This is a genomic window from Roseobacter sp. EG26 (assembly GCF_049830555.1).
Lineage (GTDB): Bacteria > Pseudomonadota > Alphaproteobacteria > Rhodobacterales > Rhodobacteraceae > Roseobacter.
In genome coordinates, this window is the sequence record NZ_JBNBLH010000002.1 from 228,805 (window position 1) to 286,475 (window position 57,671).

A 57,671-nucleotide genomic window follows, 5' to 3' on the forward strand; every position below is an offset into this window, starting at 1 on the left:
ACAACTGTCGCAATCCCTCGTTGACAGCAAAGTTGACTGCAGTCTGGTGGTAAAGTCGGATTTGCCGACGACGCTTGCATTTGTTCAGTTGCAGGACGGTCACGCCACCTACACCTTTTATGATGAAAATACTGCCGGTCGCAGTTTGACGCCTGATCAATTGCCGGATCTGCCAGACACGGTTTCGGCCCTTTACTTCGGGGGCATCAGCCTGATCAGCGAACCTTGCGCAGATTTTTATGCGGCTCTTGCGCGGCGTGAAGCGGGGCGCCGTCTGATCATGATTGATCCAAACATCAGAGCCGCGTTTATCAACGACGAAGCGCGGTATCGGGCAAGATTGGATCAGATGATTGCTGTCGCCGATATCGTCAAGGTATCCGATGAGGACCTCGATTGGATTGTCCCGGGAAGCCAGAGCATGACGGAAAAAGCCGCCGGGATTTGCAGCAAAGGTGTGCGCGCGGTCATTATCACCAAGGGCGGGGATGGTGCCACCGCGCTGTTCGCGGATGGTCGGCAGATTGATGTGGCGGCGCAACCTGTCGAAATTGTCGATACCGTGGGGGCAGGGGATACCTTTAATGCCGGTGTGCTGGCAAATCTGGCCGATAACGGGCTACTGAAAAAGTCCGAATTATCCCGGATTGGCGCACCTGAAATGCATAGTGCCTTGAGTTTTGGCGCAAAAGTCGCGGCGGTAACGGTCGCGCGTGCAGGGGCCAACCCTCCATGGTCGCATGAACTTTGAGGATGCGGTGTATCTTTGGCTCAAAAACGGTTAGTGCCGCTGTAATGCATCCTTCAAAATGGGCTTTGCCGGTCCGCAACAAGTAAAGAGAACGATTGTCTGCTATGAGTAACCTTTCTGTTTCCTCGCAAGAATTTCGCGCTGAAATTCTACGCCACCTCAAACATTCTTTGGGCAAGGACGAAAGCCACGCGTCCTTGTATGACTGGCGCATGTCCTTGTCGCTGGCGCTGCGCGATCTTGTGGTTGATCCGTGGTTTGAAAGCACGCGCAAAACTTATGAGGCACGCGGCAAACGGGTTTATTACCTGTCGATGGAATTCCTGATCGGGCGTCTGATCGAGGATGTCGCGGTCAATCTGGGCATGGAAAAGGTCGCCGAAGAGGCTCTGGCAGCCTTGGGTCAGGACTATGGCACCGTTGTCGCCAATGAACCGGACGCGGCATTGGGAAATGGCGGCCTTGGGCGTCTGGCGGCTTGTTTCATGGATTCACTGTCAACGCTGGGCATCCCCGCCTATGGCTACGGCATCCGCTATGAACACGGGCTTTTCGAGCAGCATTTTGAGGATGGCGCTCAGATGGAAACCGCGGAAACCTGGCTGGCCCAACGCCACGCTTGGGAATTCGAGCGTCCGGAAGTCAGTTATCCGATTGATTTCGGGGGGCATGTGGCCGACGAGGACGGCAAATCCGTCTGGCACCCGGCAGAGACTGTCATGGCCTCTGCCTATGATACGCCCGTCGTTGGCTGGCTGGCACAATGGGCCAATACCCTGCGACTTTGGGCGGCAAAGCCTACCACCGCCTTCGATCTGGAGAGTTTCAATCGCGGAGATTACATGGCCGCCAGCGCGCCAGAGGCTTTGGCACGCACGATCAGCCGGGTGCTTTACCCGGATGACACGACCAACATTGGCAAGGAACTGCGCCTCAAACAGGAGTATTTCTTTACCTCGGCTTCCATTCAGGATCTGCTACGCCGTTTTCTGAGCGAAGACGGTGACCTGCGTCAGCTTCCCGAACATGTAGCCATCCAATTGAACGACACCCATCCGGCCATTGCGGGACCGGAACTGGTGCGTTTGCTCATGGATGAGCACGGGTTTGAAGTGGGGCAGGCGATCACCACGGCGCGAGGCTGTCTGGCCTATACCAATCACACGCTTTTGCCCGAAGCGCTGGAACGCTGGCCGGAAGATCTCTTTATCCGGGTTTTGCCCCGTCACCACCGCATCATCCAACTGATTGAAGCGGCCCACCTTGCGGCCACCGGCAGCGATGTGCGGATCATCGAGCATGGTGAGGTCAAAATGGGCGAGCTGGCCTTCATCATGGCTCATCACGTCAATGGGGTCTCGGCGCTGCATTCCGAATTGGTCAAGCAGACGGTTTTTGCCGATCTTCATGGCGACTACCCCGGCCGGATCATCAATCAGACCAATGGGATTACACCGCGGCGCTGGCTTTATACTTGCAACCCGCCACTGCGCAATCTGATCAACGAGACCATTGGCACCGGTTGGCCGGACGACCTGCAACAACTTGAAGGCTTGAACGCACATGCCAATGACGCGGGCTTTCTGGATCGGTTCCAGAGTGCCAAGGATGCCAATAAAGCCCGCCTTTCCAACTGGTTGAAGGCACGCGACGGCGTAGATCTGGACCCAGCGGCGATGTTTGATGTGCAGATCAAGCGCATTCACGAATACAAACGCCAGTTGATGAACTTGCTGGAAACCGTGGCGCTGTGGAACGACATGCGCGACAATCCGAATGCCGACTGGACGCCGCGCGTCAAGATTTTTGGCGGCAAGGCGGCACCGGGCTATGTGGTTGCCAAGGAAATCATTCATCTGATCAACGATGCGGCAAAGGTCATCAACGCGGACCCTGTCACCAAAGACTACCTGCAGATCGTCTATCCGGAGAATTACAACGTCTCGATGGCGGAAATCCTAATCCCGGCGACGGATCTGTCGGAACAGATTTCAACCGCTGGCAAGGAGGCCTCCGGCACCGGCAACATGAAATTTGCACTGAACGGCGCGCCCACCATCGGCACGCTGGATGGCGCGAATGTCGAAATTCGTGAATGTGTGGGCGCGGAAAACTTCTTTCTCTTTGGCTTGACAGCGGCAGAGGTCGCCGCCCGACGGGCAGTGCCTGAATACGCCCGCCGCGCTGTTGAGGCGAGCCCGCGACTGGCGCGTGTACTGACCCAGATCGAAACCGGTGTGTTTTCACCCTCCGACAAAGGGCGATACGCAGGATTGGTGCAAGGGCTTGTAAATCATGATTATTTCCTCGTGACCTGCGATTTTGACAGCTATTTCGAAGCGCAGCGTACCGTGGACATGGCATTTGCCGACAAAACGGCATGGACGCGGATGGCCGCTCTGAACACCGCGCGTGTGGGCTGGTTTTCCTCGGACCGGACCATCAGCGGCTATGCCCGCGACATCTGGAAAGCCCCCAGTCTGATCGCGCCGCGCGGGTCGCGCCAGGACGTGGCCTAGAAAGGAAACTGACGTGTCACTCGCCCCACAAGATGCCAAGGATATCGTTGAAGGCTGCCACGGTGATCCGTTCTCCGTTCTCGGGCTGCATGAGGTTGCGGGCAAGCTGACGGTACGGGCTTTTGTACCCGGCGCGCAGAGCATTGATGCGGTTGATCCCAAAACCGGCCGCAAAATTGCGGCGCTGAAACCGGTTGCTGGCGCGGATGGTCTGTTTGAAGGGGTGGCTGCGCGGCGCAAGAAACGCTTTGCCTATCACCTGCGTGTTTCGCGCGACGGGCATGAGTGGGTGGCGGATGATCCTTATCGTTTCGGCCCGGTCATGGGCGCCTGGGACGAGTATCTGATTGGCGAAGGCACCCATCAGCAGCTTTGGCATGTTCTGGGCGCACATGTCATGAAACACGAAGGCGTGCAGGGGACACATTTCGCGGTCTGGGCACCCAACGCGGCGCGTGTCTCAATCGTGGGTGATTTCAACACCTGGGACGGTCGGCGGCATCTTTTGCGCAGACGCGGTCAGACCGGTGTCTGGGAGACCTTCGTGCCTGCGATTGGTGAAGGGGACGTTTACAAGTTCGAGGTGCTGGACGGCAATCGCCACCTTTTGCCGCAAAAAGCTGACCCGGTTGGGTTTGGTGCGGAACATCCGCCACGCACAGGGTCGGTTGTGCGCGACATCTCAGACCCCAAATGGCAGGACAAAGGGTGGATGTCGAAACGCGGTGCCGCGCAGCGTTTTGACAAACCGATATCCATCTATGAGGTGCATCTGGGGTCGTGGCGTCGGGTGCCTGAAGAGGGCAACCGCCCGCTGAGCTATGCCGAACATGCCGAACAGCTTGTGTCTTACGCCAAGGACATGGGGTTCACGCATATCGAACTGATGCCGATTTCCGAGTTTCCTTTTGACGGCTCCTGGGGGTATCAGCCGGTCGGGCTTTTTGCACCCACGATCCGGCATGGCACCCCCGAAGAATTCCGCGCTTTCGTTGAAGCGGCCCATAAGGCGGATATCGGTATCCTGCTGGACTGGGTGCCGGGGCACTTCCCGGAAGACGCGCATGGTCTGGCCAAATTCGACGGCACAGCGCTGTACGAACATGCCGACCCGAAGGAGGGATTTCACCCTGACTGGAACACGATGGTGTTCAACTACAGGCGGGCAGAGGTCTCCAACTATCTGATCGCAAACGCTCTTTACTGGTTGCAGGAACATCACATTGACGGGCTGCGCGTCGATGCGGTGGCCTCGATGCTTTATCGCGACTACAGCCGCAAGGACGGGGAGTGGATCCCCAACAAGGACGGCGGGCGTGAGAACCTGGAAGCCATTGCCTTTTTGCAGAACATGAACACAACGGCCTATGGCGCGGTTGAGGGCATCATGACGGTGGCGGAGGAATCCACCGCATTCCCCGGTGTCAGCGCGCCCACCGATGCGGGCGGGCTTGGGTTCGGTTTCAAGTGGAACATGGGCTGGATGAACGACACGCTCAGCTACATGGCCGAGGATCCGGTGCACCGCAAATATCATCACTCCAAGATGACCTTCGGTTTACACTACGCGTTTTCGGAAAATTTTATCCTGCCACTCAGCCACGACGAAGTGGTGCATGGCAAAGGCTCGATGCTGGACAAGATGCCCGGGCAGAGCGCGGATAAATTCGCCAATCTGCGGGCCTATTACGGTTTCATGTGGGGCCATCCGGGCAAGAAGTTGCTCTTTATGGGCTGTGAATTCGCGCAAGGTCTGGAATGGAACCATGACAGCAGCCTTGACTGGCACCTGCTCGACATTGACCTGCACAGTGGCATGCAGGCGCTGGTGCGTGATCTCAACAAGCTTTATCGAGACCAGCCGGCGCTCTATCAACGGGACACAAAACCGGAGGGTTTTGAGTGGGTTGAAGAGAACAATGGCGATGAAAGTATCCTCGTTTGGGTGCGGCGTGGTGTCGAGGGAACCAACCCGGTGCTGGTGGTGTCGAACTTCACCCCCGTCGAGCGGTCAAAGCGTCGCATCGGTGTCCCGGAACAAGGACGCTGGGTTGAGCGTTTGAACACAAATTCTGAATTCTACGGTGGGGATGGCCGGGGAAACATGGGGGGTGTTCACAGCGAACACATCGCTGCGTCTGGGAGGGCGCATTCGATTGAGATCACGCTGCCCCCTTTGACAACACTGTTTTTCGAGTTGGAGCGTGACTGACGGACCGATTTGAGAACAAGAAGATTTAGGGAGGAAGACCGATGGACAGAGAAACGCAGAGGCTGGCACAGCAAACCATGGCGTTCGTATTGGCCGGGGGCCGCGGCAGCAGGCTTTATGACCTGACCGATAGACGCGCGAAACCGGCGATGTATTTTGGTGGCAAAAGCAGGATCATCGACTTTCCCCTCTCCAACGCGGTCAATTCGGGCATCCGGCGCATTGGTGTTGCGACGCAATACAAAGCACACTCCCTAATCCGGCATTTGCAACGCGGGTGGAGCTTTTTTCGCGCGGAACGTAACGAGTCGCTCGATATTCTTCCGGCCTCACAGCAATTAGACAATGAGAACTGGTACAAGGGAACGGCGGATGCGGTTGCCCAAAACAGGGATATCATTGAAGGATACGGGCCCAAATATATCGTGATCCTGGCCGGTGATCACATATACAAACAGGATTATTCGCTGATGATCCGCCACCATGTGGAAAGCGGCGCGGATGTAACGGTGGGCTGTATCGAGGTGCCACGCATGGAGGCCACCGGCTTTGGCGTGATGAAAGTCGACACCGAAGACCGCATTCTGGATTTCGTTGAAAAGCCCGCCGATCCGCCCGCTATGCCCGGCCATCCGGATCAAGCGCTGGCCAGCATGGGTATCTATGTGTTTGCCACGGATTACTTGTTCAAGCTGTTGGATGAATGCGCGCAAAACGAAGGATACAATCACGATTTTGGCGGGGATGTCATCCCGCAGATCGTTCGGGACGGCAAGGCCATCGCGCATCCGTTCAGCCGGTCCTGTGTGCGCTCCGGGATTGAAGAGAAAGCCTATTGGCGTGATGTGGGGACGGTCGATGCTTTCTGGCAGGCCAACATCGACCTGACCGACTTCAAACCCGAGCTCGATCTTTACGACAACGAGTGGCCGATCTGGACATACTCGGAACTCACGGCGCCTGCGAAGTTCATCCATAACGAAGAGGGGCGCCGGGGTCACGCGGTCTCCTCTATGGTGTCGGGGGGGTGCATCATTTCTGGCTCCAGCCTTGAGCGTTGCCTGCTTTTCACAGGTGTTCGCACACATTCCTTCTCGCAACTGACGGGTGTTGTCGCCCTGCCGTATGTGGAAATCAATAGGAACGCGCGGTTGACCAATGTGGTGATTGATCGCGGCGTTACGATCCCGCAAGGGTTGGTCGTGGGCGAGGATCCAGAGGAAGATGCCCGCCGTTTCCGGCGCTCCGAAAATGGCGTCTGCCTCATCACCAAACCCATGATCGACAAACTGGACCTCTGACGTGAAAATACTCTTTGTGGCTTCTGAATGCGCCCCCTTCGTCAAGACGGGTGGGTTGGCGGATGTGATCGGTGCCGTGCCGAAATCACTGTCAGAACTGGGTGCGGATGCTCGGGTCATGCTGCCTGCCTATCCAGCGCTGAGCGCATTGGCGCGGGGCGGCAAAGAGGTTTGGAACAGCGGTGATCTGCACGGAGGGCCCGCGCGTCTGGTGGCCGTCTCGTCAGAAGGTATCGACCTGTTGCTGCTGGATGCGCCGCACTTATTTGAGCGGTCGGGCAATATTTATCTGGGCGCAGATGGTCAGGACTGGCCGGACAATGCGCTGCGTTTCGGCGCGCTTTCTTACGTGGCCGCAGAGGTTGCGGCCCTGGGCGTGGATGGCTGGCGTCCGGACATCGTGCATGCGCATGACTGGCAGGCCGGGCTGGTGCCAGCCTATCTGCGGCAACGGCCCGAAAAGACACCGCCCTGCGTGCTGACCATTCACAATATCGCCTTTCAGGGGCTCTTTGATCCGTCTTTGATGACGACACTGGGGCTTTCCTCTGACCTCTACACCTCTGAAGGCATGGAATATTTCGGCCGGTTGGGATTTCTAAAAGCCGGGATCGCCTTTTGCGACAAGATCACCACCGTCAGTCCTACCTATGCACGTGAACTGATGTTGCCGGAATTCGGCATGGGGCTTGAAGGATTGTTGCGCGCACGTGGTGCCGATCTGTCGGGTATCCTCAACGGTATCGATCTGGACATGTGGAACCCCGAAGACGACCCGCATCTTGTGTCTGCCTATTCTGTGCGTCGTCTGAAAGGCAAATCCGCCAACCGGGCGGAAGTTGTCCGACGGTTTGGCCTTGACGAAGACGCAGGTGGCCCGCTTTTCTGTGTGATCAGCCGTCTGACCACGCAAAAGGGGCTGGACCTGCTTCTCGAAGCGCTGCCAACGCTTGTGGCGCGCGGGGGAAAACTTGCCGTTCTGGGTAGTGGCGACAAAGATTTGGAAGCCGGTTTCGTCGCCGCCGCCCATACCCATGGCGGGTCTGTCGGCGTCATCATCGGGTATGATGAACCGCTGTCCCATCTCATGCAGGCGGGCAGTGACGCCATTCTGATCCCATCGAGGTTTGAGCCTTGTGGACTCACGCAGCTTTACGGGTTGCGCTACGGCACTCTGCCCGTGGTTGCCCGTACGGGCGGGCTGGCGGATACGGTGATCGATGCGAACGAAGCCGCTCTGACGGCCAATTGCGCCACAGGTGTACAGTTCGCGCCCGTGACCAAAACAGCGCTGGACCAGGCAATCCTGCGCACCTGCGATCTCTATGATGACCCAAAAATCTGGGCCGGGATGATGCGCCGTGCCATGCGCCATCCGGTGGGCTGGGATGTCTCCGCGCAAACCTACCATGACGTCTACAGTGATCTTCTGGACGCGCACGCATTGCAGGGATGAAAGGGATGGCGCCGCAGATCACTTCCGGCAGCCCGGTCAGGTTGGGTGCGCAGCTCACTGAAGGTGGCGTCAATTTCGCCGTTTTTTCTGCCAATGCGACCAAGATGGAGCTCTGTCTCTTTTCGTCAGACGGGAAAACGGAGACGGCGCGCCTGACCCTGCCCGAACGCACAGGTGACATCTGGCATGGGCATGTGCAGGGGCTTTCGGCTGGCACGCTTTATGGCTACCGCGCACATGGCACCTATGCGCCGGAGCAGGGGCACCGTTTCAATCCGCACAAGCTGCTTTTGGACCCCTACACGCGCGAGATGCAGGGCAACTGGATCAGCCATGCGGCAACACTCGGCTATGATGTGACATCCAGCGCTTCCGATCTGTCATTCGACAGACGGGACTCGGCCAGATATGTCCCGAAATCTGTCGTTTCTGACCCGCAGGATTTCAAAAAGATCACCGAACAACTTGCGCTCAAGTGGGAAGATACGCTGATCTATGAGGCCCACGTCAAAGGGCTGACGCAGCAGCATCCGGACGTAACGGCGGCGCTGCGCGGTACCTACGATGGGTTGGCCTCCGATGCGGTGATCGATCATTTGCACAGGTTGGGCATAACCGCCATCGAATTGCTGCCCGTTCATGCGTTTCTCAATGATGGGTTTTTACTTAAAAAGGGCCTTGTAAACTACTGGGGCTACAATACAATCGGGTTTTTCGCGCCTGAGCCGCGATACTTCGGCCCCGAGGGTCTGCTGGGCTTCCGCAAGATGGTTCAACGCTTCCACGACGCCGGGATCGAGGTCATTCTGGATGTGGTGTATAACCATACCGCCGAAGGCGACCATCGCGGGCCAACGCTGAGTTTTCGCGGCCTGGATAATGCCTCTTATTACCGGCTGCTGAGTGGGCAGGCTCGTTACTACGTCAACGATACCGGCACCGGCAATACTGTGAAACTCTCCAACCCCCACGTGCTGCGTCTGGTCATGGATTCGCTGCGTTTCTGGGTGGACTGCATGGGGATTGACGGGTTTCGCTTCGATCTGGCCACGACTTTGGGACGTGAAGATCACGGATTTGACCCGCATGGCGGCTTTTTCGACGCGTTGCGGCAGGATCCTGTCCTGGCGGGCGTGAAACTGATTGCAGAGCCGTGGGATATCGGTCCTGGCGGTTACCGGCTGGGGCAGTTCACCCCGGAATTTGGCGAATGGAATGACGCCTATCGCGACACGGTGCGGCGCTTCTGGAAGGGCGATGCCCATAGCGCGCAGGAATTAGGTGCTCGATTGCTGGGGTCTGCTGGTGAATTTGACTGCGGCGGGCGACGGGCTTGGTCGTCGGTCAATTTTCTGGCGGCCCATGACGGGTTTACGCTGGCCGACATCACGCAATACACGCGGCGCCACAATGAGGCCAATCAGGAAAACAACCAGGACGGCCACAATGCCAATCACTCTGATAATTTCGGCGTAGAGGGCCCATCGCCTGATCCGGAAATCGAAGCTTCGCGCAAAAGACGGCGTCGCAATATGCTGGCAACGCTTTTCCTGTCGCAGGGCACGCCAATGCTGTTGGCTGGCGATGAAATGGGCAACTCGCAGAACGGCAACAATAACGCCTATTGTCAGGACAACGAAATTGCCTGGCTTGACTGGGCTGCCGCCGACCCGGAGATGACGGCATTCGTGACGAAACTTTCTGCATTTCGCAAAAAACATCCCGCCTTACGACAGTCGCGGTTCTTGCATAGCGGATTGCGCCCGTCGGATGGGTTGCCGGATGTGGAATGGACGGGGTTCGACGGCCATCCGCTCAACTGGCGGGATCCGGGTTTGTCGAACCTGTGCATGATGTTGCGCTGCTCTGCCGAGGCAGCACTTCACGCTGACGCCGACGATCCGGTTTTTGTCATTTTCAATCGTGATGGAAAGCCTGCAGATGTCTGCATTCCAAACCCGCCGGCTGGACGGCATTGGGTCTTTGGTCTGGACACAAGCGATGAAGCTGCCCCGGAACAGCCTGTCCCGTCTGGGGCGATTACGGTTGACGGTCCGGCCGTCGTCGCGCTGGTCCTGATGGGTTCGGATTGATGGGAGCGGATTGCGTCCTGTCCGAATTGGCGGCTCTTGCGGGTATCTTTCCGCAGTTCAAATCCCTTGAAGGGGCGATTTGCCCGATCTCGCCCGATACGCAACGCGCGCTTTTGCGGGCGAATGGCCTGCTGGCTGAGACGCCTGCGCAGGCGGCAGACACATTGGCGGCGTTAAAGGCCGAAGCAGAGGAAGCTTTCATAGCCGACGACGTGGTGGTTCCTTGTGGTAAACCGGTGAAAGTGCGCATCGCGCATGACGCCTCCTGGCAACTCATCCGTGAAGATACCGGCGATGTGGAAGCGCATGGCGGTGCCACAAAGGTAATTGAGCTGCCTGGTCTGCCCATCGGTGTGCACGATTTGCAGCTTCGAAGCAGCGGGCGCGCGCAGCAGGTTGCCGTTATCGCAACGCCCGACCGCGCACCATCCGTGATCGACAGGGCGGGGGCGGAAAAGACCTGGGGCGTGGTGGCAGCCCTTTATGGCCTGTCGTCTGACCGCAACAACGGGCTTGGAGATTTTGAAGACCTGGCCTGCCTCGCGGCAGGGCTTGGAAAGAAAGGCGCGGATTTTCTGGGCATCAATCCGGTACATGCGCTGGGGTGGAGCGCCGACGAGACCATCAGCCCGTATTCCCCGTGCCACAGGGGATTTCTGAACACCGCCCACATCGCTCTCGATCACATCCCGAACCTGCGACCGGCCAGTGACAAGATAGGTTTCACGGGGGAGTTGATTGACTATGCCGCACACCGAGAGGCTCATCAAAAGGCGTTGCGCGCAGCATTCTCGGATTTTCAGATGCCCATGTCAGCGCCATCACAGCAGGCCTTCGACGCTTTTTCCCAATCAGGCGGTGACGGCCTGATGGAATTTGCTGTATTCGAAGCGCTCAGTGAAAAATTCGGGTCGGATTGGCGGAAATGGCCCGTACATCTGCACAGCCGAAAGATTGCCGAAGCCGAAGCTGACCCACAGGCGGTCCGGTTTCACATGTGGCTGCAATGGCTGGCGGCATCACAATTGGACGCAGCACAGGTGCGGGCCAAAAACAGCGGTATGGCACTTGGTCTCTATCTCGATCTGGCGGTGGGCGCACGCAGAGACGGTGCGGAGGCATGGGCCGCTCCCAATACTCTGGCAGAGGGCGTTTCATTGGGAGCGCCGCCGGATCAACTGAGCCCGGCGGGGCAGAACTGGCAGTTGGCGGCTTACGCGCCCCGGAAGCTCCGACAAAACAGATATGCCCCCCTTCGCGACGTTTTGGCGCAGGCAATGCGCCATTGCGGGGTCTTGCGGATCGACCATGCGCTTGGATTGAACCGCAGCTACTGGATACCCGACGATGGCAGTCCGGGCGGATACATTCGTCAGCCTTTCAAAGCCCTCTCGGCGATCATTGCGATTGAGGCAGAGCGCGCGGGAACCGTGGTCATTGGCGAAGATCTTGGTCTTGTGCCGGATGGGTTTCGCGATGCGATGGCCGCCAAAGGCCTCTATGGCTACACGGTACTGCAATATGAAAAATCGGCCAAAGGCCGGTTTCGCAAACCCAAGGATTTGCGTGCACAGTCACTTGCCTGCTTTGGGACCCACGACACGCCGACGCTCAGTGGTTTCTGGCAAGGGCAGGACATCGCGTGGTGGCACAAGCTTGGGTGGATTGATGATACGGAAAAATCGAAGGCCACTGACCGGCGTCAGCAGGAAAAATCCGATCTTCTGGGCCTGCCGCCGGCCAAGGCGTCCGTCTGTAATGTATCTGATTTCAGAACATGCGTTCACGAAAACCTTGCGCAGAGCCCGGCAGCGCTTGTGGCCGTTCAACTCGATGATCTTCTGGACGTCCCGGACGCGCAAAACCTGCCCGGCACCATTGATGAACATCCCAACTGGCGGCGCAAAACAACGGTATCCGTAGAGGACATCGCAAATCATCCAAATTTGACACAGACAGCAGAATTGATGACCAAGGCCGGGCGGGGCACACTGTGCGGCGAGAGTCGAAAGGAGTTCGAATGAGCATTCAGACCATTTCCAAGGGGCCCTTTGAGGGTCAGAAACCTGGCACCTCCGGCCTGCGCAAGAAAACCCGGGTATTCATGGAAGCCGGTTATCTGGAGTGCTTTGTTCAGGCGACGTTCAATGCCATTGGCGGCGCCAAGGATAAAACCTTTGTGATGGGGGGCGACGGTCGGTACTTCAATCGCGAAGCGATCCAGACAATGCTTCGAATGGCCGCTGCAAATGGCGCAAAAAAAGTGATCGTGGGCCAGAACGGTCTGGTGTCGACACCCGCTGTTTCCAATCTGATCCGTCAACGGGATACAGATGGGGGCTTCGTGCTTTCCGCGAGCCATAATCCAGGGGGGATCGATGCCGATTTTGGCATCAAATACAATGTCTGTAATGGCGGGCCCGCGCCAGAGCACATCACGCAATCGATGTTTGAGCAGACCCAATCGATCCATGAATACCACACTTTGGACACGCCCGATGTTGATCTTGCGACGCTTGCCACGTTGACCTTGGGAGACATGCAGATCGAGGTCGTTGACCCGGTTCAGGACTACCGCGACCTGATGGCCGGGTTGTTCGACTTCGCCAAGATCAAAGCGCTTTTCGAAGGTGGGTTCCGGATGCGCTTTGACGCCATGCACGCGGTGACCGGTCCCTATGCCAAGGCCATTCTTGAGGGAGATTTGGGTGCCGCGGCGGGGACCGTGATCAATGCCCACCCCAGCGAGGATTTTGGCGGTGGTCATCCCGATCCAAATCCGTTTTGGGCAAAGGTTCTGATGGATGAAATGATGTCAGATGAGGCGCCTGATTTCGGGGCCGCTTCTGATGGTGACGGTGATCGGAACATGATTGTCGGTCGCGGTGCTTATGTGACACCCTCTGACAGCCTCGCGGTTCTGGCGGCCAACGCGCATTTGGCGCCCGGCTACAAGGACGGTCTGGCAGGGGTTGCCCGGTCGATGCCGACCAGCGGTGCCAGCGACAAGGTGGCGGAGCGCTTGGGCATCGCCAGCTATGAAACCCCCACTGGGTGGAAGTTCTTCGGTAACCTTCTCGATGCGGGCAAGGTCACGCTTTGCGGTGAGGAAAGCGCCGGGACAGGCTCCGACCATGTGCGCGAAAAAGACGGGCTTTGGGCAGTTCTGCTGTGGCTGAATATTCTGGCCGAGCGCAAGCAATCCGTGGCCGAGATCATGAGCGATCACTGGGCAACCTATGGGCGGAACTACTATTCGCGGCACGATTACGAGGCGGTTCCGACAGAGGCTGCCAATGCCTTGATGAACGGCGTGACGGTTAAATTGAGCGATTTTGCCGGGCGCGAAGTCGCGGGCACCAAGATCGTGATGGCGGATGAATTTTCCTACCACGATCCAGTCGATGGCTCGGTCAGCCATAATCAGGGGCTGCGCATCGTTTTCGACGGAGGAGGCCGTGCGGTTCTGCGCTTGTCGGGCACCGGAACGGAAGGCGCTACCCTTCGCATCTACCTGGAGCAATATGCGTCCAGCACAGAGCCTCACGATTTGACCCCGGAGGCTGCGCTCGACAAAATTCGCAAAGCCGTGATTGAAATCACCGACATGCAAACATTGATCGGGCGCACTGAACCGGATGTCAAAACCTGACCGTTGAAAAGGGCTTTGATCGCATGCTGAAAGAGGGTTTGGAGGGTATGAACGTCATGCTCAGGCTTGGGGTATTCGGGGCGATGACCTTTGCGTCTGTTACCCTCGCTGATGGGATCGAACCCGTGTCTGATGCGGATTATGCCACTTTGGACATGGCGCAACTGCGTTTGGGGCAGATGCTGTTTTACGATCCGATCCTGTCCGGGAACCGCAATATTTCCTGTGCCACCTGTCATCATCCCAAGTTTGCCACTGCCGATGGTGTCGCGCTGTCCTTGGGGGAAGGGGCGATTGGTCTTGGGCCAGACCGACATGTGACCGGCGAAAATACACCTGAACAACGCATTCCGCGCAATGCACCCGCGCTTTTCAACTTAGGAGCACATGAGTTCACCCGTCTGTTTCACGATGGCCGGATCGAAGTAGATCCTGCCAAAACAGGCGGGTTGCGCACGCCGATGGGGGCAGAAATGACCCAGGGGTTCGCCAATCTGCTGTCGGCTCAAACCATGTTCCCGGTGCTCAGCGCCGATGAAATGGCCGGGCATTACAGCGAGAACGAAGTGAGCCAGGCCGTGCGGCAGGGACGTATCACCGGACCTGATGGCGCCTGGGCGAAGCTCAGTGCCCGCGTTGCCGAAACTGCCGGGTACGCGCCCCTGATCGCAGAGGCCTTTCCGCAAGGCAACACGCTGAGCTTCACAGACATCTCGGATGCGATTGCGACCTTCGTCGCCTTTGAATGGCGATCAGATTCCAGCCCCTATGATGCGTATTTGCGTGGCACCGCCACCTTGTCGGAGACCGCTCTTGAAGGCATGGGCCTTTTCAACGGCTCCGCGGGATGCGGCGAATGCCATGCAGGCAAGTTTCAAACAGATCACGGTTATCATGCGATGGGTGTGCCGCAATTTGGTCCCGGAAAAGCGGCACGTTTCGAAGATCATGCGCGGGACGTGGGTCGTATGCGGGTGACGGGTCGTGCTGAGGATGCCTATGCGTTCCGGACACCATCCTTGCGCAACGTGGCCGAGACTGGTCCTTACGGGCACACCGGCAGCCATGGCGATCTGGCGGCCTTCATCGCAGATCATGCACGCCCGCGTGAGGCGCTTGACGCCTTTGATCGTCGTTCGGTGTTTCTTCCGCCGCTTGAGGGTACGGACGATTGGCGCCATCTGGATGACCCGGCTGAGCAGGCATCTCTCAGGGCATCGATATCTGGTCCCGATGTGACTTTGGATGCAACCGAGATCGCCGCTATTGTGGCCTTTCTCGAAACGCTCAGCGATCCCGTTGCCTTGAAAGGCCGGCTTGGGGTGCCAGGTAGCGTTCCCAGCGGCTTGCCGGTGGATCGCTAAGGTTTCAGCAGGATGCGCCTGTTGGCTGGCTGCCCGGGCTGACGTGTCACCTGACCATCCGGCCATGTAATCCGTATATCGGCGACCGTCGCAGAGCCGAGGCCAAAGTGCATGGGCCCCGCTTGTCCGCCTGCATGCCCGCCGCCCACGGTGATTTCCTGGGTCTGGGTTGTGCCGTTTGCGGTGACTTCGACAAGGGCACCCACTGCCCGCGTGTTGACACCCGGCATCCTGAGGTCAACCGACAGGTAGTTGCCGACGCTTTCCGTGACATTTCGGTAAAGTTCAACGGGTGCGCGGCGGTTCATCACCACAAGATCGAGCCGCCCGTCCAGATCCAGATCTGCAAGGGCGGCTCCCCGGGAGCGGTCCACGGTCGCCACGCCGGCAGCAATCGAGCCTTCTGTAAAAGTACCGTCGGCTTGCTGGATCAGTAAGGAGTTCGGATCCTTCATGGCAAGTCCCGGCATCTGATCGACGTTGCCCTTTGCGATAAAGAGGTCGGGTTGTCCATCGTTGTTGACGTCTGCAAATTCGGCGTGCCATCCGGTCGAGGGGCGGCCATCGTCACCCAGATGCGGCCGTTGGGCATAGGTTCCCAATCCGTAAGGTGCCCGCGTATAATGGCCGTCTTCCCCGGCGATCTGCATGAGTTGATCCCCCATGGAGGTCAGCATGACCTCCGCCCGTCCATCTCCGGTGATGTCCCGGCTGGCAATTCCCATGCCCCAGAGCCTGATGGTTTCCCAACCGTCGTCCGGGCCCAGAAAACGATTGCGCCCGATGTCATACATCTGTTCGGAACCCGCCCGCACGTAATAGTGGCGGTCATTGGAAATGCGCAGGCGTTTCTGGCCGCTGGCGTCCCGGGCAAAGAGCATCGATAGCGCACAGTATCCCGGTGTCAGGGTCGTTGTGACGAATTCCGTTCCGCGCCACCTGTGCAGGCTGTTGTCGTCACAGGCCTCAAATGGGCCGTCGGGGTTGGCACGGTCGACGTAATTCCCGATGGCCAATACCGGTCCTGTGTCTTCCCATGTGGCCGAAAACGCCGTTGACCAGGCGTCCCCCCCGTCGAACCCCCAAAGAATGTTGGCGCTGTCGAAACCACATGACCCATTGCCCAAAAGCAATCGGTTTTCGCCAACGCGCAGCACCATCAAATCAAGATGGCCGTCGTCATTGATATCCAGAGGGTATGCACCTGTTGCGCCGGTGATCTTTGGAAAAGGTGCGGCGCTGAAGGCCATATCCCCACGGTTGATCATCAAGCTCGCGGGGGATGTGCCACCTGCCGCCAGCAGATCGGGCAGAGTGTCCCCATTGCAATCGAAAACGGCGATGCCGCCGCCCACGAAATGCTCCCAGCCCCCGGTGTAGCTGTGCGGTGGCAGATTGCCGGAGAGGTCTTCGAAAACCACCTCTGCGCTGGCGGTTTGAGCTATCAGGCAAAAAAGGAATGCTCTCATCCTCTGCGCTCCGCCATGGCGTCTGCGATCTCTGACAGGGCAAGGGCCGCCGCGCCATGTGCCCACATCAAATCCCCCCAGGCATGGGTTTCCACCTTCTGGGGGGCGGCATCGCGGTTCAGCGAGAGGGCATGCATTTCGCGCAGCACATCGTCCGCATAGAGATAGTCGTATTGCATGCGCTCGCCCGAAAGGATGATAAGCGGCGGATCAAAGAGGTTGACCACATTGGCCAACCCAAGCGCCAAAAATCGGCCCGCGCGTCGAAAGATGACCCGGGCCGCCTCGTTTCCCGCTTTGGCCTGTTCATAAAGCTGTTGCAGCATCACCTCTGGCGTGGCGGTGTCAAAGTGACTTGAATCCAGCGCTGTCGAGGCCTCTCTGACCAGGGCATAGTCGGCGATATAGGCCTCAAGGCACCCGCGCTGCCCACATTGGCACAAGGCCCCATCCATCTGTACTTTGGTATGGCCCAACTCCATCCCCAGTGATCCGGCGCCACGGTAAAGCCGGTGGTTGATGACCAGCCCCATGCCGACACCCTGTTCGATGGTAACTACCGCGAAATCGGCCATGGCGCGCCCCTTGCCAAACCAAAGTTCCGCCAGCGTGACAAGGTTGGCATCATTGTCGACGGCCACAGGCACACCAAAGGCATCCTCGGCAAAACGCCTGAGCGGCAGGTCAACCTCTGTCAGGATCGGGGACCACACCATATGACCGGCGGCATGATCGATCATGCCAGGCATGCCAAGTCCGATACAGGCAATGTCAGATCGCTCAAGGTTTGCCTGCTTCAACAAGGCGTCGAGAACCTGACCGGTTTCCAGAAGCATCTGCGACACGGACCGTCTGCGCGGGGTGCAGGTCAGGCTGGCTTGGGCAAGCGGCTGACCGGCTGCATCAACCAGAAGTGCCGTATGGTTCGCGCGCGACAGTTTGATCCCGACGACATATCCGGCATCGGGCTGGACGGAAAGGGCGACGGGCGGGCGTCCGCGTGAGGTCGTGCGGGTTGTATCGCTTTGCTCCTGAAGCATGCCAAGGTCCAGAAGCTCTCCGACCAGCGCGGTGATCGACGCGGGGCTGACGCTCAACCGTTTTGCCAGATCAATCCGTGATATCCGCCCTGCAGAGCGCACCGTTTCGAAGACGCGTGACCTCAGGCTACTGCCGGTGTTTTCCGTCTCGGGGCGAATCGGTCCACAGCCTGTTGGGCTCTCAGGCAGGGGGGATTGGGATATTTCCACATTCATTTATTCAGGTCTCAAAATATTAATAGGGTTTTTTTGATGGTATTGACAGAAATTCATCAAAAAACACCCATCAGGTCGATATTTTTGCGTCTCATCCATAAATTTATTTTGACAGCTGAATTAAAACAGTCAATCCTTTTAAACATGCCAATCTGGAATCGGCATCAACAGTCAACAGAACTGTCCCATTGGGAGGATACAATGAAGAAGATCACTTTTTTGGGCGTCGCTATGTCGGCGGCCCTTTCGACAGCTGCATATGCCGACGGTCATGCCCTGAAGGTGGGGGTCAGCTGGTCCAACTTTCAGGAAGAACGCTGGAAAACAGATGAAGCGGCGATCAAAGCTGCACTGAGCGCTGCGGGCGCGACCTATATGTCCGCAGATGCGCAGGCTTCAGCAGCCAAGCAGCTTACCGATGTGGAGGCGTTGATTGCACAGGGTGCTGACGCGCTGATTATTCTGTCAGTGGACAAGGATGCTGTCGGTCCCGCGGTCGATAAAGCGGATGCCGAAGGTATTCCGGTTGTCGGCTATGACCGTCTGATCGAAGACCCACGCGCGTTCTACCTGACATTCGACAACAAGGGTGTTGGCCGGATCATCGCCGAGACCGTCGTTGCAAAACAGCCCAGCGGAAACTTTGCGATCATCAAGGGTGACAAGGGCGATCCCAATGCTGGCTTCCTGCTCGAAGGGATGATGGAAGTGATCGGCGACAAGGTCGAATCCGGTGAAATCAAGATCGTTGGTGAGGCCTTCACAGACGGCTGGAAGCCTGACAATGCTCAGAAGAACATGGAACAGATTCTGACCGCGAACGACAACCAGGTTGACGCGGTTCTGTCCCAGAACGACGGCATGGCAGGTGGCGCGATTGCAGCTCTCACAGCCCAGGGTCTCAGCATTCCGGTTGGCGGCCAGGACGGTGACCACGCCGCGCTGAACCGCGTCGCCCGTGGCGAGCAAACGGTTTCGGTCTGGAAGAACTCCCGTGCCTTGGGGGCGGCGGCTGCGAACATCGCGCTTGAGCTTGCCGATGGGACGGCGCTGGCGGACGTAAAGGATGCTGTCAAATGGTCTGGCGGTGAAAAAGGCGTAGAGATGAATGCCATCTTCCTGTCGCCGACACCGATCACCAAAGACAACCTGAGCAAGGCCATTGATGCAGGCCACATTGATCAGGAAAAAGCCTGTGCGGGCGCCATCGACGGCGTTGCCGGCTGCTGATCTGCATTGAACTGACCGGGCGCGTCTGACCGCGCGCCCGGCACCAGAATTTCTGTAACAGCATGACATCCGATCACTGCGCTGACGCCGGCGCGGCAGGGATACGTGCATTCCGCGAGGGGGCTCAGCCACATGACTGATCAAACAACCCAACCACCTGCTTCATCGCCCGCAAAGGAAAGCGCCGTTGCCCGGTTCTTTCGTGAGACGGAACTGGACACGCGCCTTCTGGGCATGTTGGGGGCGCTGGCTCTGATCTGGGTCGGCTTCCACCTTTACGGTCAGATGTTTCGCGGCGGCGGTTTCTTTCTGACACCCCGCAACCTGTGGAACCTGTCGGTGCAGACAGCCTCCATCGGGATTATGGCAACGGGCATGGTGCTGGTGATCATCACGCGCCACATTGATCTCTCGGTTGGCTCCGTCCTTGGCTTTTGCGCAATCATCATGGGCGTTGTGCAGGTCAATATCCTGCCGCAATATCTGGGCCTCGGGCATCCGCTGATCTGGGTCATCGCCATTTTGGTCGGTATTACTTGCGGTACTTTTATTGGTGCGTTTCACGGTGCGCTGATCGCATATGGAAAAATTCCAGCGTTCATCGTGACCCTTGGCGGCCTGCTGGTCTGGCGTGGGGCGGCATTTCTGGTGGCGCGCGGCGAGACCATCTCGCCTGTCGATCCGACATTTGCCTTGCTGGGCGGTGGGCCCAACGGCGCAATCGGCGCAACCGGAAGCTGGGTGGTTGGATTGCTGGGCTGCGCGGCCGTGCTGGCGCTGGTTATTCTGGGCCGCCGCAAACGCCGCGTCTTTCACATCGCGCAACGTCCGGTCTGGGCCGAGAGCTTCATTGCCATTGTGGGCTGTGGCGCGGTGATTGCGGCGGTGCTGCTGGTCAATGCCTACCCCTGGCCGCGCGGTATCGTGCGCCGTTATGCTGAGGCCGAAGGGATCGAAATTCCTGACGGCGGCCTCTTTATCTCGCACGGCTTTGCCATTCCGGTTCTGATCCTTGTCGCGGTGGCGATCTTCATGACGATCCTGATGTCACGCTCCCGCTTTGGCCGCTACGTCTATGCCATCGGCGGCAATCCCGAGGCGGCGGAACTGGCCGGTATCAACACACGCTGGATGACCGTCAAGATCTTTGCCCTGATGGGCGGTCTGGCGGGGCTCTCCGCAGTTGTGGCCTCTGCGCGGCTGGGCTCGGCCACAAACGCGCTTGGCACATTGGACGAACTCTATGTCATCGCGGCCGCGGTGATCGGCGGCACATCGCTCGCAGGAGGGGTCGGCACGATCTACGGTGCCATCCTGGGCGCGCTGGTGATGCAATCGCTGCAAACCGGCATGGTGCTGATCGGCTTTGACGCCGCAATGCAGCAGATCGTCGTGGGATCGGTCCTTGTTCTGGCCGTCTACCTCGACATTCTTTATCGCCGTAAATCAAAGTAAGGGGACAGATCATGACACAACAACGTACAGACACCCCGCTTGTTCAGCTCAAGGATATCTCCATTTCATTCGGGGGTATCCGCGCCGTGGACCACGTGAGCCTCGATCTCTATCCCGGCGAAGTTGTGGGCCTTCTGGGGCACAATGGGGCGGGCAAATCGACGCTGATCAAGATTCTCGCCGGGGCTTATCAAAAGGACGGTGGCGAGATCTGGATCAACGGCGAAAAGGCCGAGATCAACAGCCCGCGCGACGCTCGCGACTATAACATTGAGACGATCTACCAGACACTGGCGCTGGCGGATAATCTTGATGCCGCATCCAACCTCTTTCTGGGACGCGAACTGACAACAGGTGCGGGTTTCGTCGATGACGCCAAGATGGAGAGCGAGACCGCCAAGATCATGGCGCGGCTCAATCCCAACTTCAAAAAGCTCAAGGAGCCGGTCAGCGCCTTGTCGGGCGGTCAGCGTCAGTCAGTCGCGATCGCCCGCGCGGTCTATTTCAATGCCAAGATCCTGATCATGGACGAACCCACCGCCGCTCTGGGCGTGCATGAAACCCAGATGGTTGCGGAGCTTATTCAGGAGTTGAAAAAGCAGGGGCTGGGGATTTTCCTGATCTCCCACGATACCCGCGAAATGCTCGAACTCTGTGACCGTGTCTCCGTGATGAAAAACGGTCAGATGATCGGGACCGAGCGGGTGGAGGATGTGACCGAAGATGACATCCTGAGCATGATCATCATGGGCAAGAAACCGGAGGCGGCGTAACCCATGTATCTTGGGCTGGATCTGGGCACATCAAGTCTGAAGGGCGTTCTGATTGATGACGATCAGCGCCTTTTGGCGGAGGCCAGCGCGCCGCTGACAGTGGCGCGTTTGCACAGCGGCTGGTCAGAGCAGAACCCGGCGGATTGGCTGGCGGCCACCGAAACGGTCATGACCGCTCTTGCCGCACAGCAGAATTTGGGTGCTGTGCGGGGCATTGGGCTGAGTGGTCACATGCATGGCGCAACCCTGCTGGACTCGTCCGATGATGTGTTGCGCCCTTGCATGCTGTGGAATGACACGCGCAGCCATGCCGAGGCGGCGCGTTTCGATGGTGATCCGCAGTGGCGGGCGATCACCGGGAATATCGTTTTCCCGGGCTTCACCGCACCTAAAGTTGAATGGGTGCGCACCCATGAGCCTGAGGTTTTTGAAAAAACGCGCAAGATATTGCTGCCAAAGGATTACCTGCGGCTCTGGCTGACCGGGGAGGCCGTGTCCGAGATGTCCGACGCGGCAGGCACCAGTTGGCTCGATACCGGCAATCGGGACTGGTCGGATGCGCTGCTGTCGGCCTCGGGCCTCAGCCGCGATCACATGCCCCGGCTTGTCGAAGGTTCCGCCGTATCAGGCCAGTTACGCGACACACTTGCAGATCGGTGGGGTGTGCCGCGGGGCGTTGTGGTTGCGGGCGGTGCCGGTGACAATGCCGCCGCTGCCGTTGGCATGGGCGTCGTCAATCCAGGGCAGGCGTTTTTGTCGCTGGGGACATCGGGTGTGCTTTTTGCCGCAAGTGCGGCCTACCAGCCGGATGCGCCCACGGCTGTGCACACATTCTGCCATGCCTTGCCCGACACATGGCATCAGATGGGGGTGATCCTGGCCTGTACGGATGCGCTGAACTGGTACGCGGGGCTCGTCGGGGCGGATGCCAGCAGCCTGACCCGCGATCTGGGTGCCTTGCAGCCACCTTCCGAGACCCTGTTTCTGCCCTATCTTGGCGGCGAACGCACGCCCCACAATGATGCGGCTGCGCGCGGTGCCTTTCTGGGGCTGGGGCATGCGACAGACCGCGCGGCGGGTGCGCGCGCTGTGCTGGAGGGGGTCAGCTTTGCCTTCAGGGACAGTTTTGATGCGCTGCGCAGGTCCGGTACGCAGATTGATCACATCGTGGCGGTCGGCGGTGGCAGCCGGTCTGAGTATTGGCTCAATATTCTCGCCACGGTTCTGGATATGCCGATCGACGTGCCGCAATCGGGTGATTTCGGTGGGGCCTTCGGGGCCGCGCGTCTGGGCCAGATGGCCGCCCTTGGCGCGGGTGTCGAGCTTGCCAAGCCCCCCGCGACAGACCGGACAATCACGCCACAAACCGCATTCAAAGACGCATTTGCCGCGCGACACGCGCAGTACCGCGCCGCTTATTCCGCCCTTAAGGAGGCTCTATGACCGACTTTTTCGCAGGCATCGCGCCTGTCACATTCAACCCCGACGCCCCTGCGGATGAACTGGCCTACCGCCACTACAATGCCGATGAAGTGATCGCTGGGAAACGCATGGAGGATCATCTGCGCTTTGCGGTGGCCTGGTGGCACAGTTTCGCCTGGCCGGGGGGGGATCCTTTTGGCGGGCAAACCTTTGAGCGCCCGTGGTTCGGCGAGACGATGGAGCTTGCCCGGTTGAAAGCCGATGTGGCATTCGAGATGTTCGCTATTCTGGGGCAGCCGTATTATTGCTGGCATGACGCGGACATCCGGCCAGAAGGTGCAACTTTCGCAGAAAGCAAACGCAATTTCGAAGAGATCATCGACTATCTGGGCACCAAAATGGAAGCGCAGGGCACGAAATTGCTGTGGGGCACCGCGAACCTCTTTTCGCATCGGCGCTTCATGTCGGGGGCGGCGACGAACCCGGACCCGGATGTATTCGCCTGGTCTGCTGCGACGGTCAGGAACTGCCTCGACGCCACGCATAAACTGGGGGGCGAAAACTACGTGCTCTGGGGCGGGCGTGAAGGCTACGAAACGCTGCTGAACACGGACCTTGCGCAAGAGCGTGCGCAGGCCGGGCGGTTCCTTCAGATGGTGGTCGAGTACAAACACAAGATCGGCTTCAAAGGGGCCATTCTGATCGAGCCCAAACCGCAGGAACCGACCAAACACCAATACGACTACGACGTGGCCACGGTATATAGTTTTCTCAAGGAGTTCGGCCTTGAGACGGAAGTTCAGATGAACATCGAGCAGGGCCACGCGATACTGGCCGGTCACAGTTTTGAGCACGAACTGGCGATGGCCTCGGCGTTGGGGATTTTTGGGTCTATCGACATGAACCGGAATGACTACCAGTCCGGCTGGGACACGGATCAGTTTCCCAACAACGTGCCTGAGGCGGCGCTGGCCTATTACGAAGTGCTCAAGGCGGGTGGGTTCACGACGGGGGGGACCAATTTCGACGCCAAGCTACGGCGACAAAGCCTTGATCCCAAGGACCTGATTGCAGCTCATGCGGGCGCGATGGATGTCTGCGCGCGTGGGCTCAAGGCGGCGGCTGCGATGCTGGAGGATGGCGGGCTGGAAGCCGTCCGCAAGGCACGCTACGTTGGCTGGCAGCGGCCGGAGGCGCAGGGCTGGTTGCGGTCCGCGACGCTGGAAGAGGTAGCCTCACCCGTGGAAGCAGGCCAGATCGACCCGCAACCACGGTCGGGCGGGCAGGAAATACTGGAAAACTACGTCAACCGATTTGTCTAGGGGCGGAAACTGATGGCACTCATTCTGGCAGATGTCGGCGGCACCAACGTCAGGTTCGCCTGCGCACGGGGCGGCGTGATCGACACTGCGCTGACGCAACGATACCAGAATGACGACTACGATTGCTTTGACGCGGCCCTGCGCGCGTACCTCAGCCATGCCGGGGTGCACAGGCTGGAGGCTCTGACTGTTGCTGTCGCGGGGCCGGTTACCGGCAACATCGCCCGGCTAACCAATCGCGGCTGGGATTTCGATACCGAAAAGATGCGTGTTGCCTTTGGGGCAGGGCGTGTTGATCTATTGAATGACCTCAGTGCGCTGGGATACGCGTTGGACAGTCTGGACGATCGTGGGACCGAAACCGTTCTGGAAGGCGAGGTGTCGCAGAATGATCAGCGTCTGGTGATTGGCGCGGGGACAGGGTTTAACGTCAGCCCGGTTTTGCGGATTGGCGATCGAACGGTTTGTTTGCGGGCGGAGGCCGGGTTAGGCAGTTTGCCCTCGCGCGTGGCCACGCTGCTGGAAGCCTATATCGACCAGCCGCCCGCCTGGGTGCGATGCGCCGAGGATGCGGTGCGCGGTCCGGGCCTGTCGGAATTGCATGCAGCCGCAACCGGGGCGGACAAGCTCGACGCGCGCGATGTCATTACTGCCGCCAATGCGGGGGAGGCGGCGGCGGTCGCTTCCGTGGAAACCTATGCTCGAATGCTGGGCGCGTTCATCCACGATCTGCGGCTGCTCTACATGCCGTCGGGCGGAATTTTTCTGGCCGGATCGGTGGTGCGCGGTCTTCTGAGCAGCCCGGCGCGGGACGTCTTTGTCGGCACCTTGCGCGAGCCGCCAACGGTCAAACAGTCCATGCCGCCGCTGCCGGTTTCGGTCATCACCCAGGATGAAGCTGCATTGCTGGGCTGTCTGGCCTATTCAAAGGCCGTCGTCTAAATTGCCCACCACTCCACACCCGCAGGTGGCAGCATCCGGTCCTGGAATGTGACCGCTTCGGCGCTGTAGTTGAAGGCAAAGCGATGGGTGGCCGTGTCGCGCAGGCGCAGCCCTTCGGGAAGATCATGAACTGGCAAGCCCGCCATGTCGGCGAGATGCCGGATGATGCGACCCCACAGGGTTTCATCCGGCCAGGCCCCAAGGTAATTCATCGTGCCGTTGCTCATGACAATCTTCTGACCGCAGGTCGTCTCAAAAATCGTCTCGGATGTGCCTTCCAGCGTCTCGACCCAATGGTGGACGGCACCTCCGTCCACAGCGTCGCGATGCGCGGCAGGGGGCAGGCTTTCAACGCGCGACACGGTCACATCGATACCCGGCAGGTCTGGTCCCATGGGGGTCGGTATGGACAACTCTTGCGTCACCGCATTGCTGCGCGGACCGACCAGCGCCACCGTCTCCTGAAGCGCTGCAATCAGGGCCGGGGGCATCTGCGCCAACCCTGGGGCCAGCACCAGTTTGTAGCCAGATAGATCCGTTGTTGTTGACGGCACGATGTCGATTGAGAGGCCGCATTTGCGCAAGGCCCGGTAGGCATCGAGCATCAGGCGAAAATAGCTGAAGCCCGCGCCCTGCGGCAGTGTTGCCCAGGCCCATTCGGAAGGGTAGTCAAAAATCAGGGCAACGGGTGCTTGAGTTTGCGCCACCTCTGGCAGTTCCGCAATCTCGCGCCCAACCTGCGCCGCCTCGTCCAGTCCGGGGGCTGCGGCGTCATCGGGGCGCAGGAGGCCTGCGTGCATCTGTTCTTGCGCAAAGGGAGCCTGTCGCCAGCGGAAATAGCTGACCACCTCGGCCCCATGGGCAAAGGCCTCCCAACTCCAGAGCCGGACCATACCGGGCAGGGCCGCGGGGTTATGCGGTGCCCAGTTCACCGGACCGGGTTGTTGTTCCATCACCCACCAGCGGCCGTCTTTGCCCACGGCTCGGTAAAGGTCATGGTGAAAGGCCTGCATGTCAGGATCACCCTGTTGCAGATAGCGCTGTTTGTGATCGTCACTGGCCTCCAACCGGTCCGACAGAAAGCCGATGGGATAGCTGTCCCAACTGGCGATATCCAGCGAGGCTCCGACCTCAAAGTGATCGAAATCCAGCACCCGGCCCATGTAGTTGTGAATAAGCGGCGCGTCGCTGCGCGCGCGTAAGGCTGCAACCTGCACCGCGTTGTAGCGGGTGACCTGATCGGAACTGAAGCGCCGAAATGCCAGCTCATGTGCCGGTGCGGCTTGAGTCACGGTCAGGTGAGGCAGGTCGATCTCGTCGAAACTGCGGTATTCCATCGACCAGAAAACAGTGCCCCAGGCCGCGTTCAGGGCGTCGATGTCGCGGTATTGCGTGGCCAGCCAGCCCCGAAACGCATCGCGCGCGGCATCCGAGTAGGACAGGACCGTATCGTGGCAGCCGTATTCATTGTCGATCTGCCAGGCATGGATGCGCGGGTCGCGCCCGTAGCGATCCCCCAGGATTTCGGCTATTTTACCGCTGGCCGCGCGGTAGCCAGCGTGGCTGAAACAATAGTGCCGTCGCGATCCGAATTTGCGCGGATGTCCGAGCGCATCGACGGCCAGCATGTCGGGGTAACGGTGCAGCATCCAGCGTGGCGGCGTGCAGGTGGGTGTGCCCAGAATGACCTTCAGCCCGGCAGCGCTCAGGGTGTCGATGGCGCGGTCCAGCCAGTCGAAGGTGAAATTGCCGGGCGTAGGTTCCATCCGGCTCCAGGCAAATTCACCGATCCGTACCCAGGTGATGCCTGCCGCGACCATGCGCGCCGCATCGCGCGGCCACATCTCTTCGGGCCAATGCTCCGGGTAGTAGCAGACGCCGAGCGCGCGTTTCACAGGATCACCCTTGGTTCCGGCACACCCTGCGCGATCTTTTCAACGACAAAGGTCTGGCCATCTTTTGACTGCTCGGTCAGCTGTGCAACCGGGATGCCCTGCCGGGCGCTCGTAATCAAAAGATCACCCAAATCCTTACCGCCGAAAGCCGGGCAGGTTGAATGCGCGGCGGGTACATCAATGGCCTGAGTGAACTGGCCGCTGGGCGCGTAGGCGGCGACACGGCCCGCACCCCATTGCGCGATCCAAAGCGTGCCACTTTTGTCCACAACGGCCCCGTCGGGGTTCAGCCCCTCTGCGGTCAGATCAAGAAAGACCTCCGGCGCGGCATCAGGCCAGCCGGAGCGATCAAGGGCGACGCGCATCACCTTGCCCGTGGCGGTGTCAGAAAAATAAGCGGTGCTGCGGTTTGGCGCAAAGCAGATGGTATTCGAGATTGTAATTTCGCCAAAAAGTTTGCGCAGCTGGCCCTGATACAACCGGTAAATAGCGCCCGCGCCTTTTTCGGCATTGTAGCCCATGGTGCCGATCCAGAAGCCGCCCCAAGGGTCCGCGCGCCCGTCGTTTGACCGCGTCACCGCATTGTCACGCTCTAACGGGCTGATGATGCTGCGGTTGCCGTCGCGCAGATCAAAGCGCCAAAGCCCGGTCGCAGAGGCGATCAGCAGCGTGGCCTCATCAATCCATCCCGCGGCCGAGACCTCTTCGTCAAAATCCCAGTCTTTTGAGCCACTTGCATCTTTGGTCAGTAGCTTGCGGCCCAGAATGTCGAACCAGAAAAGCTGCTGCCGTTGCGGGTGCCAAAGCGGCCCTTCGCCCAGTTGGCACTTGCGGGCATCGTAAACCTGCGCGGTCACGCCGCCGCCAATTTGTAGGCCGCAACGATCTCGTTTGCGCGGGCTGCGACATCGCTGGCGGACATGCCGGGTTTGTAGATGGCCGACCCGATGCCGAAGCCGTCCGCGCTGGCCGCGATCCACGCGCCGAAGTTTTCTGGTCCGGCCCCGCCAACGGCAAAGATCTGCGTGCCCTTGGGCAGAATGGGCCGCATTGCCGCAAGCCCTGCGACACCGGCCATGGCCCCGGGAAAGAGCTTTAGCCCGTCCGCCCCGGCCTGCAGGGCTGCGAAGGCTTCCGTGGGGCTGAAAATGCCCGGCCAGCTTTGCATTCCTGCAGCTTTCGTTGCGGCAATCACACCCCTATCGCAGTTGGGAGAGACGATCAGTTTGCCACCCGCCTTTGACACTGCAACGACTTCGGAGACCGTCAGGACGGTCCCGGCCCCGATAAGCGCCTGTTCGCCAAAGTCCCGCGCAAGGGCCGCGATGCTGTCCAGCGGGTCAGGCGAATTCAGCGGTACCTCGATCTGGGTGATCCCGGCAGCGATGAGCGTTTCTGTGATGGCGGGGGCCTCGGTCGGGGTGATGCCACGCAGAATGGCAATGATAGGAAGTGTCATGAGGGTGCCTTTGAATGTCGGTGAGCGGCAGTCAGGCCTGCCAAGGTCGCGCGTTCGGTATCGACGAGCATCGCCGAAATACCTTGCGGACGCAGGGCCGCGCGGTATGCATTGGCCTGCGTGCCGGTGCCAAGGATCGCCACGTTCTGACCCAGCCAATAGGGTTTGGAAGCAGCAAGCTCCGAGCCGATGAGCAGGCCTGAAAGCGCGGCGCGGGTAATTGGTGCCTGCGTGCCATGCAACAGGTGGCCCGCGCGCAGGCTGAAGAGACGGGCGGCAAGCCGTTCCGGTTTCGACATTGCATCACCAACCGCAGCCTCAAAGGCGCTATCGTCCCATCCTTCCGCCTCAAGAGAATGCCGCAGTACGGAACTGCCGCTCAACAATGCAAAGAGCTCACCTGTCATAAAGGTTTGAAAACTAACGACTTCACCCGCACTGAGGTGCACCCATTTCGTGTGGGTGCCGGGCAGGCACAACACGCCGTCCCAACGGGGGTTCAGTTGCAAAAAGCCTGCCACCTGGGTTTCCTCACCCCGCATGACATCTGCTGGTGCGGCTTGGGATAGCCCGGACACGACCCGCACATCCAACCCCTTTGACGTGGGCGCTGGTGTCAACTCCTCGGCCAAAGGAGTGCAAGGCACAGACCGGTAGGGCGCTTCGACCCAGCCTTGTCGCGAGCCCACCATACCGCAGGCGATCACGGGCAGCTGTCGCCGCGCAACCCAGTCGCCGATCAGCGCCAGAAGGGCCGGTTCAAACTGGTTCACCGCCAGCTTTCCCATGCCATCCTCGGACTGCGCGCGCGCCAGAACGGTTGCCCCCTGCATGGCAAAGGCGCGCAGATTGGTTGTTCCCCAATCTACGGCAATCCAGTCTGGTGCGATCTGAGTGTTCATGCTGCCCTTATCCTGTTGTCACCACGCCGCCATCGACCACCATACATTGTCCTGTCATCATCTTGCTGGTCCCGGAGGCCAGAAAAAGCACTGCATCTACAACGTCTTGCGGCTCCAGATGGGTTTTCAGGCACTGCCGGTCCAGATGCGCGGCCAGCCCTTCCGGCGTCGCCCATTTGTCGCGCTGTTTCTGGGTCAGAACCCAGCCGGGCGCAAGGGCATTTACGCGAATGCCGTCGGGTCCCAACTCGCGCGCAAGGCTGCGGGTCATGGCCGTAATGCCGCCGTTGGCAGACGTATAGGCGGGGTAGCCTGCATTGCCCATCATGTAGCTGATCGAGCTGAAATTGATGATCGATCCAGCGCCGCGTCTGATCATTCCGGGAGCCACTGCCTGTGCTGCAAAGAAATAGGCTTTCAGGTTGATAGATAACAGAAAATCCCAATCCTCGGGCGTCAGTTCCAGCCAGTTATGCCGCCGGTCATTGGCGGCATTGGAGACAAGCGCGTCGATGGGACCATGGGCCTCTTCAGCGGCGGCGATGGTCTTGCGCAGCCCGTCCGTGTCGGTGATGTCGCCCTGAAAGAACAGCGGCGCGCGACCGTGTTTTTCGGCCATTTCGGCGACGAAATCGCTGGCGTCCGAACGCCCGATAAAGGCTACATTTGCGCCTTGCGCCAGAAAGCCATCCGTGAGGTCGGCACCGATGCCCGACCCGCCCCCGGTGATGTAGACCGAGGCCCCCTTGAGATCGTGAAAAGTTGCGTTCTGGGTCATGTGAGAGGCTCCGAATGGGGGTATGATTGACGTGCACAACCTGTGCACAGCCTGTGCACAGGTCGGGCATACGGAAGGCAAATCTTTGTCACAGGCGCCTGCCTTCCAGAACCCACATGGATTCCGGGAAGCTCCACGGCAAGGTCAGGCCGTTGTTCATCAGCGCGGCACCGGTCAGCACCACCGGCCCGTCCTTCAGCGCCAGCCTGCCGCGCGACAGGGCCGAGGCGGAGGCCCGGTTGCGCAGGCTGACCTCGTAGCGCGCCGCCGGGTCCAGACGTGTGAGGCGCAGCGGACGGGGGGCGATCTGCGGCGAGGTGGCGGATTTGCCGGCAAAGACGACAAAGCGGCTACCGTCGCGTGCCTGCTGCTGCTCTGCAATCACCGACGGGTCGGAGGCATCAAGCCGCAGGATATCGGCGGCATACATCCAGTCACGGTTGGCTTTCCACCAGGCGGTCACATCCCTCAGCACCTCTGCCTCGCGGTCGGTCAATTCACGCGGGTCCATCTCGAACCCCATGTGCCGTTGCGCAGCGACCCAGGCGCGGAATTCGATGTCGAGCGTGCGCCCGGAGGTATGGCATCGGCGCGGCCCCACATGGCTGCCGGTCACAGCCGAGGGGATGAAAAGGGCCGCGTTGTGCTGCATCGCCAGCCGCTCCAGCGCGTCATTGCTGTCGCTGAGCCAGACCCGTTGTGTGCGGCTGAGAATGCCGAAATCGATCCGCCCGCCGCCCGAGGCACAGCTTTCAATCTCCACATCCGGGAAGTCAGCGCGCAGCCGGTCGATGAGCGCATAGGAGCCGCGTGTCTGGGCGGCATCGGGCATGGGCAGCACCCGGTTATGATCCCATTTGATATAGTCGATGGGGTGCGTGGAGAGCAGGGCGGCGATGCGGTCATAGAGAAAATCGCGCACTTCCGGCAGCGCCATGTTCAGCGCTTTTTGCTGCCGCCCGAGGATCTGGTCTTCGGCTCCCAAAGCCCAGTCAGGATGCGCGCGGTGGATATTGCTGTCGGGGTTGATCATCTCGGGCTCAAACCAGATGCCGAAACTCATGCCCTGCCCATGCACATAGTCGATGAGCGGGCCCAGCCCGTCGGGATATTTGCGCGGGTCCACTTCCCAGTCGCTTAAAGAGGAGGTGTCGTCGTCACGCTGCCCGAACCAGCCGTCATCAAGCACGAAACGTTCCGCGCCAAGCGCTGCCGCCCGGGTCGCGATGTCCTTGAGTACCGGCAGGTCATGGGCGAAATAGACTGCCTCCCAGCAGTTGTAATGCACCGGGCGCGGGCGGCCCGGTTTGGTCCAGGTGACGATCCGGTCGCGCATATGGCGTTGGAACGACACGGCACAACCGTTCAGCCCGTCTGAGGAATAGACCGCATAAAGCGGTGCGGTGCGGAATTCGGTTGAGGGCGTGGTCTCCATACGCGCGGCATGGCCGAACTGAATCTGCCGTCGCCCGTCGGGCAGTTCCTCGGCAATCATCCGGTGCCCGCCGGACCAGCCGTAATGAAAGGCAAAGGCCTCGCCGCTGGCGTTGGTCGCACCGCGCGCCGGGATCAGCAGCCCCGGAAAATGTTCGTGGCCGGTGCGCCCGGTGCGGTTTTCGCGGTAGCGGATGCCGGGCGACCAGGCGGTGCGGTTGAGCTGAAACTCGCCGCACCAGCGGCCCGCCAGGTCAATCATCTCGTCCGAATGCTGCGGGCCGGGCAGGACCGGGGCCGCCAGCCAGTGCAGATGCAATGGGCGGTCTGCTTTGAGTGACGCCGCCATCACGATCACATGGGTTTCGGGATCAAGCTCAAAAGTGGCCACATAGCTCAGGCGATTGTCTGCATCGCGGCAGGTCACGGTTAGGCCATGGTCGCTTTGTGCCACATCGGCCAGCTTGAATTTGGGCAAAAGCGGCGTGCCATTTGAATCGCGCACCACCATGCCGGGCTGGCCAGGAAAGCTGCGCGCGGCTTCGGGGCAGAGCGAAAGGTCAGGGTTTTCGTCCAGCATGCCCCCTGTCACATCCAGCGCGGAGGTGCGCGCCAGTTGCACCAGATCTTCGTCTATCGGCAGGGGCGCACCCCAGTAGATGACCTGCGGACAGCGGCCACCCGAGGAGGCGAGCGCCAGTGTCTGACGCTCGTCATCCAACCGCCAGGCTGTTGTCACTTTACGGCCCCCAGGGTCAGACCTGCGATGAAGTGCTTTTGCATCAGGAAGAACATCAGCACCGGCGGTAGGGCCGCCACAATCGAGCCTGCGCTCATCAGGTGATAGGCGGCGCGGAACTGAGCGTTGAAGCTGGTGATCCCGGCGGTCACGGGCTGGCTTTCCGGACCCTGGGTCAGGACTACGGCCCAGAAATAATCGTTCCAGATGAAGGTGAAGATCAGCACCGAAAGGGCGGCGATCGCGGGTTTCATCAGCGGGATGACCACGTACCAGAAAATCTTCCACTCCGCGATGCCCTCGACGCGGGCCGCTTCGACCAGCTCATAGGGCAGGGCGCGGATGAAATTGCGCATGAAAAGCGTGCAGAAGCCGGTCTGGAAGGCCACGTGAAAGAGCACCAGCCCGGTTTTGGTGTTGTAGAGCCCCATGTCGAGTGTGAGGTCACGTACCGGCACCATCAAGATCTGGAAGGGCACAAAATTGCCCGCCACAAACATGAAGAAGACCCAGATGTTGGCCTTGAACTTGTAGATGCCCAGAGCAAAGCCTGCGAGGCACGAGAGTGTCACCGCACCAATGACCGTGGGTACGGTGATCAGCACAGAATTGAGCATGTAACGGGGCATGTCGGAGTTGAAGAACACCTGTCCGTAGTTGGCGAACATCTCGAAGGACGAGGGCAGGCCCCAGTAGTTACCTTGGGTGAAATCCACCGCCGGTTTGATCGAGAAGACAGCGACGGCGATGAGCGGGAGCAGCCACATGATCAGAGCAAGCGGCAGCAGCGACTGATAGGTCAGCTGCCAGGAACGGGGGGTTTTTTCAATCGGTGTCGGGAACATGTCAGGCCTCCTCGCGGGCGGGCAGCGCTGCTTGCGCTTTCTTTGTCAGACCGGCGCGCACGATGTCATAGGACGTGCAGATCCGGTGAGATAACTCGGGCGTCTCGGTGCTTTCGGGCAGGTTGATCCAGCTGCGGTGAAAGTAGGGGGCCTTGATCCCCACACCGGCGTCGATCAGCATTGATGCGGTTTCCACATCCGCCGTCTTGACGGATACGCCGGGCAGGGTGGCCCCGATGCAAGCGAACATCTTGCCGCCGACTTTCCAGGCGTCGTGCCCACCGCCCCAGGGGTCGGACTTCTCCGCCCCCGGCAGCGGTTCGCAGATCGCATGCACGCGTGCCCGAAAGCTCATCGCGCTTTCTCCTCTTTCCACATGGACCAGAGGAAATAGGTGATGAAGACCAGCATGATCAGGAAGAGCACCACGGCGATGGCGGCGCCATACCCCATGCGGAACCCGTATTCAGAAAGCGCTTTTTCGAACATGTAGAACGACAGCACGCGGGTCTGACCGAAGGGGCCGCCATTGGTCATGATCGAGATCAGGTCAAAGCTGCGCAGCGCGCCGATGATGGTCACCACGAAGGCGATGAAGGTCGCGGGTTTGAGCTGCGGGATGATGATGTACCACAGCATCTTCCAGCCTTTGGCATTGTCCAGCCGTCCCGCTTCGATCTGTTCGGGGTCCACGGCATTGAGACCGGTCAGATAGAGGATCATGCAATAGGCCGTCTGGGGCCAGAGACCGGCGGCGATGATGCCGTAGGTCGCAAGGGTTGGATCCCCCAGAACATTGACGGGCCCGAGGCCCACCAGGCCCAGCACCCCGTTCAGCAGACCTTCGTTCGGCAGGTAGAACCAGGAGAACACCAGGCCCACAACCACCTGGGAGAGAACGAAGGGAAAGAAGAACAGGGATTTATAAATGCGGATGCCGGTGACGGTCTGATTGAGAAAGAGCGCGATGAAAAGCCCGCCCGGAATGGCCAGAAGATAGAAGAGCAGCCATTTGAGGTTGTTCCAGAGCGACACCTCAAAGGCGCCGTCGTCCATGAGTTCGACGTAGTTGTCCATGCCGATGAAGCGGGCTTCGCCCAGGCCGTCCCAGTCGTAAAAGGAGATCATGATGGACTGGTAGATCGGCCAGATCACGTAAAACGCAAAGAACAGGATGGCCGGTGCCAGAAACAGCCAGGGTGTGACAGCGATTTCGTTGCGCTTGTACCAGCCGCGCGGGGCGGCGCTTTGCTCTGCCGGGGTATCGGTCATGGTGGGTCTCCTCCCAGTGAGATGCGGGGCAGGCGGCAGAGCGGGGCGGTCCCGCGCTGGCGGCTGAGCCGGTCAGCGGTGGGCCCGGGCGCGCAGAGGCGCCCGGGCCGCGGGGTGTTATTTGTAGACGCGTTCCTGCACCTTATCGAGGCGCTTGAGGATGTCGTCGAGGTTGTCCGGGAACACCATGAATTCCTGCAATCCCTGCATGGCCTCGGCAGCCATTTCCGCCGGGAAATCGCGGTCGAAGAACTGCGCGACACCGCCCGGAGAATTTTCCGACAGCATGGTGAAGCCTTCGTTCAGGAACTTGTCATTATCCACTGCCGAGCCTGCGTTTACAGGCAATTGCCCGAGGTTCGCACCGTTGTTGATTTCGGTCTGAACATTGGCGGAGACCACGAAGCGCAGGAATTCGCGCGCGGCTTCCTTGTTGGAGGCATTGGCCGGGATGTGGAAGGTATCCGTCGGCGCGTCTTCGGCCAGAGCGATCCCGGGTGTGATTTCGGGGAACTGGTAGAAGTCGAGCTTGCTGTCATCGAGACCCGCTTCGCGCAGCGGTGCTACGGCGAAGTTGCCCTTGAGGATCGCAGCGGCTTCGCCGTTCACGATGAAGGGCAGCGATTCCTGCCAGGAGTAGTTCTGGTGGTTATCAACAAAAGCGCCCATGTCGATCAGCTCACGCCAGTTGGCGAAAGTCTGTTTCACACGGTCATCGGTCCATTTGACGCCGCCATTGGCCAGTTCCATGTGGAAATCGAAGCCGTGCGTACGCATGTTGAGGTAGTCGAACCAACCACCAGCCGTCCAGAGGAACTTGGTGCCGATGGTGTAGCACTTGCGGCCTGAATCGAGGATCGCCTGACAGTTGCTTTTCATCTCGTCGAAGTTCGCAGGCTCGTTCAGGCCCAGCTCTTCGTAGATGTCCTTGCGATAGTAGATACCCCATTGGTAGTAGGTATAGGGCACGCCCCATTGCTTGCCGTCGATGGTCATCGCACCCTTTGTGGAGGCGAGATTGTCCGCAATCGCAGGCTCGGCCCAGAGGTCGGAGACATCTTCGAACAGACCCGCGTTCACATATGGGCCCATCCGGTTGGCCGCGTACCAGGTGGCAACATCCGGACTATCGGCTGTGAGGAAGTTGCGGATTTGTGTCTTATAGGCTTCGCGGTCGATCACCGTGGTTTCGATGTTCAGGCCCGGGTGCTCGGCACCGAAATCCGCAATCATCTTTTCCATCGTCGCGCGGGGCGCCGGGTTGGACGTGTCGAGGAAGATTTTCAGGTCGCCCGAAAGCTCGGCTGTCGCAGAGCTTGCAAGCATTGTGGAACCTGCCAATGCCATAAGCATTGATTTGGTGGTGAAACGCATGGTGTCCTCCCTAAGGTACGTGCGATTATTTTAATCTCGTAAGTTTCATTATTTGAAACCAAGTTTTATATATTGAAAACTACACTGCAATCTGCCTAGACTGTCAACCATGTTCTTCGCGAATGAGTAGAACAAGCATTCTTTTCGGGAGGGAACGGGCGCATCGCGCGACCGTTTGAAAAGGGCGCTGAGACGTATGGGAGGCGCTTTGAAATGTCCGGCGACGGCACTGTAGGAAAAGCACTGGATGTGTTGGATCAGGTGGCAGGCCACCGGCACCCGGTGCGATTCGGCACGTTGCTGAGCGAAAGTGATTTTCCAAAAGCGACGCTCTACCGGTTTCTGCAAACGCTGACCTCGCAGGGCATGCTGCAATATGATCCCGACCGGCAGACCTATTCTTTGGGGGTGCGGCTGGTGCGTCTGGCCCATGCCGCCTGGACGCAAAGTTCGCTGGCACCGATTGCCCGCCCGTTTCTGGATCAGTTGAGCTCAGACGTCGGGCATACGGTACATCTGGCGCAGCTCGACAATGCGCAGGTGCTTTACGTTGACAAGAGGAATGCCGCGCAACCCATTGAAATGTATAGTGATGCGGGCAAGGTAGGGCCAGCCTACTGCACCGGCGTTGGCAAGGCGATGATGGCCTTTCTGCCAGAGGACGATCTGTCACGTACCATCAAACAACAATCGTTTCACCGCTTTACCGACCATACGTATACCAACCCCGAAGCGCTCTGCGCGGAGCTGCAGGCCATTCGCACCCGAGGCTATGCCTTTGACCGCGAAGAGCATGAACCGGGGATCATCTGCATTGCCCAACCCATCCTGTCCGATCACGGGCGGGTTCTGGGCGGGCTGTCGATCACCGGATCGACCCAATCCATCACTCTCTCCCAGCTTGAGGCACTCACGCCCCGGCTGGCGCATACTGCACAATCGATTGCCACCGTGGCGCAGGCCTGGCGGTTTCCCGATTCAAACCTTCAAAAAACAGGGACATAGAGAAAATGACAGGTGTCACGCTCCAAAAGGCGGTCAAACGCTACGGTGATGTACAGGTGATTCACGGTATTGATCTGGAAGTCAAAGACGGCGAGTTCTGCGTTTTTGTCGGACCCTCGGGCTGCGGCAAATCTACCTTGCTGCGCATGATTGCGGGGTTGGAAGAAACGACCGAAGGCGTGATGCATATCGGTGAGCGGGATGTCACCCATATGGACCCCTCCGAGCGCGGTGTGGCCATGGTGTTCCAGACCTATGCGCTTTATCCGCATATGACCGTCAAGGAAAACATGGGGTTCGGCCTGAAGATGAATGGCGTGCCCAAGACGGAGATTGATGCCAAGGTCAAGGCGGCATCGGATGTGCTCAAGCTCGACGTCTATCTCGATCGCAAGCCTGCCGCATTGTCGGGTGGGCAGCGCCAGAGGGTGGCTATCGGGCGCGCGATTGTGCGCGGACCGGAAGTGTTCCTGTTTGACGAGCCGCTGTCGAACCTTGACGCGGAGTTGCGGGTCGAGATGCGGGTGGAAATCGCCCGTCTGCACAAGGAAATCGGTGCCACGATGATCTACGTGACCCATGATCAGGTCGAGGCGATGACGCTGGCCGACAAGATCGTGGTGTTGCGCGCAGGCTATATCGAGCAGGTGGGCGCGCCGCTGGAGCTATACCGCAACCCGGACAACAAGTTCGTGGCGGGCTTCATCGGGTCGCCCGCGATGAATTTTCTTGATGGCGTTGTGGTTGAGGGCGGTGTCGAGGTGCCCGGTCTGGGGCGCACGGTGCCGGTCGAGGTAAATCTGCCCGCCGCGGGTACGGGTGTGACGCTGGGCGTGCGGCCTGAACATCTGGAAGTGCAGATGGGGCAGGGCGCGCTGAAGGCCGAGCTTTCCGAAGCGTTGGGCGGGGTCAGCTACCTGCATCTGGACACGCCCACCGGCGAGCGCATCATTGTCGAGGAACGCGGCGATGAGCGGGCCAATGAAGGTGACACAGTCGACGTTACTTTCGAGCCACGCCGCGCCATGGTTTTCGAGAAGGACAGCGAGCTTCGCATCCGCTAGCCCAGCGTCAGAGGGAATATGTTTTAGGTTTAAAATATTTTTCCTTGAAGCAAATTGCGACTCACCCTACCATTTGAGGTAGGCGCAGGGTTTCTGCGCCTTTATCCGGGGGGTGTTCGCAATCAATGAACGCGATGGGCAGGCAGCAAATCGGACAAAGGGTGTCCTTGCCGGGCGTGACCGGGCGCGGCCTTGGGCCGCAGACATCGCATTTTTTGCGCCTCAGGGTGTCTGAGTGATGTTTCCCTCCGCCCATACCGATAGTTTCGCCCGGGACAACCTGCCGCCCCAGACAAGCTGGCCCGATCTGATGATCGAAGGTTTTAAGTATCCCGAACGCCTCAACGCGGCTGTGGAACTGACCGATCAGATGGTGGCGCAGGGGTTTGGCGACAATACCGCGCTGATCGGCAATGGCCGCAGGCGCACCTACAAGGAGTTGAGTGACTGGACCAACCGGCTGGCCCATGCGCTGGTGGATAATCTGGGTGTCAAACCGGGCAATCGCGTATTGATCCGATCGGCCAACAACCCCGCGATGGTCGCCTGCTGGCTGGCCGCCACCAAGGCAGGCGCTGTGGTGGTAAACACCATGCCGATGCTGCGCGCCGGAGAGCTTTCTGCGATTGTCGACAAGGCCGAGATCAGCCACGCCCTGTGCGACACCCGGTTGATGGATGAGATGACGGCCTGCGCCAAATCGAGCACATTCCTGAAGTCGGTGGCGGGTTTCGACGGCACCTCCAACCATGACGCGGAACTCGACCGGCTGGCGCTGGAAAAGCCGGTGCAGTTCGACGCGGTGGCAACAGCGCAGGATGATGTGGCGCTTCTGGGGTTCACCTCCGGTACCACCGGCAGCCCCAAGGCAACCATGCATTTCCATCGCGATCTGCTGATCATTGCCGATGGTTATGCCCGCGAGGTTCTGGGCGTGACACCTGAGGATGTGTTTGTCGGATCGCCGCCGCTGGCCTTTACCTTTGGTCTGGGTGGGTTGGCGATCTTTCCCTTGCGGTTTGGCGCCGCGGCCACGTTGCTGGAAACCGCGTCCCCGCCCAATATGATTGAAATCATTGAGAAATACCGCGCCACCGTCTGTTTCACCGCGCCCACGGCCTATCGCGCAATGCTGTCAGCGATGGCGGCGGGCGCGGACCTCAGCAGCCTGCGCGCCGCCGTTTCTGCGGGGGAGACGCTGCCCGCACCGGTCTATCACGACTGGCAGGAGAAAACCGGCAAGCCGATGCTGGATGGCATCGGGGCGACGGAATTGCTGCATATTTTCATTTCCAACCGATTTGACGATCACAGGGCCGCCTGTACCGGCAAACCGGTGCGGGGGTATGAGGCGAAAATCGTGGATGATCAGGGGCGTGACGTGCCACATGGCACCGTGGGGCGGCTGGCCGTGCGCGGCCCGACAGGGTGCCGCTATCTCGCCGATGACCGGCAGATGGCCTATGTGCAGGACGGCTGGAACATCACCGGCGACAGTTTCTCGATGGACGCAGACGGGTATCTGCATTTTGCGGCGCGCAACGACGATATGATCGTCTCGTCAGGCTACAATATCGCCGGGCCGGAGGTCGAGGCGGCGCTGCTGTCGCACCCGGCGGTCGCAGAATGTGGCGTGGTGGGCGCGCCCGATCCGGCGCGGGGCAATATTGTTCAGGCCCATGTGGTTCTGGCGGAAGGGTTCGCGGGCGATGAGGCCCTGGTAAAAGACCTGCAAGATCATGTCAAAGCGCAGATCGCCCCCTATAAATACCCCCGGGACATCCGGTTCATTTCCGCCTTGCCAAAAACGGCAACCGGCAAAATACAGCGTTTCGCGTTGAGAGAAGATAAATGACCGACACCCCGTCGCATGGCGCGAAAATGGATTTTGCCAAGGACATGTCCTATGGCGATTATCTGCAGCTCGATCCAATTCTGAACGCGCAACACCCCAGGTCTGACGCCCATGACGAGATGCTGTTCATCGTGCAGCACCAGACGTCGGAACTGTGGATGCGCCTGGCCATTCACGAGCTTGCAGCGGCGCGCGGGTCCATCGCCGGGGGGCAATTGCAACCGGCGTTCAAGATGCTGTCCCGCGTGGCGCGGATTTTTGAACAACTCAACAGTGCCTGGGATGTGCTGCGGACGATGACGCCCAGCGAATACACCGCCTTTCGACCGTCTTTGGGCAATTCTTCGGGGTTCCAGTCGCATCAATACAGGCTGATCGAGTTCATGCTGGGCAACCGAAACGCCGGATTGCTGAAGCTGCACGCCCATAAGGAAGAGGCAACAGCGGCACTGGCGGCGGAACTGGCACGTCCAAGCCTTTATCAGGTGGCTTTGCAACTGCTGGCGGACCGGTTGGGTCACGCGGATGTGGCGGGGCCTGCGGCGCAGACTGCCTGGCAGTCGCAGGATCAGATACAGGCGCTTTGGCAAGAGGTTTACGAAGACCCCGCAGAGCATTGGGAAATCTATGAGCTGGCGGAAAAGCTGGTCGATCTCGAAGATTACTTCCGGCGCTGGCGCTTCAACCATGTCACCACCGTTGAGCGCATTATCGGGTTCAAACGGGGCACGGGCGGCACATCAGGTGTTGGCTATTTGCGAAAAATGCTGGAAGTTGAGCTGTTTCCAGAGCTCTGGCACGTGAGAGGGGCCTTGTAGGTGGCTGAAATACTTAGGAAAGAGGTCTTCTGCTTGCCAGAGGGTCTGATCTATCTGGACGGCAATTCGCTGGGGCCGATGCCGCAGGATATTCCCGATACACTGAACGGGATGTTGACTCGCGAATGGGGGCAATTGCTGATCAAGGGATGGAATGCCGCCGGGTGGATGGACCAGCCCGCGCGTGTGGGGGACATGGTGGGGCGGCTCATCGGGGCGCCGCACGGCAGCGTCGTGATGGGTGATACGCTCTCGATCAAGGTCTATCAGGCAGTTGCCGCCGGGCTTAAAATGAACCAAGACCGCCGCGTGATCCTGTCGGATACCGGTAATTTCCCCACCGATCTCTATATGGTCGAAGGGCTGATCAAGACGCTGGATCAGGGGTTCGAGCTGCGTACCGTCGCCCCCGAGGACGTAGCGGATGCGATCACCGATGACATTGCCGTCGTGCTGTTGACGCAGGTGGATTACCGCACGGGCCGGGTGCACGACATGAATGCGATCACGCGCGCGGCACAGGCGCGCGGCGCGGTGATGATCTGGGATCTGGCGCATTCCGCCGGCGCGATTCCGGTCGATCTGGCGGCCTCGAAGGCGGAAATGGCGGTGGGCTGCACCTATAAGTATCTCAATGGCGGGCCGGGCGCGCCTGCCTTCATCTATGTGCGGCCCGATCTGGCAGAGACCATTCAGCCTGCACTGAGTGGCTGGCTGGGCCATGCGGCGCCCTTTGATTTCACGCTGAACTATCACCCCGGGGCAGGTATTGAGCGCATGCGCGTCGGCACGCCGCCGGTGATGCAGATGACAGCGCTGGAGGCCGCAATGCGCGTCTGGGACGATGTGGACATGCAGGATTTGCGCACCGCGTCCATCGCATTGCAGGAACAGTTCATCGCCGATGTCGAGGCGCGGGTGCCGAACCTGACGCTGGCCAGCCCGCGCGATGTTGAGCGGCGCGGTAGTCAGGTGTCGTTCCGCTTTGAGCAGGGCTATGCCGCGATGCAGGCGCTGATCCACATGGATGTCATTGGCGATTTCCGCGCGCCGGATATCATGCGCTTTGGTTTCACGCCGCTTTATGTCGATGCGGGTGATGTCACCACGGCGGTGGACCGCATTGCCAAAGTGATGGACGAAAAGCTCTGGGATGATCCAAAGTACAGGGCACGCAACAGGGTGACATGAGCGCCACCCGGCACCAAAGTCTGAAATAATAGAACGGGCGCAAAGACGCCTCAACAACATGGGAGATACGAGATGAAATTACGATCCTTGATGCTGGCCGCAGGTCTTGCGGCGCTTGCCTCCGTCGGCCTGGCCGATGGACACGCGGGTAAGGTCAAAGTGGGCATGATCACCACGCTGTCAGGCGGCGGTGCCGGACTGGGCATTGATGTGCGCGACGGGTTTCTGCTGGCCACGAAAATGGCCGGAAACGAGAACCTCGAAGTGGTGGTCGAGGACGATCAGCGCAAACCCGAGATCGCCGTGCAACTGGCCGACAAGATGATTCAGTCCGAGAAAGTCGACATCATGACAGGCATCATCTGGTCCAACCTCGCCATGGCCGTGGTGCCTGCCGCAACTGCGCAGGGGAAATTCTACATCTCGCCCAACGCCGGGCCTTCGGCGCTGGCGGGTAAGGGGTGTCATCCGCTTTACTTCAACGTGGCCTGGCAGAATGACAACCTGCATGAGGCCGCCGGGGCCTATGCCAATGACGCAGGGTATGAGAACAGCTTTATCCTTGCGCCGAATTATCCGGCCGGGCAGGACGCGCTCACAGGCTACAAGCGCATGTACGGCGGCGCGCTTGCAGGTGAAATCTACACCAAACTCGGCCAAACCGATTACGCGGCGGAGATTGCGCAGATCCGGGCCTCAGGGGCGGATTCGGTTTTCTTCTTCCTGCCCGGCGGCATGGGGATTTCCTTTCTCAAGCAATACGCGGGTTCTGGTGTTGACCTGCCGGTTGTAGGTCCCGCTTTCAGCTTCGATCAGGGCATTCTGCAAGCGGTCGGGGATGCGGCACTGGGTGTGAAGAACACCAGCCAATGGAACAAGGACATCGACAATGCCGCCAACAAGGCCTTTGTCGAAGGGTTTCAGGCGGAATACGGGCGTTTGCCGTCGCTTTATGCCAGTCAGGGATATGATGCGGCCAATCTGATCCTGAGTGCGATGGCTGAGGCCGATGTCAGCGATGCGGATGCTTTCCGCGCGGCACTGGCAGCAGCGAAATTCGACTCCGTGCGCGGCGATTTCAAATTCGGCACGAACCAGCACCCGGTGCAGGATTTCTACGTGCGCGAGGTGATCAAGGAAGGTGACGTTTTCACCAACAAGATCATCTCCGCCAGCCTGACCGATCACGCGGATGCCTATGCCGCCGAGTGCAGCTACTAAAAGGGCCGCACTTTCGGGCCGCACCGCCAAGGGATCATGCCGATGGAAATTCTGCCCCTTCTACCGCCAATCCTCTTGGCGGCACTGATTGCCTCGGCTTCGCCGGGCCCTGCCACGCTGGCCATCGCGGCCACCTCCATGTCGCGGGGTGCCGGCGCAGGGCTGCGGCTTGCGGCAGGCGTGTTGACCGGATCGTTGATCTGGTCGAGCGCTGCTGCGGCGGGGCTGGCGGCGCTGATGTTGCGGCACGGCTGGGCGGTGGAGGTCATTCGCTATGCGGGCGCCGCCTATCTCTTCTGGCTGGCCTTCAAATCCCTGCGCGCGGCCTGGCGGGGCGGTTTGAGTGAGGGGGTCGCACCCGCGCGTCACGCCTTTCGGCGCGGGTTGTTGCTACATCTCACGAACCCCAAGGCGATCTTCTTTTTCGGCGCGCTCTACGCGGTGATCCTCTCTCCCGGGCAGAGCCCGGCGGCGCTCGGCCTCATCGTCGGCGCTGTCGGCCTGCAAAGCGCTGTGGTCTTTCTGGGTTACGCGCTGCTCTTTTCGCGCCCCGGCCCGATGCGCCTGTACCGACGCGGTGCGCGCGGTATCAATGCGCTTGCGGGTCTGGCTTTCGCCGGGCTTGGCCTGCGCTTGCTTACCAGCCGCCTGGCATGAGCCTATTGCTGCTGATCGAACAGGTCCTGAACGGCCTGCAATTCGGCGTGATGCTGTTCTTGATGGCTGCCGGGCTGACGCTGATCTTCGGTGTCATGGGGCTGATCAATCTGGCGCATGGCTCGCTCTATATGGTCGGCGCTTTTGCGGCGGCGGCTGTGGCGGGGGCGACGGGGTCATTCCTGCTGGCGCTGATGGCCAGTCTGATGGCGGCAGCCGCCGCCGGAGCGCTCATCGAGCTGCTGGTGATCCGCCGCCTCTATGACCGCGATCACCTCGATCAGGTGCTCGCCACCTTCGCGCTGATCCTGATCTTTTCCGAAGGTACGCGTTGGGTCTTTGGTTCCTTCCCGCTGTTTCTGGACATTCCTGCGGCCCTTTCGGGTCCGGTCACCCTGCCCGGCGGCATCCAGTATCCGGCCTACCGCTTGCTGATCATCGCCGTGGGGCTGGTGATCGCCTTTGGTCTTTTTCAGTTGATCGCGCGCACCCGGATCGGCATCCGGATCAGGGCAGGTGAAAGTGATCGAGAGATGATTGCGGCCCTTGGGGTCGATATCTCCAGGCTCTACACCATCGTCTTTGCGCTGGGTGCCGCTTTGGCTGGTCTGGCGGGGGCGCTGGTCGGGGCCATTCAATCGGTGCAGGTGGGCATGGGAGAGCCGGTGCTGATCCTCGCCTTCGTGGTGATCGTCATCGGTGGCATCGGATCAATCAAGGGAGCCTTTGTGGGTGCTTTGCTGGTGGGGTTGACGGACACGCTGGGCGGGGTGCTGCTGCCGGGGGTCTTCGGCACCTTCATGGAGGCCTCGGCAGCCACCGCGATAGGCTCGTCACTGGCGTCGATGTCGATCTATATCCTCATGGCCGGGGTCTTGCTCTTCCGGCCCACCGGGCTTTACGGGGCCGCCTGAGATGATCCGCGAACCCCATATCAACATAGCGCTTTTCCTGCTGCTGCCGGTGACGGCAGGGGTGGCATGGCTGCTGGACGAACCCTTCATCATCACGCTTGCAACCAAAGTGGCCATTCTGGCACTGGCGGGCGTTGGGCTGAACATCGCGCTGGGGCTTGGCGGGCTGGTAAGTCTCGGCCATGCGGCGTTTTTCGGCATCGGCGGCTATGCCATGGGCATTCTGGCATCCCACGCACAATCCTACGCACCGCTGATGGAGGTACCATTCCTCATTGAAGGTACCAAATCTATGCCTGTGATCTGGCTGGTTGCGGTGATCGCCGGGGGGCTGGCGGCGCTGGCCATCGGCGCGCTTTCCTTGCGAACCTCGGGTGTCTATTTCATCATGATCACGCTCGCTTTTGGGCAGATGCTCTATTATTTCGCGATCAGCTGGCCCGCCTATGGTGGCGAAGACGGTCTGTCGATCTACGTGCGCAACGGCTTTCCGGGGCTGAATACGCTGGATCCGGTGCAGTTTTTCGGCCTCGCCTTTGCGGTGCTGGCCTTTGTTCTTTTTCTTGCCGGACGTCTGGCGGCGGCTCCCTTCGGGCTGGCGCTTTGTGCTGCGCGCCAGAACGCTGAACGGGTCGAGACCGTGGGTCTGTCGCCCTACCGGCTGCGCCTGCTGGCCTTTGTCATCTCCGGGGCGATCACCGCATTGGCGGGCGCGCTTTTTGCCGATCTCAACCGGTTTGTCAGCCCCACCATGCTGAGCTGGCAGATGTCGGGCGAGATCATGATCTTTGTGATCCTTGGCGGCGTGGGGCGCCTTTATGGCCCGGTTGCAGGGGCTGCGCTCTTTATCCTGCTCGAGCACATCCTTGGGGGGCTGTCGGAGTTCTGGCACATCTATCTGGGCCTGTTGCTGCTGCTGGTCGTACTCTTTGCCCGCGGCGGCATGATCGGGTCACTTGCCCGCCCGGAACCGGCCCCATGACTGAGGCGCTGCTGCAGATCAAGGGATTGCGCAAGGCCTTCGGGGCCTTGGTGGCGACGGATGACGTATCACTGACCCTCAGGCGTGGCGAAATCCACGCGCTGATCGGTCCCAACGGCGCGGGCAAATCGACCCTGATCAAGCAGATTGCAGGTGGATTAAAACCTGATGCCGGGGAAATATGGTGGGGCGGTCAGGAGATCACCGCGCTCAGCACCGTGGCGCGCGCCCGCGCCGGGCTGGGGCGCACGTTCCAGATATCGGCGCTGGCCATGGACTATACGGTTCTGCAAAATGCCGTGCTGGGTGCACTGGGGCGACAGGGCGGGGTCTGGCGGTTCTTCGCCCCGGTCATGAAGGACCCCGATTTGCTGGAGGCTGCGATGGCCGCGTTGAACCGCGTCGGGCTGGCGGATCAGGCGCATAGGCGCACCGCCGAGCTCAGCCATGGTCAGCGCCGCCTGCTGGAAGTGGCGGTTGCCCTAACCCTCGCGCCGCGCGCCTTCCTGATGGATGAACCCATGGCGGGTCTGGGGGCCAGCGGGTCGAAACGCCTCACCGGGTTTCTCGACGATCTGCGCCATGAAGCCCCGATCCTGCTGGTTGAGCATGATATGGACGCGGTCTTTGCGCTGGCGGACCGGATTTCGGTTCTGGTTTACGGCAAGATCATCGCCACCGGCACCGCAGAAGAGATCAAGGCCCACCCGGAAGTGCGCGAAGCCTATCTGGGCGAAGAGGTGCCGGGATGAGTTTTCTGAAACTTGAAGGGATCGAAGCCTATTACGGACCCAGCCAGGCGCTTTTCGGCGTCGATCTTGCCCTTGGCGAAGGCGAGGTCTGTGCGCTGATGGGGCGCAACGGGATGGGCAAATCCTCCACCATCAAGGTCATTTGCCGCCTGCTGGATCATACGCGCGGCAGCCTGCGGCTTGACGGGCAGGACCTTGCGCATTTGCCACCCCACAAAGCTGCCCGCGCAGGTTTGGGGCTGGTGCCGGAGGGCCGACGCTGTTTTCCCAACCTGAGTGTTTACGAAAATCTGATTGCCGCCGCCCGCCCGGGCCCTTGGGATTTCGCGCGGGTGTCGGACCTGTTTCCGCGTCTCGCGGAGCGGCGCGATCAGTCTGCCGCCTCGCTGTCGGGGGGCGAGCAACAGATGCTCAGCCTCGGCCGGGCGCTGATGACGAACCCGCGGCTTTTGCTGCTGGATGAGGCCACCGAAGGTCTGGCCCCGGTGGTGCGGCAGGAAATCTGGGCGGCGGTTCGCAGGCTCAAATCAGAGACAGGCATGGCGCTGCTGGTGGTTGACAAATCACTGGCCGAACTGCGTCAGGTGGCGGATCAATGCGTTATTCTCGAACGGGGAACGACCGTCTGGTCAGGTCCCATGGCGGAGGTCACATCAACCGTCGCAGATCAATATCTGGGCGTCTGAAACGCGCCGGAGGAAAGGACACCCATGTCTCATCAGATCATTCATCCCGAAGGCTGGAAACCCGCGAAGGGCTATGCCAATGGCGTGCTGTGTGACAACGGTACGCTCTATGTGGGGGGGCAGATCGGCTGGACGGCGAATCAGGTTTTTGAAGCGCATGACTTCATCGGGCAAATGCGCCAGGCGCTGATCAACATCCGCGCCGTGGTCGAGGCCGCTGGCGGGCAGGCGGGGGATATCACGCGCCTGACCTGGTATGTGACGGACAAGGCCGAGTATCTCGCGCATCAGTCCGAGGTGGGCGCGGCCTACCGCGAGGTGCTGGGACGGAATTTTCCGGCGATGACCATGGTGGTGGTTGCGGGGCTTGTAGAAGACGCCGCCCGGGTGGAAATCGAGGCGACTGCAGTCATTTCCGCTCAGGCGCGTCCCGCCTGAACCATCCGCGTCAGGGCAAAGATCACCGCCGCAATGCAGACGATTGTGGGGCCGGTGGGGGTATCGAGCGCAAAGGATACCATCAATCCCCCCAACGCGGATGCAGCCCCGATAATCATGGCCGCTGCGGCCATGGTTTCAGGCGCGCGCGACAGCGGGCGTGCGGCGGCTGCCGGAATGATCAACAACGCGGCAATCAGCAGCGCGCCCACAACCTTGATGGCCACGGCAACGGTGATCGCCAGCGCAAGGGTCAGAATGAATTGTTCTTTTTGCGGATCGACCCCGGCAGCGCGGGCCATGTCCGGGCTCAGCGTGGCGGACAACAGCGCCGACCAGCGCGCAGCGACCAGCGCCAGAACCGCGAGCGCCCCGGCCCATATAACGGCCAGATCGGGTTTCGATACGGCCAAAATGTCGCCCACGAGGTATCCCATCAGGTCAACCCGCACACCGGGCAGGAAAGAGACAGCGACCAGCCCGAAGGCAAGGGCCGCATGGGCCAGAACGCCCAGAATGGAATCACCGCTCACCCCCTTGCCGGTGAGAAGTGTAAGCAGCAGCGCCATAGCCAGGGCGATCACCAGAACACCACCAAATATCGGCAGGTCAAAGGCCAGCGCCAGTGCCACCCCAAGCAGGGCCGCATGAGAGGTTGCATCGCCGAAATAGGCCATGCGGCGCCAAACCACGAAACAGCCCAGCGGGGCCACCGCAACCGCAACCCCGAGCCCGGCAAGGGCCGCACGCACCAGAAAATCGTCCAGCATTACTCGGCAGCCTCATGGGTGTGGTCACATTCGGGCCCGTGGCTGTGCGTGTGCTGGTGGCGGTAGAGCGCCAGCGCACCCTGCGTGCCGGTGCCAAAGAGCGCGCGGTAGGCCGGGGCGCTGGCGACGATCTCGGGTGTGCCCTCGCAGCAGACGTGACCGTTGAGGCACAGCACCCGGTCTGAGGCCGCCATGACCACGTGCAGGTCATGGCTGACCATCAGCACAGCACAGCCCTTTTGCCGCTTGACGGTTTCGATCTGCTGGTAGAATTGCGCGGTTCCCGGCTGATCCAGCCCCTGCGTGGCTTCGTCCAGTATCAGGATGTCGGGATCACCAAGCAGCGCGCGTGCCAGCAAAACCCGCTGGAACTGTCCGCCGGACAAGGCGGTCATCTGGTGGCGCGCGAGATCGGGCACACCGGCCTGACGCAGCGTCTCGGCCACCTGCGCGGAACCGATGCGCCGCGGCAGGTTCAAAAACCGTGCGACGGTCATGGGCAAGGAGGGATCAATGGCCAGCGATTGCGGCACATAACCGATCCTGAGACCCGGTTTGCGGGTCACATGCCCTTTCGCCGGGGAGAGCGCGCCGATCAGGGCCCGGATCAGGCTGGATTTCCCCGACCCGTTCGGCCCGACGATGGTGACGATTTCACCGGGGGCCAGCGTCAGGTTCACATCGCTCAGCACCGTGCGGCCGTGATAGGCCAGCGTCAGATCGGAGGTTTCAAGCAGCGCAGTCATGTGGCGGTTTCCTGACAGGAGGGGCAGAGGCCCTGTGCTTCGATGACCGTGTGTTCGATTTCGAAGCCCGCTGCCGCTGCGGCCACGTCCAGACGCCCGGGTGACAGGGCAGTATCAGCCTCGGCCACGACGTTGCACCCACGACAGATCAGAAAGGCGGGCGTGTGATCGGTGCCGGAATGGGTGCAGGCGACATAGGCATTCAGCGCTTCGATCTTATGGGCCAGACCTGCCTTGACCAGAAAATCCAGCGCGCGGTAGGCGACGGGCGGTTGCGAGCCCAGGTTTTCCTGGGATAATTGCGCCAGCAGATCATAGGCTCCCAGCGCGCGGTGCTCCTGCAGGAGGATTTCCAGGGAGCGCGCGCGCACAGGGGTGAATTTCAGCCCCTCACGGGCACAGTGCTCGCGGGCATGACGCATGCGGTCGACCACGCAGGCTGCATGATCATGGGCGCAAAAGCTGAGAGCTGTCATTTTCAATATTCCGCAGATGATCATATTGATATGTTATAACATACTTGATACCAGAGGTCCGATACCAAGACAAGTCTGATTCAGGATCGAAACATGCGTTTACTCATTCCCTTGCTTCTCACCTTCTCCATCCTGCGACCGGCGCAGGCCGACGTGCCCCGGGTCGTGACCGATATCGCACCCGTGCATGGGCTGGTTGAGCGTGTCATGGCGGGCCTCGGAGCACCGGAAGTGATCCTGCCGCCCGGGGCGTCGCCGCATAGCTATGCCATGCGCCCATCAGAAGCGCGCGCCTTGTCGGGTGCCGATCTGGTGTTCTGGGTGGGGCCTGCGCTGACCCCTTGGCTGGCAGGACCGATAGAAACCCTCGCGCCGGATGCGCAGCACATTGCCTTCATGGAGCTTGAATCGGTGGCATTGCTGCCGTTCCGGGAAGGTGCGATGTTCGAGGCCCATGACGATCATGACCATGGCGAGCACGCGCATGATACCCATGACGCGCATGACGGGCCGGTGGACCCGCATGTTTGGCTGGACCCTCACAATGCCAGGGTTTTTATGGCGGAGGTTGCGCGTCAACTGGGGGCTGCGGATCCGGAGAATGCAGAGCACTACGCGGAAAATGCCCGTGCCGGAGGGGCGGAGATTGAGGCGCTGGAGACACGCATCACTGCGGAGTTGAGCACAGTCAGCGGACGCCCGTTTCTGGTTCTGCATGATGCATATCACTATTTCGAAGCGCATTTCGGGTTTGAGGCCATGGGGGCGATTTCACTGGCGGACGGCGGCGGGGCGAGTGCCGCGCGTCTGAGCGAGCTGCATGACAAGGTCAGCGAGATGGGGGTCAGCTGCGTGCTCACCGAACCCAATGCACAAAGAGGGTTGATAGATGCGGTCGCTGCTCAAGGCGATATCACCGTGCAGGAGGTTGATCCCCTTGGGGTGGCGCTGCCCCGCGGACCGGATTTTTACCCGGCGCTACTGAGCGAGATTGCGACCGGCCTTGGCATCTGCCTGGGGGATAAGAGCTCCTGAAAAGTAAGACCCTGCGGGGGGTGCAGGGTCTTATTCGTTGCTAAAATGTCTTTAACAATGGATCGACCGGTGCAAGCGAGGAACAGGCAGGCCAATCGATCGCGCCACAAAGTGATGCATCTCTTCTGTGCCCTTTGCCTGTGACACCCATATGACAGGCCGGTGAAATTTCAGATCCAAAAACAAACGAGTCACGTTTTTCGCCGTCAGATGATCTGTGACAGCACATTCGGGATCGATTTTCGGAAATTGAAGAAACCTTTTGTCGCCAACGGCCAGGTGAGCGCGTCATAAGGTCTGCGCACAGCGCAGAGCCGGGGCGCTTGGGGGTGGTTGGCGAAGTCCTGCAAAAGCGTGGCGATGGGGCCGACCGGGGCCTCAGCCGTAATAATTTGCTGAAGGTTTTCCCGCGCGGACCAGTTCAGAAGGTCTTCAACGCTGCTTGCTACCGCTGTGGTTTCAAACCGATGCGCAAACCGGGTTGCAGTTTCGTTTGTCGCTGCATGCCGGAATCCTGTGGCAAGAGGTGAGGGCGTCAGGGGGCTCAACCCATTATCGTGCTGCAACTGGCACAGGCTCACGGGCTGGAGTGCCTCAAGGAGAAAGCCGGGGCTCAGATCGTCATGATGCAAAAGCAAACCGGTCTTGAGATCGCGCTGCACGGTGAGGGGCGGTCGCAATGGCGTAGGCTGCGGGTGCGGCGGTCCGGTCAGGGGCGGTGCGACATCCGCCAATTGCCGCTCCGCGCGAAAACGACCGTCGCTATATTTTGCAATGTTCGAGGCGCGCGCCAGATAGGTTTTTCCGGGCGTTTGCAGACCAGCGACCCATCGCCAGCTCAACGTATTGCTTGCTGGATCGCCATCCAGCAAGTGACGCAGGAAGAAATCCGCGCCCAACTCCCACGGCAGACGCAGGGTAAATATCCAGATCGACGCGAACCACATACGCGCATGATTATGGAGATACCCCGTAGAAACAAGCTCATGCGCCCAGGAGTTAAAGCACTCCAGGTCTGTTTCCCCCCGGCAGGCCGCACCCCAGCGATCCCGCAGACCGTCTTGTGTCTGGACGTTGTTCCAGGCTGCGGCGAGGCCGGTCTGGTAATGGCGCCAGGTGGATGGTCGCAACTCCAACCAGCCCTTCCAATAGGTGCGCCAGAAGACTTCCTGGATAAACTTTTCCGCCGCTTTTTCGGAGTGGCGGTTGAGAACCGCGCGCAGTACCTCCCGCTCGGTGATCAACCGACAACGCAGGTAGGGCGACAATTTGGAGACCTCATGATGCCGACCCGCACCGAAATCATAATTGCGATGCGCGGCATAATTGCGTCCCGCTTTTGGCAGGAAATCGGACAGGTTTTTCAGAGCCTCGGTTCGGCTGGGAATGAATTCTGTCTGTCCTGTCATGGGGGCAAAGCTAGACCCGCACCAGGTCGGGTCAACGGTTGGGGCGAAGTTTCGTTCGGCCCCCCTTGCAGCCCCCCGACGGCGATACTAAGCTTTGAGTAACGGTTCAGCAGGTATGGTCCTGTTGAACACCAACGAACAGGCTTCCCACATGAATGATCCGATCGACACCTACATGAATACCCTTGTCCCCATGGTGGTGGAACAAACCAGCCGGGGCGAAAGGGCTTATGATATTTTTTCGCGCCTTTTGAAGGAGCGGATCATCTTTTTGTCGGGGCCGGTGCATGACGGCATGTCATCGCTGATCGTCGCGCAATTGCTGCATCTTGAGGCGGAAAACCCGTCCAAGGAAATTTCGATGTATATCAACAGCCCCGGCGGCGTGGTGACCTCTGGCCTGTCGATCTATGACACCATGCAATACATCAAGCCGAAGGTCTCCACGCTGGTGATCGGGCAGGCAGCAAGCATGGGCTCGCTGCTCCTGACGGCGGGCGAGGCGGGCATGCGCTTTTCGCTGCCCAACAGCCGTGTGATGGTGCACCAGCCCTCGGGCGGGTATCAGGGTCAGGCGACGGACATCATGATCCACGCTCAGGAAACCCAGAAACTCAAAACCCGCTTGAACGAAATTTACGTCAAGCACACCGGGCAAACTCTTAAGAAGGTTGAAGAAGCTCTGGAGCGTGACAACTTCATGTCTCCAGATGAGGCGAAGAAATGGGGCTTGATTGACGAGATTGTCGAGAGCCGCGGCAAGGCAGACGACGAGGGCTAAAGGACACGAATGGCGCACAGTCAATTTACCATTTTGCGATTGTGGACCTTACAGTGGTGGCCTAAGTTGGCATAAGTTTACATCGCGCCCCGGTTTGCGGGGCGTAGCAGACGACATCCAAGACCTGAAAGGGTTGACATGGCAACGAATTCAACAGGCGACAGCAAGAATACCCTTTATTGCAGCTTTTGCGGCAAGAGCCAGCACGAGGTGCGCAAGCTGATCGCCGGGCCGACGGTCTTCATCTGTGATGAATGCGTCGAGCTTTGCATGGATATCATCCGGGAAGAGACCAAGGCCTCCGGTTTGAAAGCGACGGACGGGGTGCCGACGCCCAAGGATATTTGCGACGTGCTGGACGATTACGTGATTGGTCAGGCAACCGCTAAGCGGGTGCTCTCCGTGGCGGTGCACAACCACTACAAGCGGCTCAACCACGCGCAAAAGGGCGGCGATATCGAGCTGGCGAAATCCAACATTCTGCTGATTGGTCCGACTGGGTGCGGCAAGACACTGCTGGCGCAGACGCTGGCGCGTATTCTGGATGTGCCCTTCACCATGGCCGATGCGACCACATTGACCGAAGCGGGTTATGTGGGCGAAGATGTCGAAAACATCATCCTCAAGCTGCTGCAATCGTCGGAATACAATGTCGAGCGGGCGCAGCGCGGCATCGTTTATATTGACGAGGTCGATAAGATCACCCGCAAGTCAGAGAACCCCTCGATCACCCGTGATGTATCGGGCGAGGGCGTGCAGCAGGCTTTGCTGAAGCTGATGGAAGGCACCGTGGCGAGCGTGCCGCCGCAGGGCGGGCGCAAACATCCGCAGCAGGAGTTCCTGCAGGTGGACACCACGAATATCCTGTTCATCTGTGGCGGCGCTTTTGCCGGGCTGGACAAGATCATCGCGTCACGCGGCAAGGGGTCGGCCATGGGCTTTGGCGCGGATGTGCGTGACAATGACGAGCGTGGCGTCGGCGAGATTTTCACCGATCTGGAACCTGAAGACCTGCTCAAATTCGGTCTGATTCCGGAATTTGTGGGCCGTTTGCCGGTTCTGGCGACGCTGGAAGATCTGGATGAAGACGCGCTGGTCACCATTCTGACGCAACCGAAAAACGCATTGGTCAAGCAATACCAACGCCTTTTCGAGTTGGAAGACACCTCGCTGACCTTCACCGATGACGCGCTGTCGGCCATTGCCAAACGGGCGATTGAGCGGAAAACCGGCGCGCGGGGTCTGCGCTCCATTCTGGAAGACATCCTGCTCGACACGATGTTCGACCTGCCGGGGCTGGAGAGCGTGACAGAAGTGGTGGTGAACGAAGAGGCGGTTGTCTCCGAAGCGGCGCCGCTGATGATTCACGCCGACACGGAAAAAGAGCCTGCCAGCGCTGGCTGAGCAGGGATCATTGCAAAAAGAAATCAGGGCAGGTCGCGCGACCTGCCTTTTTTCGTGTCAAGCAACGTGAAAAAGGAGGGATCAGATGGGCATCAGACGCATTAAATCGGGCGGTGAATTTGAAGACAAGGTCGGCTATTGCCGCGCGGTCGTCGCGGGCGGCTGGGTGCATGTGGCGGGCACCGTCGGGCAGGGCGACACGGTGGCGGCGCAATGCCAATCGGCGCTGGCGGTGATTGGCAGGGCACTGCAGGACGCGGGATGCGGCTTTGAGGATGTGGTGCGCGTTAACTATTTCCTGCCGGATCGCCATGAATTTGAACCCTGCTGGCCGTATCTGAGGCAAGCTTTTGGGTCCAACCCGCCCGCCGCGACGATGGTTGAATGCGCCCTCGTTGACCCCAAATACCGCATCGAGATCGAAGTGACCGCGCTGCTGCCGGAATAACGCTCGGAAAAACACAGGAGGCCGCGCATCCATCTGGACGTTTGCCCCCTGATCGGCCATATGTACATAGCAATGCGACCGGAGGCATTTCATGGGACTTCTGACTTCTATCCTGCGCTCGGTAACCTGGTGGAATGGCCAGACACTGAACACGCAGCTTTGGACCTGGCGCAAGGGTGTCAAGGTGGGTGAAGACAGTCAGGGCAATGTTTTCTATGAAAACAAGGACAAGACCCGACGCTGGGTAATTTACAATGGCGAGGCTGAGGCGAGCCGGGTCGATCCCGACTGGCACGGTTGGCTGCACCATACCTGGGATGCGGCCCCGACGGACGCACCGCTGCCGCATAAACCGTGGGAAAAACCGCATCAGGAAAATCTGACCGGGACCGCGCTGGCCTATGCGCCCAAAGGGTCCCTGCGCCGTGCCGATCCCGCACCACGTAGCGACTACGAGGCCTGGTCGCCGGAGTAATTTGCCAAATGTCTGAAAACACTACCGAAGTCATCGTCGGTGCCGGCGTTTTAGCTGCCGCTGTGGCCTTTGTTGTCTATGCCGGGCAGGTATCGGATTTTTCGGGGGCTGCGTCGAGCTACCCACTGGAGGCGAGTTTTCGCAGCCTTGAAGGCGTGAGCGTGGGCACCGATGTGCGTCTGGCCGGGGTCAAGGTGGGCTCGGTTGCGGCGGTCACATTGAACCCGGAGACCTACCGGGCGGACACAACGGTGTCTGTCGCGCAGGAGATCGAAATCCCCGATGACAGCGCCATCGTGATTTCGTCCGAAGGGCTGTTGGGGGGTAATTTCGTCGAAATCATCCCCGGAGGATCGCCGTTTTTCTTTGAGGCGGGCGACACGATCACCGATACGCAGGGCGCGGTGAGCCTTGTGTCCCTGCTGCTGAAATTTGTGAGCGGTTCCTCGGAATGATACGCCGAACGGCCATGGCGCTGGCGTGTCTGGCCACAAGTGCTACCGCTCAGCAAGTCAGCGAGGCGCAGGGTGTTGTCTTGCGCGGTCTCGATAAGATCAGCGGACAAGTCTATGATATTGAGATGAAATCCGGCCAGACCGCGACGTTTGAACGTCTGCGGATCACGCTCAATTCCTGCCGCTATCCAGTGGGCAACCCGTCAGGCGATGCCTATGCGGCGCTCAAGGTTTCGGATGCCACGGACGGGACAGAGCTTTTCTCGGGCTGGATGATCGCCTCCGCCCCGGCACTTTCAGCGATGGATCACGCGCGCTATGACCTCTGGGTCATGCGCTGCACGACCTCCTGAGGGCTTCGCAGCGGTGGAGCAGTGAAATCACCTGGTAGGCTACGTGCTTTTTCCAAGGCGGTCCGGTAGGCTGCGCGGCTGATCTCGATCCCGCCCAATGAGGCCAGATGTTCGGTCAGAAACTGCGTGTCAAAGAGCCGGAAACCGCCGTCCAGCAATCGGTCCACCAGACAGGCCAGCGCGATTTTCGAGGCATTGGTGCGGCGTGAAAACATGCTTTCGCCAAAAAACGCGGCCCCCAGCGTGACCCCATAGACACCGCCGACCAGGGTGGCACCCTCCCAGATTTCCAGGGAATGCGCCTGCCCGCGGTCGCGCAGCGCAAGGTAGAGCCCGCGAATTTCCGTGCTGATCCAGGTGTCCGCGCGGTCGGCGCAACCGTCAACAACGCCCGCAAAATCCTGATTTATGCTGACCTCGAACAAGGTGTTGCGCATGGCGCGCCGCAGCGAGCGCGAGATGTGAAAGCCCTTCAGGGGCATGACCCCGCGCCGTTTTGGATCGACCCAGAAAACCTCCGGGTCGTCGCGATGTTCTGCCATCGGGAAAATGCCGGTGGCATAGCCTTGCATCAGCAAATCCGGGGTCAGATACATGACGCTCCCGCGTCAACTGCCGCCGAGATTGGTTTCCAGCCAATGCTCCAGCCAGTGGATATTGTAGCCGCCCGACAACACATCCTCTTCTTCCAGAAGCGCGTGAAAAAGCGGCACCGTGGTGTCTACACCATCCACGATCAACTCGCCCAGAGCCCGTTTCAGCCGGGCCAGCGCTTCGGGCCTGTCGCGCCCGTGCACGATCAGTTTGCCAATGAGGCTGTCGTAATAGGGCGGGATGGAATAGCCGTCATAAAGCGCCGAATCCATGCGTACACCAAGCCCACCGGGTGCGTGATACTGGGTGATCCGGCCCGGACAGGGCGAAAAGTTGGGCAGTTTTTCGGCGTTGATGCGCACTTCGATGGAATGGCCGTTGATGGTCAGGTCTTCCTGCTGGAACGACATCTCCATGCCGGAGGCGACGCGGATCTGTTCACGCACCAGATCAACGCCGAAAATGGCTTCGGTCACGGGGTGTTCGACCTGCAAACGGGTGTTCATTTCGATGAAGTAGAATTCGCCGTTCTCATAGAGGAACTCGATGGTGCCAGCACCGGTGTAATTGATGCGCGCAACCGCATCGGCGCAGACCTTGCCGATAGTGGCGCGTTCTTCGGCCGAAATTGCGGGGCCGGGGGCCTCTTCGAACACCTTCTGGTGACGGCGTTGCAGCGAACAATCGCGCTCTCCCAGATGTACCGCACGGCCCTTGCCATCGCCGAACACCTGAATTTCGATGTGGCGCGGCGTGGTGAGGTATTTCTCGATATAGACTTCATCATTGCCGAAATTGGATTTGCCTTCAGCACGCGCCGTGTGGAAGGCTTTTTCCATTTCCTGGGCGTTCTGCGCAACTTTCATGCCGCGCCCGCCGCCACCCGCCGTGGCCTTGATGATCACCGGATAGCCGAATTCCTCGCCGATGCGCTTGGCCTCTTCGAGCGTGTCAACTCCGCCATCGGAACCCGGTACACAAGGCACGCCCAGCTTTTTCATCGTGTCCTTGGCGGTGATCTTGTCGCCCATGATGCGGATGTGTTCGGCGGTGGGGCCAATGAAGGTCAGGTCGTGATCTTCGACCACCTGCACGAACCCTGCGTTTTCGCTCAGAAACCCGTATCCGGGGTGGATCGCCTCGGCCCCGGTGATCTCGCAGGCGGAAATGATCGCAGGCACAGACAGATAGCTTTGGGTGCCGGAGGGGGGGCCGATACAGACGCTT

General features: G+C 59.9%; 52 protein-coding genes (2 of these 52 only partly in view). 34 read left to right on the top strand and 18 right to left on the bottom strand.

The genetic code is table 11. The annotated features are described in order from the left end of the window. From ACOTTU_RS06710 to ACOTTU_RS06750, 9 genes are all read left to right on the top strand, one after another. A protein-coding gene (locus ACOTTU_RS06710) for a carbohydrate kinase family protein (protein ID WP_425656807.1) crosses the window boundary here: on the top strand, positions 1–751 show its 3' portion. Its footprint begins 176 nt before the window's first position; the window shows 751 of its 927 coding nt (coding positions 177–927); its start codon lies beyond the left edge, outside the window; the stop codon is at positions 749–751. A gap of 104 nt (positions 752–855) precedes the next feature. Further along, positions 856–3,270, top strand: coding sequence for a glycogen/starch/alpha-glucan phosphorylase (locus tag ACOTTU_RS06715; RefSeq protein WP_425656809.1), 2,415 nt, complete (start codon positions 856–858; stop codon positions 3,268–3,270). Positions 3,271–3,283: 13 nt separating this feature from the next. Then, positions 3,284–5,482 carry a 1,4-alpha-glucan branching protein GlgB gene (gene glgB, locus ACOTTU_RS06720; protein ID WP_425656810.1) on the top strand — a complete coding sequence of 733 codons (2,199 nt, stop codon included), beginning with the start codon at positions 3,284–3,286 and terminating at the stop codon, positions 5,480–5,482. Positions 5,483–5,523: 41 nt separating this feature from the next. Next, positions 5,524–6,783 (top strand): glucose-1-phosphate adenylyltransferase, encoded by a 1,260-nt coding sequence (gene glgC, locus ACOTTU_RS06725; RefSeq protein WP_298917389.1) that lies wholly within the window; start codon positions 5,524–5,526, stop codon positions 6,781–6,783. Position 6,784: 1 nt separating this feature from the next. Further along, complete coding sequence (gene glgA / locus ACOTTU_RS06730; RefSeq protein ID WP_425656811.1) at positions 6,785–8,239, top strand: glycogen synthase GlgA; 1,455 nt, start codon at positions 6,785–6,787, stop codon at positions 8,237–8,239. Between the two features lie 5 nt (positions 8,240–8,244). Next, positions 8,245–10,332: a glycogen debranching protein GlgX gene (glgX, locus tag ACOTTU_RS06735; RefSeq protein WP_425656813.1), complete on the top strand. Its 2,088-nt coding sequence runs from the start codon at positions 8,245–8,247 to the stop codon at positions 10,330–10,332. Continuing rightward, on the top strand, positions 10,332–12,356 hold the full coding sequence (gene malQ, locus ACOTTU_RS06740) for a 4-alpha-glucanotransferase (RefSeq protein WP_425656814.1): 2,025 nt from the start codon (positions 10,332–10,334) through the stop codon (positions 12,354–12,356). The genes glgX and malQ overlap by 1 nt, the downstream gene beginning before the upstream one ends. Further along, on the top strand, positions 12,353–13,984 hold the full coding sequence (locus tag ACOTTU_RS06745; RefSeq protein ID WP_425656815.1) for an alpha-D-glucose phosphate-specific phosphoglucomutase: 1,632 nt from the start codon (positions 12,353–12,355) through the stop codon (positions 13,982–13,984). Before malQ ends, ACOTTU_RS06745 begins: the two co-directional genes overlap by 4 nt. A gap of 23 nt (positions 13,985–14,007) precedes the next feature. Further along, a complete protein-coding gene (locus ACOTTU_RS06750; protein ID WP_425656817.1) occupies positions 14,008–15,348 on the top strand; it encodes a cytochrome-c peroxidase in 1,341 nt (446 codons plus the stop codon). On the opposite strand, the gene ACOTTU_RS06755 is transcribed toward ACOTTU_RS06750, so the two are convergent. Next, the gene (locus ACOTTU_RS06755) at positions 15,345–16,817 is read right to left on the bottom strand and encodes a CRTAC1 family protein (protein WP_425656819.1); all 1,473 of its coding nucleotides are present in this window, start codon (positions 16,815–16,817) and stop codon (positions 15,345–15,347) included. The genes ACOTTU_RS06750 and ACOTTU_RS06755 overlap by 4 nt on opposite strands. Beyond that, positions 16,814–18,073, bottom strand: a complete 1,260-nt coding sequence (locus ACOTTU_RS06760) for an ROK family transcriptional regulator (RefSeq protein WP_425656821.1) — start codon at positions 18,071–18,073, stop codon at positions 16,814–16,816. The genes ACOTTU_RS06755 and ACOTTU_RS06760 overlap by 4 nt, the downstream gene beginning before the upstream one ends. A gap of 201 nt (positions 18,074–18,274) precedes the next feature. On the opposite strand from ACOTTU_RS06760, the gene ACOTTU_RS06765 reads away from it, so the two are divergent. From ACOTTU_RS06765 to ACOTTU_RS06790, 6 genes are all read left to right on the top strand, one after another. Then, the gene (locus tag ACOTTU_RS06765; protein ID WP_425656823.1) at positions 18,275–19,303 is read left to right on the top strand and encodes a substrate-binding domain-containing protein; all 1,029 of its coding nucleotides are present in this window, start codon (positions 18,275–18,277) and stop codon (positions 19,301–19,303) included. A gap of 132 nt (positions 19,304–19,435) precedes the next feature. After that, entirely contained in the window at positions 19,436–20,758 is a 1,323-nt protein-coding gene (locus tag ACOTTU_RS06770; protein WP_425656824.1) for a sugar ABC transporter permease, read from the top strand. 11 nt (positions 20,759–20,769) lie between these two features. Then, positions 20,770–21,531 carry an ATP-binding cassette domain-containing protein gene (locus tag ACOTTU_RS06775; protein WP_425656825.1) on the top strand — a complete coding sequence of 254 codons (762 nt, stop codon included), beginning with the start codon at positions 20,770–20,772 and terminating at the stop codon, positions 21,529–21,531. A gap of 3 nt (positions 21,532–21,534) precedes the next feature. Next, a complete protein-coding gene (xylB, locus tag ACOTTU_RS06780) occupies positions 21,535–22,974 on the top strand; it encodes a xylulokinase (RefSeq protein WP_425656827.1) in 1,440 nt (479 codons plus the stop codon). Then, the gene (gene xylA, locus ACOTTU_RS06785; RefSeq protein ID WP_425656829.1) at positions 22,971–24,275 is read left to right on the top strand and encodes a xylose isomerase; all 1,305 of its coding nucleotides are present in this window, start codon (positions 22,971–22,973) and stop codon (positions 24,273–24,275) included. The genes xylB and xylA overlap by 4 nt, the downstream gene beginning before the upstream one ends. A gap of 12 nt (positions 24,276–24,287) precedes the next feature. Beyond that, positions 24,288–25,217 (top strand): glucokinase, encoded by a 930-nt coding sequence (locus tag ACOTTU_RS06790; RefSeq protein WP_425656830.1) that lies wholly within the window; start codon positions 24,288–24,290, stop codon positions 25,215–25,217. Here ACOTTU_RS06790 and ACOTTU_RS06795 read toward each other — a convergent pair. The 10 genes from ACOTTU_RS06795 to ACOTTU_RS06840 all read right to left on the bottom strand — a co-directional run bounded on the left by ACOTTU_RS06795 (position 25,214) and on the right by ACOTTU_RS06840 (position 35,915). Further along, positions 25,214–27,112, bottom strand: a complete 1,899-nt coding sequence (locus ACOTTU_RS06795) for a beta-galactosidase (RefSeq protein WP_425656831.1) — start codon at positions 27,110–27,112, stop codon at positions 25,214–25,216. The two genes, ACOTTU_RS06790 and ACOTTU_RS06795, sit on opposite strands and share 4 nt — an antisense overlap. Beyond that, a complete protein-coding gene (locus ACOTTU_RS06800; RefSeq protein ID WP_425656833.1) occupies positions 27,109–27,969 on the bottom strand; it encodes an SMP-30/gluconolactonase/LRE family protein in 861 nt (286 codons plus the stop codon). Before ACOTTU_RS06800 ends, ACOTTU_RS06795 begins: the two co-directional genes overlap by 4 nt. Beyond that, entirely contained in the window at positions 27,966–28,571 is a 606-nt protein-coding gene (locus ACOTTU_RS06805; protein WP_425656835.1) for a 2-dehydro-3-deoxy-6-phosphogalactonate aldolase, read from the bottom strand. The genes ACOTTU_RS06800 and ACOTTU_RS06805 overlap by 4 nt, the downstream gene beginning before the upstream one ends. Continuing rightward, complete coding sequence (locus ACOTTU_RS06810) at positions 28,568–29,473, bottom strand: 2-dehydro-3-deoxygalactonokinase (RefSeq protein ID WP_425656837.1); 906 nt, start codon at positions 29,471–29,473, stop codon at positions 28,568–28,570. The genes ACOTTU_RS06805 and ACOTTU_RS06810 overlap by 4 nt, the downstream gene beginning before the upstream one ends. A 7-nt stretch (positions 29,474–29,480) precedes the next feature. Then, positions 29,481–30,251: an SDR family NAD(P)-dependent oxidoreductase gene (locus ACOTTU_RS06815; protein ID WP_425656839.1), complete on the bottom strand. Its 771-nt coding sequence runs from the start codon at positions 30,249–30,251 to the stop codon at positions 29,481–29,483. An 88-nt stretch (positions 30,252–30,339) separates the two neighbouring features. Then, the gene (locus tag ACOTTU_RS06820) at positions 30,340–32,424 is read right to left on the bottom strand and encodes an alpha-galactosidase (RefSeq protein WP_425656841.1); all 2,085 of its coding nucleotides are present in this window, start codon (positions 32,422–32,424) and stop codon (positions 30,340–30,342) included. After that, positions 32,421–33,269: a carbohydrate ABC transporter permease gene (locus ACOTTU_RS06825; RefSeq protein ID WP_298917446.1), complete on the bottom strand. Its 849-nt coding sequence runs from the start codon at positions 33,267–33,269 to the stop codon at positions 32,421–32,423. The genes ACOTTU_RS06820 and ACOTTU_RS06825 overlap by 4 nt, the downstream gene beginning before the upstream one ends. A 1-nt stretch (position 33,270) precedes the next feature. Then, positions 33,271–33,624: an MmcQ/YjbR family DNA-binding protein gene (locus ACOTTU_RS06830; protein WP_425656843.1), complete on the bottom strand. Its 354-nt coding sequence runs from the start codon at positions 33,622–33,624 to the stop codon at positions 33,271–33,273. Continuing rightward, the gene (locus tag ACOTTU_RS06835; RefSeq protein WP_298917452.1) at positions 33,621–34,541 is read right to left on the bottom strand and encodes a carbohydrate ABC transporter permease; all 921 of its coding nucleotides are present in this window, start codon (positions 34,539–34,541) and stop codon (positions 33,621–33,623) included. Before ACOTTU_RS06835 ends, ACOTTU_RS06830 begins: the two co-directional genes overlap by 4 nt. A 117-nt stretch (positions 34,542–34,658) precedes the next feature. After that, positions 34,659–35,915, bottom strand: coding sequence for an extracellular solute-binding protein (locus ACOTTU_RS06840; protein WP_298917455.1), 1,257 nt, complete (start codon positions 35,913–35,915; stop codon positions 34,659–34,661). A 213-nt stretch (positions 35,916–36,128) separates the two neighbouring features. Here ACOTTU_RS06840 and ACOTTU_RS06845 point away from each other — a divergent pair, with 213 nt between their 5' ends. The 12 genes from ACOTTU_RS06845 (at position 36,129) to ACOTTU_RS06900 (ending at position 47,498) form a co-directional block, all read left to right on the top strand. Beyond that, positions 36,129–36,920, top strand: a complete 792-nt coding sequence (locus tag ACOTTU_RS06845) for an IclR family transcriptional regulator (protein WP_425656846.1) — start codon at positions 36,129–36,131, stop codon at positions 36,918–36,920. 5 nt (positions 36,921–36,925) lie between these two features. Continuing rightward, positions 36,926–37,984: an ABC transporter ATP-binding protein gene (locus tag ACOTTU_RS06850; protein WP_425656847.1), complete on the top strand. Its 1,059-nt coding sequence runs from the start codon at positions 36,926–36,928 to the stop codon at positions 37,982–37,984. A 235-nt stretch (positions 37,985–38,219) separates the two neighbouring features. Continuing rightward, a complete protein-coding gene (locus ACOTTU_RS06855; RefSeq protein ID WP_425656849.1) occupies positions 38,220–39,839 on the top strand; it encodes an AMP-binding protein in 1,620 nt (539 codons plus the stop codon). After that, positions 39,836–40,657 (top strand): tryptophan 2,3-dioxygenase, encoded by an 822-nt coding sequence (locus ACOTTU_RS06860; RefSeq protein WP_425656851.1) that lies wholly within the window; start codon positions 39,836–39,838, stop codon positions 40,655–40,657. Before ACOTTU_RS06855 ends, ACOTTU_RS06860 begins: the two co-directional genes overlap by 4 nt. Next, positions 40,658–41,848 carry a kynureninase gene (kynU, locus tag ACOTTU_RS06865; RefSeq protein ID WP_425656853.1) on the top strand — a complete coding sequence of 397 codons (1,191 nt, stop codon included), beginning with the start codon at positions 40,658–40,660 and terminating at the stop codon, positions 41,846–41,848. 72 nt (positions 41,849–41,920) lie between these two features. Beyond that, on the top strand, positions 41,921–43,069 hold the full coding sequence (locus tag ACOTTU_RS06870) for an ABC transporter substrate-binding protein (RefSeq protein ID WP_425656855.1): 1,149 nt from the start codon (positions 41,921–41,923) through the stop codon (positions 43,067–43,069). Positions 43,070–43,111: 42 nt separating this feature from the next. Further along, positions 43,112–43,726, top strand: coding sequence for a LysE family transporter (locus ACOTTU_RS06875; RefSeq protein ID WP_425656856.1), 615 nt, complete (start codon positions 43,112–43,114; stop codon positions 43,724–43,726). Beyond that, a complete protein-coding gene (locus ACOTTU_RS06880; RefSeq protein ID WP_425656858.1) occupies positions 43,723–44,640 on the top strand; it encodes a branched-chain amino acid ABC transporter permease in 918 nt (305 codons plus the stop codon). Before ACOTTU_RS06875 ends, ACOTTU_RS06880 begins: the two co-directional genes overlap by 4 nt. A gap of 1 nt (position 44,641) precedes the next feature. After that, a complete protein-coding gene (locus ACOTTU_RS06885) occupies positions 44,642–45,622 on the top strand; it encodes a branched-chain amino acid ABC transporter permease (protein WP_425656860.1) in 981 nt (326 codons plus the stop codon). Next, positions 45,619–46,374 carry an ABC transporter ATP-binding protein gene (locus ACOTTU_RS06890; RefSeq protein ID WP_425656862.1) on the top strand — a complete coding sequence of 252 codons (756 nt, stop codon included), beginning with the start codon at positions 45,619–45,621 and terminating at the stop codon, positions 46,372–46,374. The genes ACOTTU_RS06885 and ACOTTU_RS06890 overlap by 4 nt, the downstream gene beginning before the upstream one ends. Then, entirely contained in the window at positions 46,371–47,060 is a 690-nt protein-coding gene (locus ACOTTU_RS06895; protein WP_425656863.1) for an ABC transporter ATP-binding protein, read from the top strand. Before ACOTTU_RS06890 ends, ACOTTU_RS06895 begins: the two co-directional genes overlap by 4 nt. A 24-nt stretch (positions 47,061–47,084) precedes the next feature. After that, the gene (locus tag ACOTTU_RS06900) at positions 47,085–47,498 is read left to right on the top strand and encodes a RidA family protein (protein WP_425656865.1); all 414 of its coding nucleotides are present in this window, start codon (positions 47,085–47,087) and stop codon (positions 47,496–47,498) included. Here the strand turns inward: ACOTTU_RS06900 and ACOTTU_RS06905 are convergent. The 3 genes from ACOTTU_RS06905 to ACOTTU_RS06915 are packed head-to-tail and all read right to left on the bottom strand — an operon-like array spanning position 47,480 to position 49,490. After that, complete coding sequence (locus ACOTTU_RS06905; protein ID WP_425656867.1) at positions 47,480–48,268, bottom strand: metal ABC transporter permease; 789 nt, start codon at positions 48,266–48,268, stop codon at positions 47,480–47,482. The two genes, ACOTTU_RS06900 and ACOTTU_RS06905, sit on opposite strands and share 19 nt — an antisense overlap. Next, complete coding sequence (locus ACOTTU_RS06910; RefSeq protein WP_298917493.1) at positions 48,268–49,014, bottom strand: metal ABC transporter ATP-binding protein; 747 nt, start codon at positions 49,012–49,014, stop codon at positions 48,268–48,270. The genes ACOTTU_RS06905 and ACOTTU_RS06910 overlap by 1 nt, the downstream gene beginning before the upstream one ends. After that, entirely contained in the window at positions 49,011–49,490 is a 480-nt protein-coding gene (locus tag ACOTTU_RS06915) for a transcriptional repressor (RefSeq protein WP_425656869.1), read from the bottom strand. Before ACOTTU_RS06915 ends, ACOTTU_RS06910 begins: the two co-directional genes overlap by 4 nt. A gap of 93 nt (positions 49,491–49,583) precedes the next feature. On the opposite strand from ACOTTU_RS06915, the gene ACOTTU_RS06920 reads away from it, so the two are divergent. Then, positions 49,584–50,525, top strand: a complete 942-nt coding sequence (locus ACOTTU_RS06920) for a zinc ABC transporter substrate-binding protein (protein ID WP_425656871.1) — start codon at positions 49,584–49,586, stop codon at positions 50,523–50,525. A gap of 206 nt (positions 50,526–50,731) precedes the next feature. Here the strand turns inward: ACOTTU_RS06920 and ACOTTU_RS06925 are convergent, their stop codons facing one another. After that, positions 50,732–51,934, bottom strand: coding sequence for an FAD-binding domain-containing protein (locus ACOTTU_RS06925; protein ID WP_425656873.1), 1,203 nt, complete (start codon positions 51,932–51,934; stop codon positions 50,732–50,734). A 151-nt stretch (positions 51,935–52,085) separates the two neighbouring features. On the opposite strand from ACOTTU_RS06925, the gene ACOTTU_RS06930 reads away from it, so the two are divergent. From ACOTTU_RS06930 to ACOTTU_RS06955, 6 genes are all read left to right on the top strand, one after another. Next, entirely contained in the window at positions 52,086–52,715 is a 630-nt protein-coding gene (locus ACOTTU_RS06930) for an ATP-dependent Clp protease proteolytic subunit (RefSeq protein ID WP_298917505.1), read from the top strand. Positions 52,716–52,853: 138 nt separating this feature from the next. Beyond that, positions 52,854–54,119, top strand: coding sequence for an ATP-dependent Clp protease ATP-binding subunit ClpX (gene clpX, locus ACOTTU_RS06935; protein ID WP_298917507.1), 1,266 nt, complete (start codon positions 52,854–52,856; stop codon positions 54,117–54,119). 85 nt (positions 54,120–54,204) lie between these two features. Continuing rightward, complete coding sequence (locus tag ACOTTU_RS06940) at positions 54,205–54,567, top strand: RidA family protein (protein WP_425656875.1); 363 nt, start codon at positions 54,205–54,207, stop codon at positions 54,565–54,567. A gap of 91 nt (positions 54,568–54,658) precedes the next feature. Next, on the top strand, positions 54,659–55,042 hold the full coding sequence (locus tag ACOTTU_RS06945) for an NADH:ubiquinone oxidoreductase subunit NDUFA12 (RefSeq protein ID WP_425656877.1): 384 nt from the start codon (positions 54,659–54,661) through the stop codon (positions 55,040–55,042). A gap of 8 nt (positions 55,043–55,050) precedes the next feature. After that, complete coding sequence (gene mlaD / locus ACOTTU_RS06950) at positions 55,051–55,497, top strand: outer membrane lipid asymmetry maintenance protein MlaD (RefSeq protein ID WP_298917512.1); 447 nt, start codon at positions 55,051–55,053, stop codon at positions 55,495–55,497. Beyond that, entirely contained in the window at positions 55,494–55,850 is a 357-nt protein-coding gene (locus ACOTTU_RS06955; RefSeq protein WP_425656879.1) for a DUF2155 domain-containing protein, read from the top strand. Before mlaD ends, ACOTTU_RS06955 begins: the two co-directional genes overlap by 4 nt. Here the strand turns inward: ACOTTU_RS06955 and aat are convergent. Then, a complete protein-coding gene (aat, locus tag ACOTTU_RS06960) occupies positions 55,814–56,446 on the bottom strand; it encodes a leucyl/phenylalanyl-tRNA--protein transferase (RefSeq protein ID WP_425656881.1) in 633 nt (210 codons plus the stop codon). The genes ACOTTU_RS06955 and aat overlap by 37 nt on opposite strands. Positions 56,447–56,458: 12 nt before the next feature. Further along, a protein-coding gene (accC, locus tag ACOTTU_RS06965) for an acetyl-CoA carboxylase biotin carboxylase subunit (RefSeq protein ID WP_298917520.1) crosses the window boundary here: on the bottom strand, positions 56,459–57,671 show its 3' portion. Its footprint extends 140 nt past the window's final position; only the last 1,213 of its 1,353 coding nucleotides appear in the window; its start codon lies beyond the right edge, outside the window — the gene reads right to left on this strand; it ends in the stop codon at positions 56,459–56,461.

Bases quoted from the DNA above. Each gene is read 5' to 3' on its own strand.
- ACOTTU_RS06860 (WP_425656851.1), top strand. From the start codon at position 39,836: ATGACCGACACCCCGTCGCATGGCGCGAAAATGGATTTTGCCAAGGAC.
- ACOTTU_RS06760 (WP_425656821.1), bottom strand. From the start codon at position 18,073: ATGAATGTGGAAATATCCCAATCCCCCCTGCCTGAGAGCCCAACAGGC.
- ACOTTU_RS06790 (WP_425656830.1), top strand. From the start codon at position 24,288: ATGGCACTCATTCTGGCAGATGTCGGCGGCACCAACGTCAGGTTCGCC.
- ACOTTU_RS06805 (WP_425656835.1), bottom strand. From the start codon at position 28,571: ATGACACTTCCTATCATTGCCATTCTGCGTGGCATCACCCCGACCGAG.
- ACOTTU_RS06955 (WP_425656879.1), top strand. From the start codon at position 55,494: ATGATACGCCGAACGGCCATGGCGCTGGCGTGTCTGGCCACAAGTGCT.
- ACOTTU_RS06895 (WP_425656863.1), top strand. From the start codon at position 46,371: ATGAGTTTTCTGAAACTTGAAGGGATCGAAGCCTATTACGGACCCAGC.
- ACOTTU_RS06750 (WP_425656817.1), top strand. From the start codon at position 14,008: ATGCTGAAAGAGGGTTTGGAGGGTATGAACGTCATGCTCAGGCTTGGG.
- ACOTTU_RS06745 (WP_425656815.1), top strand. From the start codon at position 12,353: ATGAGCATTCAGACCATTTCCAAGGGGCCCTTTGAGGGTCAGAAACCT.
- ACOTTU_RS06945 (WP_425656877.1), top strand. From the start codon at position 54,659: ATGGGACTTCTGACTTCTATCCTGCGCTCGGTAACCTGGTGGAATGGC.
- ACOTTU_RS06840 (WP_298917455.1), bottom strand. From the start codon at position 35,915: ATGCGTTTCACCACCAAATCAATGCTTATGGCATTGGCAGGTTCCACA.
- ACOTTU_RS06825 (WP_298917446.1), bottom strand. From the start codon at position 33,269: ATGTTCCCGACACCGATTGAAAAAACCCCCCGTTCCTGGCAGCTGACC.
- ACOTTU_RS06815 (WP_425656839.1), bottom strand. From the start codon at position 30,251: ATGACCCAGAACGCAACTTTTCACGATCTCAAGGGGGCCTCGGTCTAC.
- ACOTTU_RS06900 (WP_425656865.1), top strand. From the start codon at position 47,085: ATGTCTCATCAGATCATTCATCCCGAAGGCTGGAAACCCGCGAAGGGC.
- ACOTTU_RS06755 (WP_425656819.1), bottom strand. From the start codon at position 16,817: ATGAGAGCATTCCTTTTTTGCCTGATAGCTCAAACCGCCAGCGCAGAG.
- ACOTTU_RS06890 (WP_425656862.1), top strand. From the start codon at position 45,619: ATGACTGAGGCGCTGCTGCAGATCAAGGGATTGCGCAAGGCCTTCGGG.
- ACOTTU_RS06850 (WP_425656847.1), top strand. From the start codon at position 36,926: ATGACAGGTGTCACGCTCCAAAAGGCGGTCAAACGCTACGGTGATGTA.
- ACOTTU_RS06905 (WP_425656867.1), bottom strand. From the start codon at position 48,268: ATGCTGGACGATTTTCTGGTGCGTGCGGCCCTTGCCGGGCTCGGGGTT.
- ACOTTU_RS06775 (WP_425656825.1), top strand. From the start codon at position 20,770: ATGACACAACAACGTACAGACACCCCGCTTGTTCAGCTCAAGGATATC.
- ACOTTU_RS06715 (WP_425656809.1), top strand. From the start codon at position 856: ATGAGTAACCTTTCTGTTTCCTCGCAAGAATTTCGCGCTGAAATTCTA.
- ACOTTU_RS06870 (WP_425656855.1), top strand. From the start codon at position 41,921: ATGAAATTACGATCCTTGATGCTGGCCGCAGGTCTTGCGGCGCTTGCC.
- xylB (WP_425656827.1), top strand. From the start codon at position 21,535: ATGTATCTTGGGCTGGATCTGGGCACATCAAGTCTGAAGGGCGTTCTG.
- xylA (WP_425656829.1), top strand. From the start codon at position 22,971: ATGACCGACTTTTTCGCAGGCATCGCGCCTGTCACATTCAACCCCGAC.
- aat (WP_425656881.1), bottom strand. From the start codon at position 56,446: ATGTATCTGACCCCGGATTTGCTGATGCAAGGCTATGCCACCGGCATT.
- ACOTTU_RS06940 (WP_425656875.1), top strand. From the start codon at position 54,205: ATGGGCATCAGACGCATTAAATCGGGCGGTGAATTTGAAGACAAGGTC.
- ACOTTU_RS06830 (WP_425656843.1), bottom strand. From the start codon at position 33,624: ATGAGCTTTCGGGCACGCGTGCATGCGATCTGCGAACCGCTGCCGGGG.
- ACOTTU_RS06910 (WP_298917493.1), bottom strand. From the start codon at position 49,014: ATGACTGCGCTGCTTGAAACCTCCGATCTGACGCTGGCCTATCACGGC.
- glgC (WP_298917389.1), top strand. From the start codon at position 5,524: ATGGACAGAGAAACGCAGAGGCTGGCACAGCAAACCATGGCGTTCGTA.
- ACOTTU_RS06845 (WP_425656846.1), top strand. From the start codon at position 36,129: ATGTCCGGCGACGGCACTGTAGGAAAAGCACTGGATGTGTTGGATCAG.
- mlaD (WP_298917512.1), top strand. From the start codon at position 55,051: ATGTCTGAAAACACTACCGAAGTCATCGTCGGTGCCGGCGTTTTAGCT.
- ACOTTU_RS06930 (WP_298917505.1), top strand. From the start codon at position 52,086: ATGAATGATCCGATCGACACCTACATGAATACCCTTGTCCCCATGGTG.
- ACOTTU_RS06765 (WP_425656823.1), top strand. From the start codon at position 18,275: ATGAAGAAGATCACTTTTTTGGGCGTCGCTATGTCGGCGGCCCTTTCG.
- ACOTTU_RS06885 (WP_425656860.1), top strand. From the start codon at position 44,642: ATGATCCGCGAACCCCATATCAACATAGCGCTTTTCCTGCTGCTGCCG.
- malQ (WP_425656814.1), top strand. From the start codon at position 10,332: ATGGGAGCGGATTGCGTCCTGTCCGAATTGGCGGCTCTTGCGGGTATC.
- ACOTTU_RS06770 (WP_425656824.1), top strand. From the start codon at position 19,436: ATGACTGATCAAACAACCCAACCACCTGCTTCATCGCCCGCAAAGGAA.
- clpX (WP_298917507.1), top strand. From the start codon at position 52,854: ATGGCAACGAATTCAACAGGCGACAGCAAGAATACCCTTTATTGCAGC.
- ACOTTU_RS06810 (WP_425656837.1), bottom strand. From the start codon at position 29,473: ATGAACACTCAGATCGCACCAGACTGGATTGCCGTAGATTGGGGAACA.
- ACOTTU_RS06880 (WP_425656858.1), top strand. From the start codon at position 43,723: ATGAGCCTATTGCTGCTGATCGAACAGGTCCTGAACGGCCTGCAATTC.
- ACOTTU_RS06925 (WP_425656873.1), bottom strand. From the start codon at position 51,934: ATGACAGGACAGACAGAATTCATTCCCAGCCGAACCGAGGCTCTGAAA.
- glgX (WP_425656813.1), top strand. From the start codon at position 8,245: ATGGCGCCGCAGATCACTTCCGGCAGCCCGGTCAGGTTGGGTGCGCAG.
- ACOTTU_RS06875 (WP_425656856.1), top strand. From the start codon at position 43,112: ATGGAAATTCTGCCCCTTCTACCGCCAATCCTCTTGGCGGCACTGATT.
- ACOTTU_RS06915 (WP_425656869.1), bottom strand. From the start codon at position 49,490: ATGACAGCTCTCAGCTTTTGCGCCCATGATCATGCAGCCTGCGTGGTC.
- ACOTTU_RS06920 (WP_425656871.1), top strand. From the start codon at position 49,584: ATGCGTTTACTCATTCCCTTGCTTCTCACCTTCTCCATCCTGCGACCG.
- ACOTTU_RS06835 (WP_298917452.1), bottom strand. From the start codon at position 34,541: ATGACCGATACCCCGGCAGAGCAAAGCGCCGCCCCGCGCGGCTGGTAC.